We start from the raw sequence: 55,763 nt of genomic DNA, 5'->3' as shown, positions 1-55,763 counted from the left end.
CACTCTGGGAAATGTGCGCTTGCGGCCCTTTTCGGAGATCTGGTCGGATCCCGCCGAACCCTTGCTCAAGCTGCTGCGGCTGCGGCCGCGGCCCGTCAAGGGACGCTGCGCCAGCTGCGCCCACCTGGATATCTGCAACGGCAACACCCGCATCCGTGCGCAGAAGCAGTCGGGCGACCTCTGGGCCGAGGACCCCGGCTGTTATCTGACCGAAGACGAGACAGGAGTGTGAATGGAATTCCCGCCCAACCCGGTGGATGCAGAAGACGCGCCGCTGCAGCGCGCCTGGCAGCTGTTCGATGAGTACAACCGGCGCGATCCCAATCTGGTCGCCTGGAATGGCGCGATGCAGCCGCGCGAATGGCTGCACGCCCAATTCCTCCACGCCTGGGTGACGAAGCTGGCCCCGCAGGCCGGCTCTGCCTTGCGGCTGGCCGCCCGCTGCCAGCACATCGGCCGCTGGGAGGTCCCGCGCGAGGCCTGTCCGGCCGGCAGGGCTGGCTATCTGCAATGGCGCAATACGCTCAAGGAGCATCACGCGGACGTCGCCGCAAGGCTGTTAGCCAGCGCAGGCCATGACGCGCAAACCATGCAGGCGGTGCTGAAGATCGTGCGCAAGCAGGGCATCAAGCGCGATGCCGACGTCCAATGCATGGAGAACGCGCTGTGCCTGGTGTTTTTGGAGCACCAGTACGAGGAATTCTGCGAACGCTATCCGGACAAGGTCGTCGCGGTGTTGCAGAAGACCTGGCACAAGATGGACGAAGCCGGCAGGCAGGCGGCCGCGTCGCTGTCCTTCAGCGAGCGGGGCCAGGCTTATCTGGCGGCTGCGCTGGCGGGTGGCGAGGAAGCGGGGACCTGACTTCCTGATCGCGGCGCTGGTCCGGGGCCGGACGTTCACAGGACGTTGCATGCCACGCCGCAAGCCGATATTCGTCGCGCCAGCAGCTTCGCGTCATGCGCGGTTCCCAGCAGCAGGACGGCGCGCTGGCCCGCCTGCACCTGGCGGGCCAGCCAGTCCAGTCCCGCGCCTGCGGCCACGGCCGGATCAGGCTGCAGGCCCGGGCCTTTCAGCTCGATTCTCGCCGCGTCCCTCCGTGCCTTGTCCAATATGGCCGGATTGACCGCCGGCACGTGCGCGACCAGGTCGGCCTGGTTCAGCAGGCGCAAGGCGCGCAGGGTCAACAGATCGGCGGGGCCGTCGGCGGCTGCCAGTATCGTCGCGCTGCCTGTGCGGGGCAGGGTATCGGCCTGCATCGCGGCTTCGAGGGCCAGACCGGCCTGCCTGCCGTCGTCGGCCGCCAGCAACGAGGGCAGCGGGCCGTCCAGCATCCAGTCGTAGAAGTCGCGACGTTGCTCCAGGTCGCGGAAGCGCGCAACGATGCGGTTGCGATAGCGTGCCGCGAGCCGGGCCAGATCTCCCGTGCTTTCGTCGAGCAAGGCTTCGAGCCGTTCGCGGATGCGCCGCGCCAGCACGGGCGCACAGCCTCCTGAAGAAATCGCCACCACCAGCGGAGAACGGTCCAGGATGGCGGGCACTTGTATCGTCGAAAGAACGGGATCGTCGACCACGTTGCAGGGGATGCGGCGCGCAAGCGCCGCCGCGGCAACCGCCTGGTTCGTGCCGCCGTGATCGGTAGCGGCCACCGCCAGCCAGGCGCCGTCCAGGCAGGCCGGCGAGAAGACGGCCGGCATATGCTGGAACTGGTCCTGGTCCGCGGCTGCGCGCAGCCAGGGCGTCAGGGCCGGCGCCGCCACGGCAACGGCGGCGCCGGCCCTGAGCAGCAGCCTGATCTTGCGTTCGGCCACGGCCCCGCCGCCCACCACGACCACCCGCCGGCCGGCCAGGTTGAAGTACACCGGGAAGAGCATCGCGGATGGCGCGTCCATGGCGGCCTGCTCCCTTACTTGCGGCTGGAGAAGTACTGGGCCAGTTCCTGGATGGCTTCGGGGCTCAAGGGCTCGGCCATCGAACTCATGACCGGGTCATTGCGCTCCCGGGTCTTGAAGGCATTGAGCTGTTTGACCAGGTACTCCGTCTTCTGCCCAGCAAGATTGGGGTACAGGCCGACGGCGCTGATGCCGTCCGCGCCATGGCAGGAGGCGCATAGCGGCAGCATGGCGGAGACGCGGGGCGAGAGCGTGTCGGGATTGCCGCCGGCGACCAGGGCGGGCTGCCCGTCGGCGGCCAGCGCGTGCGCGGCGGCCTGGGACAGCAGCAGTGCCGTGAGTATGCGGAATAGCGTTTTCATATGTGGGTTCCTCGGCTCAGAATTTGCGCGTTTCGGACAGGCCGATGGTCAGCCAGCGGGTGCGGGCGCGGGAAAAAATGCCCGAGGGGCTTTCCATCTTGTGTTCCGCCACCAGCTCCAGGGTCTTGCTGTCGTAGATCTTGATGCGGTCGCCCCAGTAGCCCGAGCTGACATAGAGGTAATTGCCGGTGCGGTTGTAGTCGGGGAAGAAGGCATGCCCGCCCACGTCCAGCGTCTTGGCCACTTCCAGCGTGTTCTTGTCGATCAGCTGGATCCAGGCCGCGCGCTTGTCCTTGTCGACAATGTCCACCGCCACGTAGGGCGCGTTCGGATGCGCGGCGGGCGATTCGGTGGCTCCGGCCACCGGGATCTGCTTGACCACGGAAAAGTCTTTGGTGTCCCAGACCGTGACCACGGAGCCCTTTGCGCAGGTGCCGATGTTGGTGCCGAAGGCCAGGAAGCGGCCGTTGACTTCGGTCACCGCGCCCGATCCGACGTGAGGCTGGCAGCCGGCGGGTATGTCGCGCACCACCTTGTCGTCCTTGAAGTCGATCGCGACGATCTTGTTGTCGTCATAGGACGCGACCATGGAGTAGCGCCCGTCGGGCGTGAGGAAGGTGTCATGCAGCATGCGGCCGACCTTGGTCAGCTTGGTCACGGGCATGTCGGGCTTGTCGGGGTCGATGATCCAGATCTGGCCAGCCTGGCGCAGCGTCAGCGCGAACTTATTGTTGATCCGGCTGCCGATGACGGGCCCGCCGGCCGATTTGACGAACTTGCCGTCCGGATCTTCGCCCTCAAGGTCCATGTACTTGACCGGTTCCAGCGTGTCCGCCTTCAGGATGGCGACGCTCTTGGGCACGAACGAACTGATGGCCAGCCACTTGCCGTCGTTGGACAGGGCGATACCGGGGCCGGTCAGGCCGACCTTGGCCTTGCGCACGATCTGCAGCGAGTACAGGTCGATCTTGTAGACCATGCCGTCGTCGCTCTTGAGCCAGGCCCAGCGTTCCGCCACGGGGCTGAAATCCATGATGTGCGGCGCCACCGGCGTGGCGATCTCGCCGACCACCTTGTTGGTCTTGCCGTCCAGGAACACGGTGCGCGCATTGTTGCCCGCGTCGCCACGCCCATAGCGTCCGCGCGCCATGACCACCATCAGGTCGTAGACGGTGTCGATGGCGTAGGTCGGCTTGGCGGGCAGGGTGGCTTCGTCGACCACCACCTGCACGCTGGCGCGGATCTGGTCCAGCCCCCATTTGGGATCGTCCGCTGTCTGCGTCTTGATGAGCCGGGCCAGCGCCCGGATCTCTTCGTCGGACAGGCGGCCCACGAAGGGCGGCATCAGCGTGTCGGGGATGCCGGTCATGATGGTGCCGCGCAGCGCCGCCTCGCTCTGGACCAGGCGGTCGCTGGTCAGGCCCGGCGCGATGTAGCCGCCGCGGTCGGCGCCATGACAGACGGCGCAGTTCTGCTGGAACAGCTGATTCGCCTTGAGGTACTCCCCGGTCGGCGCACTCCAGGCGGCGCCGGCCGAGACGAACAGCAAGGCCGCGCTCAATAGCTTGGTGTGCATGTCGATCTCTCCCGTAAGGTTTTGCCGAAACTGCGGCACATGCACTGTGTCATCGCGGCGCCGGGCCGATAAGGCACGGCTCACGCCTGCGCAATGGTTACGGTCCAATCTGTTTTTTGACATAGGACAAAGTGAGGCCGTGGCCAAAGCACTACCGTGATAGCAAACGGAGCGCGGCCGGCCCGCGCCGCTTCGAAAGGCCGGCGCCATTTTTTGTCCTGTGGTTGTCCGCCATGTTTTCACTCCCGCTCTCTCTATCCCGCCAGGATGCAAAACCCTACAAGCAGCAGATCGCCGACCAGATCGAGGCGTTGATACGCGCCGGACGGTTGCAGGAAGGGGACAGGCTGCCGGCCATCAATCGGATGTCATCGCTGCTGCAGGTGTCGAAGAACACCGTGCTGGGCGCGTATGAACTGCTGATCGATTCCAGCCTGATCCAGAGCAAGCCCAGCCGCGGCTATTTCGTGACGTTGAATCGCAGCCTGGTCATCAATCCGCGTTGCCCCGATTTCGTCCAGGACCGTCCGCCGGTCTACGCCGACGCCGTCAGCCAGGCTCTTTCCAGCGGCGTCTGCGGCCAGCCGCCGCCGATGCCCCTGCGCTATGACTTCAAGGTCGGCCGTCCCTCGGTCCACGCCTTTCCGCTGCGCCAGTTCATCACGCTGTCGAACCAGCTGCTGCGGCATGCGGGCTGCGCCATGGCCGAATATGCGCCGCCAGCCGGCCTGTGGGGCTTGCGCGTGCAGATTGCCGATTACCTGTCGGCGGCCAAGGCGTTGAAGGTCGAACCGGAACAGGTGCTGATCACGGCCGGCAGTCAGGAGGCTTTGAGCCTGATCGCCTCGCATTTCCTCGACCGCCACGGCAGGGCGGTGTTCGAGTCGCCCTGTTACGCGGGGTTCAGGAATCTGGTGCGGCGGCATGGCGCGCAGGAGGCGCCGGTTCCGGTGGACGGGCAGGGACTGCGCACGGATCTGTTGCCGGAAGGGCCGGCCAGGCTGGCCTATGTGACGCCGTCGCACCAGTACCCCCTGGGCCACGCCATGTCGCTGTCTCGGAGACGGCAGTTGCTCGAATGGGCGGGCCGCAGCGGCGCGCTGATCATCGAGGACGACTACGACGGCGACTTTTGCTATGAGTCTGTACTGCCCATGCCGCTGGCCGCGATGAGCCCGCGGCAGGTCGTGTACCTGGGGACGTTCTCCAAGACGCTGGGGCCCGGCCTGAGGCTGGGATACATGGTTTGCCCGCCTGCGCTGGTCGACGATTTCGTCGAACGCAAGGCCTTGCTCAACAACGGCAGTCCATGGCTGACGCAGGCCGTGCTGGCGCGCTACTTCGATGAGAACTGTTTCGCGCGCCACCTGCAGACCTTGCGGCGGCGCTACCAGGCGCAGCGCGACGAACTGTTGCGCGGCATCCGCAAGGTCTGGGGCGGACGCGGCCGGATCAGCGGACAGAATTCAGGGATGCACCTGGCCTTCGAACTGCCGGCGGACAGCCCACCCGCCGACGCGGTCGCCGCGGCCGCGCTGGCGCAGGGCGTGAGGCTGTATCCGCTGGCCCAGGCCGCCGCCTGTGCGGCCGAGGGCGCCGAGCCCCGACATCTGCTGTTCGGCTTTGCCGGTCTGGATACTGGCGAGATCGCCCAGGCCATGGCGCGCGTGCACGCGGCTTGCAAACAATTGCAGGAATCCTGTCCGGACCGGGCGGCGTCTCGCCCGTCTCTGGACGAAGCGCGCTGCGCGGGTGTCTAGCACGCCTGCCGCGTTTCCGGTAGGGACGGCGGCGCAGCGCGGGGACCGGCGGCATCGCTATGCGGCGCTGCCGCGTCGTTCGTAGAATCAATTTGTCCTATGACAATAGGAGATTCGTTCGGCCTGTGGGCAACCTGGGGCGGACGGTCACGCATGGAGATGCTGCGATGCCGATTACCGCTACCGGGTCCGTCCCGCTGACTTCCCGCCGGCCCGTGCCGGAGGTTCCGAATGCCGCAGCCCGGACCGGCAGGCGCCTGAACCGGACCGATGCCGCGTTCCTGCTGATCTGCCTTGCCGGCTGCGCCTATGCGTTGGCGGAGTTCGGCCCGTTCCTGAACGGCTACGAGAAAGCGATGCTGATCGGCGCCGTGCCGGCCCTGGCCTGGCTGGGATGGTTGTGGCGCCCCTTGCGGACTCTGGCTCTGTCCAGCGGCGCCAGCGCGCTGCTGGCCGTGTGGCTGTATGCGGGCGGGGCAGGGCTGCTGCAGGGCGATCTGGGGCGCGCCGAAAGCGTCTTCCTGCTCAAGTACCTGCTGTCGTCGCAGTCGTCCATACTCTGGATGAGCTGCCTGTTCGTGCTGGGCACGCTCTGCTACTGGGCGGGACTGGCCCGGCCCGCGATCGCCTGGCTGGGCACTGTCCTGACGTGGGGCGGGGTATGGGCAGGGCTGACCGGCCTGCTGGTGCGCTGGCGCGAAGGGCATCTGCTGGGACCGGATGTCGGACACATTCCAGTCAGCAACCTGTACGAGGTATTTGTTTTTTTCGCGCTGGTCACGGCGCTGTTCTACCTCTACTACGAGGCCCGCTACGCCACGCGGGCGCTGGGCGGCTTCGTCATGCTGGTGGTTGCCTCGATGGTCGTCTTCCTGTCCTGGTATTCGCTCGCGCGCGGCGCCCATCAGATCCAGCCGCTGGTCCCCGCGCTGCAAAGCTGGTGGATGAAGCTGCACGTGCCGGCCAATTTCATTGGCTACGGCACGTTCTCGCTGGCGGGCGCGGTGGGTTTCGCCTACCTGGTCAAGCTGCACGGGCAGAGCGCCGCAGGCAAGCGCCTGATTCCGGTTTTCCTGCTGGGTGCGCTGCTATGCGCCGAGCCGATGATCTTCGGCTCGCGGCGGCTGTCGCCTGTGTGGATGCTGTATTTCGGCGCGGGCGCCATCCTCGTGGGCGCGGTGCTGGCGCTGCGCCGGCCGATTGCCCGCCGGCTGCCGTCCCTGGAGGTGCTGGAGGACATCATGTACCGGGCCATCGCGCTGGGTTTCGCCTTTTTCACCGTGGCCACCGTGCTGGGCGCGTTGTGGGCCGCCGACGCCTGGGGCGCGTACTGGCAATGGGATCCCAAGGAGACCTGGGCGCTGATCGTATGGCTGAACTATGCCGCCTGGCTGCACATGCGGCTGCTCAAGGGGCTGCGGGGAGAGGTGGCGGCCTACTGGGCGCTCGCCGGCCTGGTGGTGACGAGCTTCGCCTTCCTGGGGGTGAACATGTTCCTGTCGGGGCTGCATTCGTACGGCAGCCTGTAGGCCCCTGCCGCCTTGCGGGCGGCGATGCGCGCTGGCATCGGGTGTCTTGGCGGAAGCGGTGAGATTCGAACTCACGAACGGTTGCCCGTTGCCGGTTTTCAAGACCGGTGCAATCGACCACTCTGCCACGCTTCCTGGTATTGCGTATATTCCGGCGATCCGGCCATCAGGCAAACAATCTGCCAGGCCGGGAACACGATACGCCGTAAAGGGCGCAATAATAATCCATTTGCTGCAAAGGAGGCACGCGATGCACGCCGTAGAAATCTCTCGCCCTGGTGGCCCCGAGGTCCTGGTCCCCGTGGAGCGCCCCACGCCGGAAACCGGCGCGGGTGAAGTTCTGATCAAAGTCAGCGCCGCAGGCGTCAATCGTCCCGACGTGTTCCAGCGCAAGGGCAACTACGCGCCGCCGCGCGGCGCCTCGGACCTGCCGGGCCTGGAAGTGGCCGGCGAAATCGTCGGCGGCGACCTGGCGGGCAGCGGTTTCGCCATGGGCGACAAGGTCTGCGCCCTGGTGGCGGGCGGCGGCTACGCGGAATACTGCGTGGCGCCCGCGGCGCAATGCCTGCCCATCCCCAAGGGTCTGTCCGACATCGAGGCCGCCGGCCTGCCGGAAACCTATTTCACGGTCTGGAGCAACGTCTTCGACCGCGGCCGCCTGTCCGAAGGCGAGGCGCTGCTGGTGCACGGCGGCGCCAGCGGCATCGGCACCACGGCCATCCAGCTGGCCCGCGCCATGGGCCACAAGGTCTATGCCACCGTCGGCAGCGACGACCGGGCCCGCGCCGTGGAAGCGCTGGGCGCCGAACGCGGCATCAACTACAAGACCCAGGATTTCGTGAAGGAAGTGCTGGACGCCACCGGCGGACGCGGCGTGGACGTGATCCTGGACATGGTGGCCGGCGATTACATCGGCCGCGACATGCAGTGCCTGGCCGACGACGGCCGCATCGTCATCATCGCCCAACTGGGCGGTTCCCACGCCAATGTGGACACGGCCCAGGTCATGCGCCGCCGCCTGACCATCACCGGCTCGACCTTGCGTCCCCGCCCGGTCGCCTTCAAGGGCGCCATTGCCCGTGCGCTGCGCGAACAGGCCTGGCCCTTGCTGGAAAAAGGGGCCATCAAGCCCATCGTGCACGCCACCTTCCCGCTGGCCGAGGCTTCCCGCGCCCATGCCATGATGGAAAGCGGTGAAAACATCGGCAAAATCATCCTGACCATGTAAGAAATGGGGGGCGCTCGGCGTAGCGTCCCGCAACAGGATACAATCACGGGTTTCGCCTGGAATTTTTTCCAGGCAGGCCCGTGGGCGGTTGCTACGCAGCCCTTGGCTCGCCCCAGTCCAACCGATACAGATACCTCGCCATGACTTCAGTCGAAAACCGCGCCCGCCTCGTGCTGGGCAACTGGAAGATGCACGGCAACCTGGCCGAGAACGCCGCGTTGCTGACCGAGCTGCGCGCCGCGGATGCTGCGAGCCACTGCGAAATCGGCATCTGTGTGCCGTTCCCCTATCTCGCGCAGGCGGCGTCGGCCCTGACCGGCAGCAGCGTGTCCTGGGGCGCGCAAGACGTCAGCGCCCATGAAAAGGGCGCCTACACCGGGGAAGTCTCCGGCGCCATGCTGAAGGAATTCGGCTGCCGCTGGGCCCTGGCCGGCCACTCCGAGCGCCGCGTGCTGCACGGCGAGACCGACGAAGCCGTCGCCGCCAAGGCCCAGGCCGCGCTGGCCGCCGGCCTGACGCCGGTGGTGTGCGTGGGCGAGTCCCTGGCCGACCGCGAAGCCGGCAACACGCTGGCCGTGATCGAACGCCAGTTGAAGCCCGTGCTGGCGCTGGGCGCCGAGGCGGTTTCGCGCATGGTCCTGGCCTATGAGCCCGTCTGGGCCATCGGCACCGGCCGCACCGCCAGCCCCGAGCAGGCGCAGGAAGTCCATGGCGCCATCCGCGCCGCCCTGCGCGCGCTGGGCGCCGCGCAGGTGCAAGTGTTGTACGGCGGCAGCGTCAAAGCTGCCAATGCCGCCAGTCTGTTCGCCATGACTGATATCGACGGAGCCCTGGTCGGCGGCGCGTCGCTCGTGGCCGAAGAATTTTTGCGAATCGCCGCTATCTAAGTTTCCGTTCCGGAGTCTGTAATGCCCTTGATGCTCAAAATCCTGCTGGCCGTCCAAGTGATCTCGGCGCTGGCTATCATCGTCCTGGTCCTGCTTCAGCAGGGCAAAGGCGCCGACATGGGGTCCGCCTTCGGCAGCGGCTCGGCCGGCAGCCTGTTCGGCGCCACCGGCGCGGCGAACTTCCTCTCGCGCGCGACCAAGTGGGCCGCCGTGGTCTTCTTCGCGTCCACCGCCGGCCTGGCTTATGTCAGCCACAAGGGCAATAGCGGCCCGGCCGTCGACTCGGGCGTGATGCAGAGCTTCCCGGCCGACCGTTCGGTGCCGCAAGTGCCGGGCGCGGCGCCTGCTCCCGCTGGCTCGTCGGTTCCCGGCGCCGCCTCGGTTCCCGGCGCGGGTTCCGTGCCCGCCGCTCCGGCCAAGCCCGACGCGTCGGTGCCCTCGGCCCCGGCCGCTCCCGCCACCCCGGCCGCTCCGGCCGCAGGCGAAAAGCCCGCCGAAACGCCCGCGAAGTAAGGCACAGCAAACGGAAAGGCCGGCACATGCCGGCCTTTTTCATGGGCGGCGCGCGCCTGCCCGGACATCCTGTCATCGGCGGCCGTTAGCATGCGTCGTCGCCGCGCCGGCAGCGGGTAGGGTATCGTTGCCTGCGCACCCGGTTCCCGTTTCTCGATCTCCGCCATGGCCACATCCAAACGCACTCCCCGAACCCCGACCGCCGCCGATCAGCAGCGGGGCTCGCCGCAGGCCATGCTGGCGCGCATCCAGAGCCTGTTGCCCTCGATGGGGGCGGCCTCGCAGCGCATTGGCGAGTTCGTCATACGCAACCCCGCCGAGGTGGTGCACATGTCGGTCAGTGAAGTGGCCGAGCGCACCCAGTGCAGCGAAGGCAGCGTGGTGGGCTTTTGCAAGCTGCTGGGGGCCACGGGCTTTCAACAGCTGAAGATCGCGCTGGCGCAGCAGATCGTGCAGCCGGTGCAGTACATCCACGAAGACCTGGCCGCCCAGGACACGCCCGAGCAGGTCGTCAGCAAGATCTTCCATAGCAATATCCAGACCCTGCAGGAAACCGAATCGGTGCTGGACGTGGCAGCGCTGTCGGCCGCGGTGGACCTGATACGCGGCGCCCGCCGCGTTGAAATCTACGGCATCGGCAGCTCGGCCGTCATCGCGCACGACGCGCACTACCGCATGCTGCGCATCGGGCTGCATGCCACCGCAGTGACCGATTCCCACGTGCAGGCCATCAGCGCGTCGCTGACCGGGCCGGACGTCGCTGTGCTGACCATTTCGCACTCGGGCAGCACGCACGAGACGGTGTTGGCGACGCGGCTGGCCAAGGAAGCCGGCGCGCGCACGATCTGCATCACCAATTTCGGCAAATCGCCGATCCAGGAGCATGCGGACGTGGTGCTGCACACCATGTCGCGCGAGACCCGTTTCCGCACCGAGGCCATGACCAGCCGGCTGGCCCAGCTCGCCATCATCGACACCCTCATCGCTTGCCTGGCCTTGTCCGACTACGACAAGGCCGTCTCCACGCTGCGCAGCACCTTCGACGTGCTGTCGAACAAGCGCTACTGATCGTCTTCAATGCCCGCCGGCAGCGCATGTCGGCGCGGGCATGCGCTGTCCAGCAGCCTCGCCACGTCCGGCGCATCCGCGCAGGGCGCATTGCCCACCAGCAGGTAGCCGATACCCAGGCGTACCGCACCCAGCCCATCGGTGCGCACGTTGTCGCCGATCACCGTGACGTCCGCAGGCGCCAGGCCCAGCCGGCGCAATCCTTCCTCCAGCAGCATGGCTCCCGGCTTGCCGAGTATGTGCGGCCGCGCGCCGGGCGCGCAGGCCAGCACCGACTGCAATAGCGCGCCCGTCTCCGGGACGATGGCGCCTTGCGGGCCGGGATGGGTGAGGTCGCCGTTGCTGACCATCAACGCCGCGCCCCGCGCCAGCTCGCCTGCCAGGGTCTGCAGCGTCCCGTAGCCGAAGGACAGATCGCGCGCCAGCAGCACGATGTCCGCATCGCGGTCGACCAACGCCAGCCCCAGTCCGGCCGCGAAACCGCGCAATGCGTCCGAGGCGCAGAGCAGCACCGCGGCCCGCGGGTTTTGCCGGGCGATATGGCGCACGGCCTGTTCACCGGCCAGGACCAGCATTCCGGCCTGCACCGGCAGGCCCATCGCCCGTAAACGCGGCGCCAGGTCCGCCGCCGTGTCGGTGGAATTGTTGGACACGATGACGCAGCGCCCTGCCCAGCGGGTCAGCAGCTCGCTGGCGCCCGGTATCACTTCATGCCCCCGGATCAATGTCCCGTCCAGGTCCAGGATCAGGCCGCGTGATCGGGCGGTCCAGGGCGGTTCTGCCGTCGGCGCTTGGGGGAAGGAAGCGAGGGGAGTGCGGGCAATGCGGGTCATGGATCGGCGTGGTGGCGTCGAAGCGCGTGCAGGGTTGAAAGAAGTGGGCGCCCGCTACGGTTCGGGCCTGCCCGGCGGCTGTGATTCTATCTGAACAAAATTCAAAAATTCATTTTTTTGATTTGAGAAATTTTCATTTGCCTGTCATGTGCGGTGACTAATCTGCGTTCCGGAATCAGGGCCGAGCACGCTGCGCCCCGATGGCAACCTCAACAAGACTAGGAACAGAAAAATGAAGATCCGCACCTGCGCGCCCGCCCTGGCGCTGGTTTCCCTGCTGGCCGCCGCGCCTCTCGCACAAGCCCAATCCCTGGCAGACGGCTCGCATCAACGTCCGCTGCGCGTGCTGCTGATACCCGCCGACGGCGGCACCGAGTCGGGCACCAAGGCCGACTACGCGCCGATCTTCAACGCGATCACGCGCAGCACCGGCCTGCATTTCCAACTGACCGTGGGCCAGTCCTACGGCGCCGTGGTCGAAGGCATGTGCAACCAGTTGGCCGAGGTCGCGTTCCTGGGTCCGGTTTCCTACGTGCAGGCGCATGAGCGCCAATGTGCGCAATTGCTGGCCGTGGGCGTGCAGAAGGGCGAATCCGCCTACTACGCCGCGATGTTCGCCAAGGCTGATTCGCCGATCAATACGTTGGCCGATCTGAAGGGCAAGCGCGCCGCGTTCGGCGACGTTAATTCGGCCTCCAGCTTCACCTTCCAGGTGGCATCCATGATCAAGGACGGCATGGACCCGGCCAAGGACCTGGCGGCGCTGCAACTGACCGGCAGCCACGCCAGCAGCCTCGCCGCGCTGGTACAGGGCCAGGTCGACGCGGCCGCGCTGTCGTTCGATTCCTTCGACAAGGCGGTGCGCCAGGGCGCGGTGGACCCGAAGTCCGTGAAGGTGATCTTCAAGAGCGAACCCATCCCGTATCCGCCGTTGGCGATGAACACCAAGCTGCCCGAGACGCTGAAGGCCACGCTCAAGCAAGCCTTTGCCACGGTCCATCAGGCGCCCGGCGTAACGCCTGACATGGTGCGCGGCTATGGCGGAGCCAAGCTGGATCGTTTCGACACCGAGTTCTCCGAGGCGCAGTTCGCCGGCCCGGCCTCGAAGATGGCCCTGCTGACCGACGAGATCAAGGGAGAAATCCTGCAGAAGGCGGCACAGCGGTGATCGGCGGAGCAAGCGAAATGGACATGCTGCGCTATGACGCTGTAGGCATGCGCTATGCCGATGGGACCGCGGCGCTGAACTCGGTGTCGCTGCAGGTGCCGCGCGGCCAGTTCTGCGTGATCCTGGGCGCCTCGGGCGCGGGCAAGTCGACTTTGCTGCGCATGGCCAACGGCTTGACCGCGCCCACCCAAGGCGAAGTGTGGGTCGATGGCACGCAGGTGCAGCCCTCGACGCTGGCGGCCGTGCGGCCACGGATCGGCATGGTGCATCAGCACTTCAACCTGGTGTCGCGCGCGACGGTCGCGACCAATGTGCTGTCGGGCGCGCTGCCCGGCTTGCCGGCATGGCGCGCCTATCTGATGCGCTTCCCCGCGGAATTGCGCGAACGGGCCTGCAAGCTGGTGCGCGAAGTCGGCCTGCAGCCCGAGCACCTGCAACGCCGCGTGAGCGAATTGTCCGGCGGCCAGCAGCAGCGCGTGGGCATCGCCCGAGCGTTCATGCTGGCTCCGGCCTTGCTGCTGGCCGACGAGCCGGTGGCCAGCCTGGACCCGCGCATCAGCCGCGACATCCTGGAGTTGTTGCGCAATCAGGCACGCGAACGCGGCGCCACCGTGCTCTGCAGCCTGCATCAGGTCGACCTGGCCCGCGAGTTCGCCGACCGCATCGTGGCCCTGCGCCATGGCGTCATGGTGTTCGACGGACCGGCGGGCGCGTTCGATGAGGCCACTGCCCGTGCGCTGTATCAGGCGCCGCAGGCGGAAAGCGGCATGGCCGCGCTTGCGGGCCGCGGCCATGCTGAACCTCGCATGGCCAGGCCGATCCGGCCGGCGGTGCTGTCGGCGGGAGGCGCGCAATGAACACGCATGCATTGAAGACGCCGGCCGACAACGCGGCCTGGCGCCTGGATCCGCCCTATGGCGCCCGCGCGCTGCTGATCGTGATCGCCGCGCTGATGCTGTTCCTCTACACCGGGCAGCGGGTCGAGATGGGTCGCATGGCGGCGCTCACCCTGGACGGCGCGCTGGCGGCGGTGGGCCTGAAGGAGCAGTCCCAGGTCACCTCGGGCCTGGGCGCTCTGGCCGACAACCTGTTCCCGCTGCAGGTCTCGTACCGCACCGAGACTTCGCGCATAGAGGGCTTCGACCCGGACAGGCTGCCGTGGCTGGCGCATGTGGAAACGGTGCAGGTGACCGAGAGCCGGCTGAATCCGCACACGCTGAAGATGGAAGACGAGGTATCCACGCAGACCTATCTGGTCGAGCCGCTGGGCTATCTATGGCGGGTGGCGGTGAAGATGGTAGAGACCTTCGAGATCGCGATCTGGGCGACCTTGCTGGCCGTACTGGGCAGTGCGCCGCTGGCCTATTGCAGCGCCCGCAACTACGCGCCCAACCGCCTGCTGTACGTGGCGGCGCGCGCCATCGTCAGCATGTTCCGTGCGATGCCCGAGCTGATCTGCGCGCTGTTCCTGGTGCTGGCCTACGGCTTCGGCCCGATTGCCGGGGTGCTGGCGCTGGCCATCCATTCGATGGGATTCCTGGGCAAGTTCTACGCCGAGGACATCGAAACGGCCGACACCAAGCCGCAAGAGGCGCTGGCCGCGATCGGCGCCAGCAAGCCGCGCGTGCTGGCCTACGCAGTGCTGCCGCAAGTCATGCCCAAGTTCACCGGCTACACCCTGTACATCCTGGACCGCAACGTGCGCATGGCGACCGTCGTGGGCCTGGTGGGCGCGGGCGGCATCGGCCAGGAACTCAAAGGCCGCTACGACATGTACCAGTACGCCCACGTCGGGACCATTCTCGTCGTGATCTTCATCACCGTGTTCTTGCTGGACCAGGTCGCCGCCCGCTTGCGGCGCCGCTTGAGCTGAGCCGGCGCGGCGGCCAGCCAGGCCGCCGCGCCCCGATAGGTTTTCTGCCGGACGGACCCGGCAACGTTCCCTGACCAGGAGTTTTCATGACCCCGTACTTTGCACTGGGCCGCGCCCTTGTTGCGGCCATCGCCTTGAGTTTGACCCTTGCCGCCTGCGGCGGCGATGACGACTCGGATGACGGCGCGACCACGCCGCCCGAGACCGGACAGCCAGAGACGCCGCCGCCCGCGCCGCAATTGCGCTGCGCGCCCTGAACGCCCGATCCGCCCAACCTCACGCAAGAGTAGCCCCATGACCAAGACCTATCCCTCGCATCCCGCCAGCGCGTCCCCGGCCTTGCCGGGCCGCCGGCAGTTCTTCCGCGCCTCGGCCCAGGCGGCCGGTGCCCTGTCGGCAATGGCCTTGCTGCCCGCCTCGATCCAGCGCGCGCTGGCGGTTCCGGCCGCGGTTGAAAGCGGCACCATCAAGGACATCAAGCACATCGTGATCCTGATGCAGGAGAACCGCTCGTTCGACCACTATTTCGGCACCATGCGCGGCGTGCGCGGTTTCGGCGACCGCTTCCCGATTCCGCTGGCCAGCGGCAAATCGGTGTTCTTCCAGCCCGACCCCAAGGGCGGCCAGGACATCCAGCCCTTCCGCCGCGATTCCAGGACCAGCAACGCGCTGATCGGATCGGGCACGCCGCACAATTTCCCGGACCAGCAGGCAGCCTGGAACCAGGGCAAGATGGACCAGTGGATCCAGTACAAGAACCAGGCCACCATGGGCTTCTTCATGCGCGAGGACATTCCGTACCAGTTCGCGCTGGCCGACGCCTTCACGGTCTGCGACGGCTATCACTGTTCCATCCTGACCGGCACCGATCCCAACCGCATCGTGTTCTGGTCAGGCGCCAACGCCAATCCCGAACTGCGCAAGCTGGGCGTGAACAGCACCGACACCGATTCGGAACCCGTCAACTCGCGCTGCTGGCCTAACCCGTCCAACTGGGTGGCGGGCCGCGCGCAGCTGGCCGACGGTTCGGGCCAGGTCGACCCCGCGACCGGCGCCTACAACTACAAGTACGTGAACAGCGCCTTCAAGTGGGACACCTTGCCCGACCTGCTGCAGCGCGCCGGGGTCAGCTGGCACATCTACCAGAACATGAACAACAACTGGACGGGCGCCATGCACGGCTGCCTGGCCTTCAAGAGCTTCCGCACCGCGCAGCCGGGTTCGCCGATCTATGAACATGGCCTGACGGGCGGCCCCGAGAAGAACGACGGCGCCGTCAACTTCCTAGCCCAGCTCAAGCAGGACGTGGCCAATGGCACTTTGCCGCAGGTGTCGTGGGTGTTGCCCACGCAGGCCCTGGCCGAGCATCCTGGCAGCAGCGAAGGCGTGGCCGGTGCCGCCGATTTCATCGCCGACGTGCTGGACGCGCTGACCTCCAATCCGGAAGTCTGGAGCAAGACCGCACTGTTCGTGACCTTCGACGAGAACGACGGCTTCTTCGATCACGCCGCCATGCCCGCAGTGCCGTCCTATGACGCCAATGGCGTGCTGATGGGCAAGTCCACCGTGCCGCTGGAGGGGGAGTATTTCGATGCCTCGGTGGGCAACCACCTGAAGGCCGACGACAAGATCACCGGCAACATCCGGCCGTGGGGCCTGAGTTCACGCGTGCCGATGTACGTCGTGTCGCCGTGGAGCAAGGGCGGCTGGGTCAATTCCCAGGTGTTCGACCATACCTCGGTGGGCCGGTTCCTGGAGCAGCGCTTCGACATCAAGGTCGACGCCATCAGTCCTTGGAGCCGCGCGGTCTGCGGCGACCTGACCACCTGCTTCGACTTCGTCAGTCCCAACGATCCGCGCGTGCCCACGCTGCCCGACACCAGCAACTATCCCGCGGTCAACGCGGCGCAGAAGCTGTTGCCCACCACCGCCGTGACCCAGGCGCCCGCAATCCCGCAGCCGCTGTTCCAGGAGACCGGCACGCGGCTGTCGCGCGCGCTGCCCTATGAACTGCACACCAGCGCCCGGTTGGGGGCGGATGGCGCGGTCGAACTGCTGTTCAGCAACACGGGCGAAGCCGGCGCGGTGTTCCATGTGTACGACAAGCGCAACCTGGACCTGATCCCGCGGCGCTACACCGTCGAAGCCGGCAAGACGCTGTCCGACACCTGGACCGGCGGCGACTATGACCTGTGGGTGTACAGCAGCAACGGCTTCGTGCGGACCTTCTCCGGCAATACGCAGCGTGGCGCGGCCTTGGAAGTGCAGGTCTGCTACGAGCCGGCAGGCAGCGCGCTCTACGTGAAGGTGTCCAACCGCGGCACGGCCAGCCTGCAGGCGAACCTGCAATCCAACGCCTACCGCAAGGACGGCCCCTGGACCCTGGCGGTCGAGCCGGGCAAGGTCGCCGAACACCACTGGTCCATCAAGGAAAGCGGCAACTGGTACGACTTCACCGTCACCGCCGAAGGCTTCGAACGCCGCTTCGCGGGACGCATGGAGAACGGCCGCGCGAGCGTCAGCGATCCGGCCATGGCGCTGCATCTGTGATGGCTCAGGCATGAGCGGGCCGGGCGCGCATCGGGGTGCGCGTCCGGCCGGTCCGCAACAACAATCGATCAACATACAAATGAAGCACACATACGCAATTCTGGCCGCCAACGGCTTGTCGGTGGCGGTTCTGGTGGGCGCGCTGGCCGGGGGATCGGCCGCGCAGGCGCAGACCGCGCCGCCTGTGAAGTGGGACGGCAGCAACCTTGGTTATGGGCCGGGCGCCGCTCAGGGCGTGACGGGCAAGGGCAATCACGCGATCGGCAAGAACGCTGGCGCCAACGTGAAAGGCAGCAACAACATCGGCCTGGGCAATGGCGCGGGCCAGGACGTGAGCACCAACTGGAACCTGGCGATCGGCGAGGGCGCGGGCTCCAAGGTCGGCGGCAAGAACGCCAACCAGGCCATCGGCTATTACGCCGGCACCAATGTGCAGGGCGGCTGGAACCAGTCGTTCGGCCGCAGCGCCGGCCAGAACGTCACGGGCGACTACAACGATGCGTTTGGCTTCTGGGCCGGCACGGATACGGTGGGCAACAACAATGCCGCCTATGGCACCAACGCCGGGCGCAATGTCACCGGCAACGGCAATTCGGCCTTCGGCCAGGAAGCGGGCCGCAACGTCGTCGGTGACGGCAACCTGGCGCTGGGCCAGAACGCGGGGCAGAACGTGGAGGGCGAGGGCAATCTGGCGCAGGGCAAGAACGCCGGGCAGAACGTGACCGGCGCCAACAACACGGCTGCCGGCGCCTACGCGGGCTATGGCGTGCAGGGCGACGGCAATACGGCTGGCGGGCTGGCTGCGGGGCGCGACGTCGTCGGCAATAACAACGTGGCGCAGGGCACGGCCGCGGGGTCGGGCGTGCGGGGCAACGACAACGTGTCGATAGGCTCGAACGCCGGACGCGGTTCCGTTGCCGACCGCAGCGTGTCGGTGGGAGCGGATTCGTCCGCGGCCACGCAGAGCGTCGCGGTCGGCGCAGGCGCGGTGGCCAGCGCGGGCAACAGCGTGGCGCTGGGGGCGGGGTCCTCCGCGGCGCGCGGCGCGCAGGAGAACTACGAAGCCTACGGCATGGCGCAGCCCCAAACCTCCACGGGCGAGGTGAACGTGGGTGGACGCCAGATGACGGGCGTGGCCGCAGGCAGCGAGGACACCGATGCCGTCAACGTGGGCCAGCTGCGCGCCGCAAGCAGCGCAAGCGAGGCGCGCGTGGGCGCCGTCGAGCATTCCCTGCAGAACCTGCGCAGCGATCTGGAGTCCCAGGAGCGCATGCTGAGCGCGGGGGTGGCTGCGGCCATGGCGACGGCTTCCTTGCCGCAGGCCTACTTGCCCGGCCGCAACATGCTGTCCATGGCGGGCGGCACCTGGAATGGCGAATCGGGTTACGCCCTGGGGCTGTCGCGCGTGTCCAGCGGCGGGCGCTGGGTCTACAAGGTGTCGGCCAACGGCACGTCCCGCGGCGACTTCGGCGGCGCCGCGGGGGTCGGATACCAGTGGTGAGGCCGGGCCTGCGATAATGCCGCAAGCGCGGCGGCCGGCGATGGAACGCGGGCCGCCGCCAGCACAGGCATACCCGGATCGGCCCCATGGAAAAGCGTTTGATGCCATCGATGATGGCGCTGCAATGTTTCGAGGCGGTGGCGCGGCACATGAGCTTCACGCGCGCCGCCGAGGAACTGCACATGACCCAGAGCGCGATCAGCAAACAGATCGCGCAGCTGGAGGCGCTGCTGCGCAACCCGCTGTTCCTGCGGGTGCGGCGGCGCCTGCAACTGACGCCTGCGGGAGCCTTGTACCAGTCCGAGGTCAGGGCCATCCTGAACCAGGTGGACATGTCCTCGCGCTACATCCTGACCTACGGCAGCGAGACTCAGGTGCTGACCATCGGCACCCAGCCCACCTTCGGCGCGCGCTGGCTGATCCCGCGCCTGCAGGGCTTCATGGCCGCCCATCCCGACATCCAGGTCAAGGTGCGCAGCGAAACGCGGCCCTTCGACCTGATGCAGGCCAAGATCGACATCTCCTTCTTCTTCGGCCATGGCACCTTGCCGGGCGCCCAGTGCCGGGAATTGTTCGAGGCCGAGGTCGTGCCGGTGTGCGCGCCCGGCTTTCTTCCGGGTGACAGGGTCGACAGCCTGGAGGCGCTGAGCGCGCAGGCGTTGATCCAGTGCGCCTCGCGCCCGGAGGCCTGGCACGACTACTTCTCGCGCCAGCAGTTCCAGTCCGACCGCAGCTACCACGGTCCCCGCTTCGATACCTTCTACATGTGCGTGCGCGCTGCGGAAGGCGGTTGCGGCGTGGCGTTGACGCCGCGCCTGCTGGCCGAAGAAGAGCTGCAGGCCGGCAAGCTGGTGATTCCCTGGGACTACGTGCAGCCCAGCGACGGCGCGTACTTCGTCGCCTATTCCGAGCACTCGGCCGAAGTGCCCAAGATCAAGCAGTTCGTCGCCTGGGTTGAGGAAGAGGCCGCGCGCAAGCGCGAGCGCGACGCCCAGCGGGCGCGGTCCATGAAAAAACGGACTGATTAAGCCGATTTTTTTCATTTGATCGCACGCGCGGCGCATGATTTCATGCGGGCCATCCTTGTTTACCGATGTGCCGAGCCCGCCATGAGTCAGAATTTCGTCAATCCGGACCAGATCCGCGCCTGGTTCTCCCGCGCCATGTCCGACATGTACAAGTCGGAAGTGCCGCTGTACGACACGCTGCTGGACCTGGTCGCCCAGGTCAACGCCAAGACGCTGGCCGAACAGCCCGAGTTGGCCGCCCAACTGGCCCGCACGGGCGAGATCGAGCGCCTGGACATCGAGCGCCACGGCGCGATCCGCGTCGGCACCGCGCAGGAACTGGCCAACATGCGGCGCGTGTTCGCCGTGATGGGCATGCAGCCGGTGGGCTACTACGATCTGTCGCCGGCCGGCGTACCGGTGCATTCCACCGCCTTCCGTGCCACCCACGAAGCCTCGCTGCAGGCCAGCCCCTTCCGCGTCTTCACCTCGCTGCTGCGGCTGGAACTGATCGCCGACGAGGCCCTGCGCGAGAAGGCCGCGCGCATCCTGGCCGCGCGCCAGATATTCACCGCGCGTACGCTGGAACTCGCGGCCCGCTTTGAGGCGCAGGGCGGACTGGTTGAAGCCGAGGCCCGCGAATTCGTGGCCGAAGCCCTGCACACTTTCCGCTGGCACAGCGAGGCGACCGTCAGCCTGGACGACTACGAGGAACTGCACGGCCAGCACCGCCTGATCGCCGACGTGGTGGCCTTCAAGGGCCCGCACATCAATCACCTGACTCCGCGCACGCTGGACATCGACGAGGCCCAGGCCGAGATGCCGCGCCGCGGCGTGTCAGCGAAGGCCGTGATCGAAGGCCCGCCGCCGCGCAAATGTCCGATCCTGCTGCGCCAGACCAGCTTCAAGGCGCTGGAGGAGGCGGTCCTGTTCGCCGGCGCCGACGGCCAGTCCGCGGCCGGCAGCCACACGGCGCGCTTCGGTGAGATCGAGCAGCGCGGCGTCGCGCTGACCCGCAAGGGCCGCGCGCTCTACGACCAATTGCTGGACCTGGCCCGCAGCCGCATCAGCGGCGCGCCCAACGAAGGCAATGCCGCGGCCTACATGCAGAACCTGCAGGACTGTTTCGCCGCCTTCCCGGATGACTATGATGCGCTGCATGCGCAGGGGCTGGCCTATTTCCGCTATTTCCTGACCGGCAAGGACGGCGCGGATGCGCAAGCCAGCCTGCAGGACCTGATCGCCCAGGGCTACATCCGCTTCGAGCCGCTGGTGTACGAGGACTTCCTGCCCGTCAGCGCGGCCGGCATCTTCCAGTCGAACCTGGGCGACAAGGCCCAGGCCGAATACGCGCAGAACGCCAGCCAGGCGGCTTTCGAGCAGGCCCTGGGCGCCCAGGTGCAGGACGAGCTGGCGCTCTACCAGGACACGCAGGACCGTTCGCTGGCCGCCTGCATGCAGGCGCTGCGCGCGCAGGTCGGCTCGCCGGTGGCCGCATGAGCCGTCTGGATCGTTGCCTGTCCGTGCGCGACTTCGAACGCGAGGCGCGGCGCATCATGCCGCGCTGCGTCGAAGGCTACGTCTGCGGCGGCACCGAGGACGGCGCCTCGCTGGCCGAGAGCGTGCGCGCATTGAGCGACGTGGGTTTCCGGCCGCGCGGCCTGCGCGTGGTGGACCAGCGCAGCAGCCAGGTCGAACTCTACGGCCAGCGCTACGCCATGCCGGTGGGCTTCGCGCCTACCGGGTTCTCCGCCATCGTCATGCATGAGTGCGACCTGGCGCTGGCGCAGGCCGCCCAGCAGGCCGAGATTCCCTTCATCATCAGCGGCGCTTCCAGCGTGCCGCTGGAACGCTTGCAGGAGGCCACGGGCAAGCGCTGCTGGTACCAGGCCTATCTGCCGGGCAATACCGAGCGCATCGGCAAGCTGATGGCGCGGCTGCGCCAGGCCGAGATCCCGGTGCTGGTCGTGACCATCGACACCTGCGTCGGCGCCAACCGCGAGAACCTGCAGAAGCTCTCGTTCACCGTGCCCTTCAAGCTCAGCCCCAGCGTGATGCTGGACGGCATGCGCCACCCGCGCTGGAGCTTCAACGTCTTCCTGCGCACGCTGCTGGGCAGCGGCATCCCCAGGTTCTCGAACCTGTACGAAGAGATCGGCCCGCCCATCACTCAGGACCCGCCCAACGGCTTTCGCGGCGAACGCGACAAGCTGTCGTGGGAACACATCCGCTGGATCCGCGAGAACTGGCCGGGCAAGCTGGTGCTCAAGGGCGTGATGCATCCCGATGATGCGCGCCTGGCCTGCGCGGCGGGCGCCGACGGCGTGATCGTGTCGAACCACGGCGGACGCCAGCTGGATGGCTGCATCTCGCCCTTGCAGGCGCTGCCCGACGTGGTGGCCGCGGTGCCGCCCGGCTTCCCGGTCATGGTGGATGGCGGTTTTCGCCGCGGCTCCGACGTGCTCAAGGCCGTGGCCCTGGGCGCGCGCATGGTCTTCACCGGCCGGCCCCAATTGTTCGGCGCGGCCGTGGCCGGCAGCGCCGGCATCCGCAAAGTGGCGGACATATTCCGCAGCGAGATCTCGACCAACATGGCGCTGCTCGGCTGCGCGACGCTGGCCGACCTCACGCCGGACCTGATCGCGCCCTTGCGGCCGGCAGGCGCTGCCTGACGCGGGCGGCGGTGCCGCCCCGGGCAGCAGCGCCCGCACAACAACAAAAAACGGTGCGCATCCCCATGCGCGCCCATCCGTTTTCGACAGGAGGAAACATGAAGAAGATCTATACCAAACTGGCCGGCGTGGCGGCAGTGCTGGCGTGCATCGCCAGCGGACCGGCGCAGGCCCAGGCCGGCGCCTATCCGACCAAGCCGGTGCGGCTGGTCGTGGGCTACGCCCCGGGCGGCACCACCGACATCAGCGCGCGCATGATCGCCGACGTGCTGGGCAAGGAGTTCGGCCAGACCTTCGTGGTGGAGAACAAGCCCGGCGCCAACAGCAACATCGGCGCCGAGTCCGTCGCCCGCTCGGCGCCCGACGGCTACACGCTGTTCGTCGGATCGATTTCCACCGCGATCAACCAGTCGCTCTATTCCAAGATGTCCTATGACGCGCTCAAGGACCTGGACGCCGTCGCCCTGCTGAACGTGGTGCCCAACATCCTGGCCGTCAACGCCAGCGTGCCCGTCAAGTCGGTGCAGGAATACATCGCCTACGCCAAGAAGAACCCCGGCAAGCTCACCTGCGCTTCGCCCGGCAACGGCTCGTCCGCCCACCTGGGCTGCGAACTCTTCAAGATGAAGACCGGCATCGACATCCTGCACGTTCCGTACCGCGGCAGCGGCCCGGCCGTGGCCGACCTGCTGGGCGGACAAGTGGACTCCATCTTCGACAACCTGCCGCCGCTGCTGCCGCATGTGCGCGCCGGCAAGCTGACGGGGCTTGCCGTCACCACCGCCAGCCGCGTCCCGTTCGCCCCGGAAATCCCCACCATCGCCGAATCCGGCGTGGAAGGCTTTGACGTGGCAGCCTGGTTCGGCGTGTACGCGCCGGCCGGTACACCGCCGGAAATCGTCCAGAAGGTCAACGCCTCCATCAACAAGGCCCTGACCTCCGACGCCGCGCTGGCCGCCAGCTACCAGACCAACGGCTTCCTGATGCCCCCGCCGCCCAACACGCCGCAAGCATTCAAGGCCTTCATGGAAAGCGAAACCCGCAAGTGGGGCGAAGTCGTCAAGGCGACCAACCTGCAGATCAACTGATAGGCGGGGAGAGGGGGCGTCCGCGGCTCCTCTGGATAATCCTTGGGGACGGATTGGTGGCATGCCAGCGACAAAGCGGCACGGAACCACCCGTTTCCCAATTTGCGTGATAGAATGTTCGACTTTCCAGGAAAGCACGCTTTTCTGGCTGAAGTTAGCCGACGTGGTGAAATTGGTAGACACGCTATCTTGAGGGGGTAGTGGCGAAAGCTGTGCGAGTTCGAGTCTCGCCGTCGGCACCAAGAATTTGTTCCAGGGGTTGCCCTGGGGTGTGTAAAAACCCGCAATTCTCCTGGGAGAGTGCGGGTTTTTTTTGTTGTCTAGGGAGGGGCAGTGTCGTGTCACGATACCGAATTGGCCCGGACAAAAATCGAGGGACGTAACAAAAAAGCGACCTACGGCTTTCGTGAGTGTGCGGCTCCGGCGCTCGTTCGCTGAGATCTTCTGGTCGGGGTAATTGATTGTGCCGGCGTGGTGCCGGCACAATGCAATCTTTATCGTGTGACCTTTTATCGGTCGAAACTACTTGGCTGCGATAGCTCTTATGCGCCGTCCGACCATAACGGTCCCACTAAAACCTGGTTCTTTCACTGCGTTGCGATGTTGTGCTATGGCACGCGTTGCAATGGCGAATGCCTCTAACCGCGCGCGAACAACTTCCATCGAATCAAGTCGAGTGGCGTGTTTTGAACGAAGGGGGGCTATTGTTCTCATGACTGTGCTCCAATGTCATGCAGCAGGCAAGTTGAAGTGGAGATCTTGCTCCAACCTCTCTATTCTACCCTTTTTCTTGACCTCACGCACGAATCCATGAGCTTTGTACACCTCGACTAGCTCAGGAATGGGGCGGCGGATGGAGGCCGTCTTGCAGCCGAAGGCTGCCGCACAGAACTCCAAATAGCGGACGGCAACCTGGGTCAACCTACCCTCTAAGGGGTTCGGGGCGTCGGCGCGTCCCAAAAAATGAAGTGATCCGACAGCATTGCTCCTGCTTAGACGCCCTAGAAAAAGCCCACATACAGTAGGTTCGCCGTTTGTTGGGTCGGATTCGATTGCGGCTTCAAGGCGACGAGTGCGCCGGCGTGCTCTCATCACTTCTTTTTCCCAAGACCATCCTATGCCGTAGTCGCCCACATTCCATTGATCTGCGAGCTCAATGTCCTGGGATGATATAGGGCGAAACCGGACGTATATGCCACTTTCGTACGCTAGGGCCGCCGCCGCCTGACGTCCCGCCTCATCCCGTCGCTCTGCATATCTCTGTTCTGCTTGTCTCCAGTCCTCTCGGTGACCGGACATCCTAGATGCGACGGATGCCATGACATTCCTTTATATTTGAAACATCACTTTATAACATTTTGAGAAAAATTTGATACTGGAAGATTCACTGGTAACAGCGGACAATTCAAATGCTCATAGTTCAGACCAGTGTTATGAGTCGACAGTAAGGTTGGTAGCCGGGAAAGGGGCCTATTTGTCGTTCTTAGATTTTTCCATCCCCCCGACAAATCCGCTCAGTAACTAGAGTCTAAGCGTGCACTATTGTCATTCCGTTTGTGCGAAGTGGTCATGAGAAATGCTTGAGCGCATTGAATATGCAACAGATAGCGGCTTTTGGTAGGTCGCTTCCCTTTGATATGTAAGAACGACTGTTAAAGCCGTTTTGGATGCCTATGCAAGAGCCTGCTATAAAGTCGGCTACAGCTTTTCTGCAGGACCAGGAAATGTCTATTCGAACGTTGAGCCGCTGTGGTGTGGCGATTTTTGCGGCTGCGCTGATCGCCGGCTGTTCCTCCAGCGGTTCCAAGACCTCGGACCAGGCTGCGGCCAAGTCTTATTCCTCCGCCGCCCGCAGCGGCGGCGAGTGCGCAAGCCGCAGCAAGTGCATCTACAAGGGTGCATACGAATCAGGGGAACGGAACTACGCCGAAGCGGAAGCGAAGCGCCTGAACATGGCCGAACTGGAGCGCCTGCGCCGCGCTTTCGGCAATTGACCCAGGCAGGGAACCGGCGCGCGCCCACGCCCGAAGAAATCATGCGGCACTACGAAGCGGACCCGGACGTGGATCCCTGGGTTCGCGGCAAGCCTGCGCCAGAGATGGTTGCTGTCGTACCCTATGACCCCGATTGGCCGGTCCGCTATGGCTGGCTGGAGGCGCAGGTGCTCGAGGCGTTGGGACCGGCCGCGCTAGCGGTCGAGCATATGGGGTCGACGGCGGTGCCCGGGCTGCCCGCCAAGCCGGTGATAGACATCGACCTGACGGTCGCCGACCCCGTGCGGGAAGACGCTTATGTCCCCGCCCTGGAAGCCGCCGGCTACCGGCTGATCTTGCGGGAGCCGTCCTGGCATCAGCACCGTCTTTTGCAGCTGGCCGCGCCGCGCGTGAACCTGCATGTGTTCGGCCCGGACTGCCCCGAGAACGTCCGCCACCGGATGTTCCGCGACTGGCTGCGCCAGCACGACGCCGATCGCGATCTGTATGCCCAGGCCAAGCGCGAGGCGGCGGTCGGCGCGATGCAGGTCATGGACTACAACAAGCGCAAGGAAGCGGTCCTGCGCCAGATCTACCAGCGCATGTTCCGCGCCGCCGGCTTCATCTGAGGCGCGCCGGCGCGGACTTTCTCCATCCGCCTCAGTAGTGGCTTTTGAGCGGCACGGCCGGGTCGGCCAGCACGTCGCGGGGCGGGTTCAGCCCCAGCTCCAGCAGCTTGCGCGCCGCCAGGTGGTCCATTGGGGCGTTGATCGATTCGACGCAGACCAGATGGCCGTCGGCAAAGTGCAGGATCGAGAAGCTGCCGGGCTTGGCGCCCGGGCGCAGGACGCGCTCGGTGTCCGGCGGCGCCAGGCCGGCGATCTGCAGGCGCAAGGCGCCCTGGTCGGACCAGAACCAGGGCAGAGCGTGATACGGCGTCTTGGTGCCGAGCAGCACGCCGGCCAGGGTGCGGGCCTGGTCGTTGGCGTTCTGCACCGACTCCAGGCGCAGGGTCTTGCCCCAGCGCGCATACGGAAACGAGGTGCAGTCGCCGATGGCGTAGATGCCGGGCGCCGAGGTTTGCATCAGCCCGTCCACCACGATGCCGTTCAGGCAGTCCAGGCCCGCGGCCTGCGCCAGCGTGATCTCGGGCACGGCGCCGATGCCGGCGACCAGCAGGTCTACCGGATGCTCCACGTCGTTGACGACTACGCTGCGCACGCGGCCGTTCTCGGTCCGGATGTGTTGCAGGTCGGAGGACAGGCGCAGGTCGACGCCGGACTCGTGCAGCACGCGGGCGACGTGGTCCGAGGCTTCGGGCGACACGGAGCGCGCCAGCAGGCGCGGCGCGGATTCGAAGACGGTGACCGGGCGTCCCAGGGCGCCGGCCGTGGCCGCGATTTCCAGGCCGATGAAACCGCCGCCCACGACCGTGACCGAAGGCGCGTCGGCGATCGCGGCGCGCAGGCGCGCGGCATCGTCGGCGTTGCGCAGGTAGATCAGGTTCTGGAGTTCATCAGGGACGTCCGGCAGGCGCCGCGCGCGCGTGCCGGTGGCCAGCACCAGCGCGTCATAGTCCAGCTGTTTGCCCGAAGCCAGCGTCAAGCGGCGCGCGTCGCGGTCTATGCCGACCGCGGGATCGGCCAGCAGCACCTGCACGCCGGCGTCGGCGTAGACCACCTCGGCGCGCAGCAGCTGGATCGGGGCTTCCGGATCCTTGATGTAGGTCTTGGAGAGCGGCGGGCGGTGGTAGGGCAGCGAGGCCTCTTCGCACACCAGCGTCAGGCTGCCGGGAAAGCCGCCTTCTATCAGGCTGGCGCACAATTGCGCCGCCGCGTGGCCGCCGCCGACGATCACCACCTTCTGCATGCATGACTCCTGTTCTGCCTGGCCCGGTCTCGGGCCGAATCGGCAATGCTACCGCAGGTGGCAGCTGGAGGAACTGCATGAAAGTGGCCACTGCGCGTCCGAAGGAGATCGGGCCGCAGCGATTGGGGACGGGTTCAGGCGCCCGGCAGCATGTAGCGGGCGGAAACGGCCAGGATGCGCTGGGCGGATTCGCGCAGCCTGCGGGCTTCGCGGTGGGCGTTGAGGGAAACCACGGCGTCGTAGCGGCGCGCGCTGAGCGGACCGGCCAGCAGCACCGGGCGGCGGGTAAGTATGGGGGATATCAAGCGTTGCATGTGGAGCATTCCTGCGGGCGTCAGGCCCTGTCGATGCCAGGTATCGTAAGGCGGCCAGGGGCGGCGGCCAACGAAATACCTTTTATATGAATATCCGGCGCGCGCCCGGGATCGGGGGCTGGCGGATATCCGGACGCCAGTATCGCCCGCGAGTATGACAGCCATATGCCAGCGCTGCGCGCGGCCGCCCGGCAGGGAACGGGCGGGCCGGCGCACAGGCGTTCCGGTCGGCCGCGCCCTTGGCGTGGCTGCCGCCTCAGGGCGCCTTCAGCCGCGACGGCACTTCGCCCACGTCGCTGCACACCGCCAGCACTTCGGCGGGCTTCTTGCTCATGGACAGGTACACGTGGCCGATGCTGCTGTCGAAGTAGGCGGTCTCCAGCTTGCCCAGCACGACGCTGTCGCCATTTTCGAACTGGATGCGGACCTTGCCCGACAGCACCAGCGCGAATTCCTGGCCCGGGTGCCGGATGTAGTCCTCGAACTCCACCACCTTGCGCGAGTCGATGAGCGCCAGCATGGGCGTCATCTTCTTGCCGGGGTATTCGCCCATGAGCAGGCGGTAGTGGTAGTTCTCGGTGACGTAGTCGCGGGCGTCGCTGAGCTTGTTCTTGACGAAGGTGGGGGCGACGGCGGCCTGCGAGGCGTCCGGCAGCATGAACATGCGGGTCATGTCTATGCCGAGCGCGCCGGCCAGGGCGGCGAACTTCTCGTAGCTGAGGGCGATCTGCCCCAGCTCCGCCTTGGACAGCGTCGAGACCGCGATGCCGCTGGCGCGGGACAGCGCCTGCAGGGTCATCTTGCGCGCCTTGCGCTCGGCCCGCAGGCGAGCGCCCATTTCTTCCTTGCCGACGATCTCGGGCGGGGATGTAGTGCCGGGTAGGGCCATGTAGCGATCTGGCAGGTAGGAGGTGGTTGGGGCAGGGCCCGCAAGCCCCGCTGCGTATGCCGGATTGTAAGGGCTGGCCGGGATCAGGCTCCCGCCCGGTTGAGAACGCGGCCCGCGTGCTGGCCGGTGAAGGCCTGGCCTTCCCAGACGGGCGCGCCGTTGACGTACACCGAGTGGATGCCCGCGGCGCGCTCGGTGGGACGATCGAAGGTGGCCGAGTCGGCCACGGTGGCGGGGTCGAAGACCACCAGGTCGGCGTAGTAGTCGGGCTGCACCTGGCCGCGTTCGGCCAGGCCGAACTTGGCGGCGGTCAGGCCGGTCATCTTCCAGACCGCGGTTTCCAGCGGGAACAGGCCCAGGTCGCGTGAGTAATGGCCCAGCACGCGTGGGAAGGTGCCCCACAGTCGCGGGTGCGGACGCTCGTCGTGGGGCAGGCCGTCGGAGCCGATCATGGTGGGGCCGAACGCCAGGATGCGCTGCACGTCGGGCTCGTCCATCATGAAGTAGATGGCGCCTGCGGGCTGCAGCTCCGGCACCACGTCGTACTTGGACTTGCCGCGCTCGGCGGCGATTTCCTCCAGGTCGCGCCCGCTCAGTTCGGGAAAGGGCTTGCACCAGGTGATGAGCGTGCGGCCAGCCAGCAGCACGCGGTCCTGCTTGAGCATGGTGGAGCCGGCCACGTAGGGATAGGCGTCCAGCGACACGTCCTGGCTGGCCATGGCGGCCTCGATCAGCGCCAGCGTTTCCTTGGAGCGGCCGAAGTTGGGCTTGCCCATGACCTTGTGGTGCGAGATCACCACCGGCACGTCCAGTTCGCGGCCGATGCGGAAGGTCTCTTCCAGCGCCGCCACGATATGTTCGCCTTCGTCGCGCATGTGGGTGGCGTAGACGCCGCCATGCGTGCCCAGCGGGCGGCACACCTCGATGATTTCCTCGGTGCTGGCATGGGCCGCGGGCGGATAGAACGCGCCGGTGGAAATGCCGATGGCGCCGCTGGCGAGCGCGTCGTCGGCCAGCGCCTGCATGGCCTGGATTTCCGCCGCCGTGGCTTCGCGCTTCAGATCGGGCATGACGGCGGCGCGCAGGGTGGAATGGCCTACCATGCAGGCGGCGTTGACCGCGGGCGGCGCGGCGCGCAGGGCCTCCAGGTAGTCGGAGAAGCGCTCGAAGCGGAACGAGCCGCCTTCGTCCAGCAGGTCCAGCGGCGCGGGCGGGTTGGCATGCGCCAGCGGCGCCAGGCTGATGCCGCAGTTGCCGGTGACCACGGTGGTGACGCCTTGCGAGATCTTGGGCGTCATGTCGCGGTGCTTGAGCAGATAGTTGTCGTCGTGCGTGTGCGAATCGATGAAACCCGGCGACACCACTTTGCCGGCCACGTCGATGCGCCGCCGGGCACTGCTGGCGCTCAGGTCGCCGACGGCGGCGATGCGGTCGCCGCGCACGCCGACATCGGCCAGCCGGCCCGGCGAGTTGGTGCCGTCGATGACGGTGCCGCCGGCAAGGATGTAGTCGAACGGGGTGGCGTCGGTCTGGGACATGCGTATCTCCGGCTAAACGGGGGTGGCGAAGTGGCAGGCGACCTGCTGTTCGGGGGCGATCTGGCGCGGCTGCGGCGCTTCCTCGGCGCAACGCGGCTGCGCCATCGGGCAACGGGTGCGGAAGGCGCAGCCCGAGGGCGGCGACAGCGGGCTGGGAATCTCGCCCTTGAGCACTTCCACGGGCTTGCGCTCGCCCTGGCGGGCCGAAGGGACGGCGGCCAGCAGGGCGCGGGTATAGGGATGGGCGGGCCGTTCGAAGATGGCCTCGCGGGTGCCGGTCTCGACGATCTTGCCCAGGTACATCACGGCGACGCGATGGCTGATGTGGCGCACCACGCTCAGGTCGTGCGAAATGAAGACATAGGTCAGCCCCAGGTCGCGCTGTAGGTCCATCAACAGGTTGATGACCTGCGCCTGCACCGACACGTCCAGCGCCGACACCGGTTCATCGCAAACGATCAGGCCCGGGTCCAGCGCCAGCGCGCGGGCGATCACGATGCGCTGGCGCTGGCCGCCGGAGAACTCGTGGGGATAGCGGTCGGCGGCGTCCGGGCGCAGGCTGACGCGGGCCAGCAACTGCGCGACTCGGTCGCGGATGGCCGCGCGGCTGTGGCCGAAGGCGCGCAGCGGCTCGCCGATGATGTCGCGCACCCGCATGCGCGGGTTCATCGACGAGAACGGATCCTGGAAGATGAACTGCATGCGCTGGCGCATGGCGCGCAGCTCGCGGCTGTTCATGGCGGCCAGGTCGCGGCCTTCCAGCAGGATGCGACCTTCGGTGGGATCGGTCAGGCGGATCAGGCATTTGCCGGTGGTCGATTTGCCGCAGCCGGATTCGCCCACGAGGCTCAGCGTCTGGCCGCGCGGCACCGACAGGGAAACGCCGTCGACCGCGCGCAGCACCTTGGCGCCGCTGCCGCTGTCCACGGGGTAGTGTTTCTTCAGGCCGACGACTTCCAGCATGGGCGGGGCGTCGGCGGCGGGCGCGGACACGGCGCTCGCAAGGGGGATGTCGTGCAGATTCATGGCGGGCCTCAGGCGGTCAGGGCGGCGGGGGCGGGTTCGGCCGCGCGGGCCCAGCACCAGACGCGGTGGCGGCTGCCGGCATCGGCGGCGGGAGGCGCCTGCTCGGAACAGCGCGGTTGCGCCTCCGGGCAGCGCGCCGCGAAGGCGCAGCCGCGCGACTCGGGCGTCATCACTGGCACGATGCCAGGCAGCTCGGCCAGCCGCGCCGTATGGTCCTGGCCGTCGGCGAAGTCCGGCAGGGAGCGGATCAGCGCCTGGGTGTAGGGATGCTGCGCACGGTCCAGGATGTCGTCGACGCTGCCTTCCTCGACCTTGCGCCCGGCGTACATCACGATGACGCGCTGGCACATCTGCGCGACCACGCCCAGGTCATGGGTGATCAGCACGATGGAGGTGCCCAGCCGCTGCTGGATTTCCCGCAGCAGGTGCAGGATCTGCGCCTGGATGGTGACGTCCAGCGCGGTGGTGGGCTCGTCGGCGATCAGGACCTTGGGCTGGCAGGCCAGCGCCATGGCGATCATGGCGCGTTGGCGCATGCCGCCCGACAGCTGGTAGGGATACTCGCGCACCCGGCGCGCCGGGTCGGAGATCTGCACCAGCTCCAGCAGCGATTCGGCCTGTGCCATGGCCTCGCGCCGCGACAGGCCCTGGTGCAGCATGAGCGATTCGCTGATCTGCCGGCCCACCGTGAACACCGGGTTCAGCGAGGTCATGGGTTCCTGGAAGATCATCGAGATCTGGTTGCCGCGGATCGCGCGCATGGCCTTTTCTGGCAGCGCCAGCAGATCCTGGCCGTCGAACTCGATGCTGCCGCCGGCCACTCGCCCGGGGGCGCGCAACAGGCGCATGATGGACAGGGACGTGACGCTCTTGCCGCAGCCGGATTCGCCGACCAGGCCCAGGGTTTCACCGGGCATCAGGTCGAAGGACAGGCGGTCCACGGCAAGCACTGTGGTTTCATCGCCATCGAAACAGGTGGTGAGGTCGTGCACGCGCAAGACGGGTTGGGTTTGCATGGGCGCTCCTACAGCTTTTTCGCCAGACGGGGATCGAGCATGTCGCGCAGCCCGTCGCCCACCAGATTGACGGCCAGGACGGCCACGCCCAGGAACAGGCCCGGATACAGGATGATGTGGAAAGCCACGGCCACGAAGTTGCGGCCTTCGGCCATGATGTTGCCCCAGCTGGGGATCTGGGGCGGTATGCCCACGCCCAGGAAGCTCAGCACGGCCTCGGTCAGGATGGCGGACGCCGCGATGAAGGTGGCCTGCACCATCAGCGGGGCGAACAGGTTGGGCAGGATGTGGCGCAGCAGGATCGCGGGCACGCGCGTGCCGGACGAAATGGCGGCCTCGATATAGGGCTGCTCGCGTATCGTCAGCACCAGCGCCCGCACCAGCCGCACCACGCGCGGCACCTCGGGGATGACGATGGCGATGATCACGGTGCCCAGGCCGCCCTTCAGCGTGGCCATCAGGGCGATGGCCAGCAGCACGCCCGGAATGGCCATCAGGCCGTCCATGATGCGCATGATGAAGGCGTCGATGCGCCGGAAGTAGCCCGCGGCCATGCCCAGGGCCACGCCGGCGACGGTGGAGACCACCGCCACCACGATGCCGACCACCAGCGAGACGCGGGCGCCCCAGACGGTGCGCGAATAGACGTCGCGGCCCAGCGCGTCGGTGCCGAAGAAGTGTTCGGACGATGGCGGCTTCATGCGCGCCAGCGGATTGATGTCCTGCGGATCGACGGTGGCCAGCCAGGGCGCGGCCAGCGCAATCGCGGCCAGCGCCAGCAGAATGGCGCCGCCGATGTAAAGCATGGGATGGCGGCGCAGCGAGCGCAGCACGCGGCGATGGCGCGGCCGGCGCGCGGGCAGGGACAGGGTAGTGGTCGTCATGCGTAGAGTCCCCGTTCAATAGCGGATGCGCGGATCGAAGAGCCGGTAGCTCAGGTCGACCAGCAGGTTGATCAGGACATAGATGCCGGAGGCCACCAGCAGCACGCCCTGGATCACGGGATAGTCGTGGCGCAGCACGGCGTCGATGGTCAGGCGGCCCAGGCCGGGAATCGCGAATACGGTTTCCGTGACCACGACGCCGCCGATCAGCAGGGCCACGCCGACGCCGATGGTGGTGACGATGGGATTGGCGGCGTTCTTCAGCGCATGCCAGACGATGGGGCCAGCCGCCAGGCCCTTGGCGCGGGCGGTGCGGATGTAGTCTTCGGACAGGGCTTCCAGCATGGTGGCGCGCGTCATGCGCGTGAGCAGCGCCATGTAGACCAGACCCAGCGACAGGCAGGGCAGCACCAGATGGCGCAGGTAGGGCGCCACGCCGTCGGCCAGGGGCTTGTAGCCCTGCACCGGCAGCCAGCCCAGCTTGATCGAAAAGCCGTAGACCAGGCTGTAGCCGATCAGGAACACCGGCACCGAGAATGCGCAGACCGCGCCTATCATGACCAGCCGGTCGAGCCAGCGTCCCGCGTGCCAGGCCGCCAGCACGCCCAGCGGAATCGCCGCGATCACCGCGAACAGCATGGTGAAAATGGCGATGGACAGCGTCGGCCCCATGCGCTGGCCGATCAGCTGCGAGACCGGCATCTGTGTCGACATCGACGTGCCCAGATCACCAGTGGCGATGTGGCTGACCCAGATGCCGAACTGCTGCAGCAATGGTTTGTCCAGCCCCAGGTTCTGGCGGATCTTCTCCACGTCGTCGGCGGTGGCGTTGTCGCCCGCGATCACCGCCGCGGGATCGCCCGGCGACAGGTGGATCAGCAGGAACACCACGACCGCGACCACGGCCATGACAGGAATGACGGCCGCGATGCGGCGCAGTATGTATTTCACGCTGGTTTTCCCCCGGCTTGTGGCCGGGCGCACATGGCGCCCGGCGCCCGCCTTACGGCTTCTCGATGTTCCACATCACCGGGATGCCGGTCTTCAGCAGCTCGGTGTGCTGCAAGCCGCGGAACGCGGACACGGGCTTGAATTCCCCCCACATGACATACGGCATGCTCTGGTAGGCGCGCGCCTGCATCTGCGCGGCGATGTCCTTGCGCTTGGCCGGGTCTGTTTCGCGGATCCAGCTGGTGCGCAGCGCGTCCAGTTCCTTGTCGCAGGGCCAGCCCGGCAGGCTGTTGCCGCAAGCGGCGGACATCCAGGGATTGGTCACCGGCGTGCTGGCGTCGTAATAGCCGCCCCAGGTCAGGAAGACGTTCCAGCCGCCTTGCGCGGGCGGATCCTTCTTCAGGCGGCGTCCGGCCAGGGAGGCCCAGTCCATGGATTGCAGGTCGACGTTGATGCCGGCCTTCTTCATGTTCTGCGTCAGCACCATGACGGCGGGCGCGCTGAGGTGGTCCGTGGGGTACAGCACCACGACTTTCTCGCCCTTGTAGCCGGCTTCCTGCAGCAGTTGCTTGGCGCGCGCCGGGTCGGTCTTGGCGTACGGCGCCGCGCCCGCGTCGCTGGCCAGCGGCGAGCCGCAGACAAAGAGGCTGGGGCAATAGTCCACGCGGTATTTCTCCGGGTAGCCCATGGCCGACAGCATTTCCTTCTGGTTCACCAGGTGGTAGAGCGCCTGGCGGGCAAGCTGGTTGTCGAAGGGCGGATGCAGCGAATTGAGGATGACCATGCCCTGCGTCGCGACGGACGTGTTCAGGGTGATGTCCTTGTTGGTCTCCAGCACGGGCAGGAAGTCGGGCGTGGTCTGTTCGATCATGTCGACTTCGCCGTTCATCAGGGCGGCGGTGGCCGTGTTGCCGTCGGGGATGTAGACCCACTCGACGCGGTCCACCTTGACGTTCTTGCCGCCCGCCAGGCCGTCGGCAGGTTCCGTGCGCGGCACGTAGGCCGGGTTTTTCACGTACACGACCTTGTTGCCCGGCACCCATTCATCGCGCTTGAAGAGGAAGGGGCCCGAGCCGACCATTTCCGTGACCTGGGTGTTCGGGTCCGTCATGGCCAGGCGCTTGGGCATGATGAAGGGCGGCATGCCGGAAGGCTTGGACAGGGCGTCCAGCACCAGGCCGAAAGGCTCCTTCAGCGTCAGCGTGAAGCTGTTGTCGCCGGTCACCGCGAGTTCGGCGCCCGCGGCCATCATGGCCTGGCCCAGCGTGTCCTTCTTGGCCCAACGCTGGATCGACGCCACGCAGTCCTCGGCCTTGACGGGCGTGCCGTCATTGAACTTCAGGCCTGGGCGCAAGGTGAAGCTCCAGCTCTTGCCGTCCTCGGACACGGTCCAGCTGTCCACCATCTGCGGCTTGACCTGGCCCTTGCTGTCCTGCGAGAACAGGGTGTCGAACACCATGTAGCCGTGGTTGCGCGTGATGTAGGCCGTGTTGAACAGCGGGTCCAGCGTCTTGAGGTCCGCGTGCGGCACCAGGCGCAGGGTCTTGGTCTGCGCCAGCGCGCCGGTGGCGGCCCCCATGGCCAGCAGGGCGGCTGCGCCCAGCAAACTGAAACGTCTGATCATTGTTATCCCCTTCGTTATTCCCATGCCCTGGTCGGGCGGCGATCGTTGAGCCTCAGGCCTTGAACGGCCACTTCGGCAATTTGCGCTTGGTGTAAGGCAGCGCGTTGTAGTCGGTGGTGATGGCGCCCGGCGTTTCCACGTAGATGACGTGGCGGCCGACCTGCGAATACGAGGCGTAGAAATGCTGCGACGATTTCACGATGATGAGCTTCATGGCCTGCAGGTCCACGCCGAACTGCGTGAACAGGTCGGTGCCCATGGCCTGGGTGCGGTTGGTGGTCAGGGCGATGGTCACGCCCTGGCTGCGCACGATGGCCACGTCGCCCAGCAGCGCGGGCGTGCCGGCCAGCCCGGTCATGATGGCGTCGCGCTTGAGCGCCACGATTTCGCAGTCCAGGTCCAGCGGCTGTCCCGATACCGGCGCGACCTTGCCGCCGATGCGCAGCTGGATGCGCGCGCCTTCGCCAGCTTCGAAACAGAGCTGCACCGCCACCGGATCCCAGAAGGGGCCGGTCGCGACGTCGGTGATGCCGCGCGCCAGCACGCGTTCCAGGATGAAGGTGGCGTCGCTGGGGGCGCCGCCGCCCGCGTTGTCGGCGGAATCGGCCAGCACCACCGGAAAGTCGTTCAACGCCAGGGCCTGGTCCAGCGCTTCGTCGGCGCCGGGGTAGGGCGGCGCCAACTGGTTGCGAAAGCCGATGATCTCTTCGCCCAGCGCGCGCGCCAGGGCGTTGGCCTGGGCCTGGTCGCCGTCGGTATAGACCAGCACCTTGGAACCCATGTCGGGGGTGTCGCCCCACGGGAAGCCATGCGCGATCGACACCGACAGCACGCCTTCCTTGCCTTCCATCGCGAGCAGGCGGTCGACGAAGCTGCGCATGGGTTCGCGGCTGGTGTGCATGATGGAGATCATCTCGCAGTCGTACACGGCGCGCGTTGGCTTGATGCGGCCTTCGGCGCGCGCCACGCACAGGTCCACCAGGTCGTAGGCGCGTTCCAGGATGTCCGTGTGCGGATATTCCTTGAAGCACACCAGGAAGTCGGCGCTTTCCACCATGTCCGCCGTCATGTGGCAATGCGGGTCCAGTTCGGCGCCGATCACGGTGTCGGGGCCCACGATCTCGCGCGCGCGGCGCAGCAGGTCGCCTTCGCAGTCGTCGTAGCCGTCGGCCACCATGGCGCCGTGCAGGCCGAACAGGGCGATGTCGACGCGGCCCGCGCGCTTCAGGTCGCCCAGCAGTTCGTCGCGCAGGGTTTCGTAGGCGTGGCGGGTGGTGATGCCGGCCGGCGTTGCGCCGGCGGTCAGGCCTTCGATCAAGGTCCAGTCCTTGCCTTGCGCGCGCTGGCGCGCCGCCCACAGCGGCCCCGAGAACATCTGCATGCGGTCCGGATGCTGGCCTGCGGGGTAGTAGCCGCGCGCCCGATAGGCCGACAGCCCGGTCGGGATGGGAGAGAAGGTGTTCGTCTCGGTCGCCAGGGACCCGGAAAAGATTTTCATGCTGCCGCTCCGCGTAAGGATGTGCACATGGGGGCGCAGGCGTTGCCGCGAGCGCAAGGAAAAGACCGCACCGCCTGGCGCGAGGGCCGGGCAGTGTCAAACCATCGGACAGGCCCGCGGGGCGGGATCAGGCTTCGGACACGGGGCCCGGCGTGTAGCCGCCGTGCGCGACTGCCGCGCCCAGCCAGGCCTGCACCTCGATTTCCACGTCCACGCCCATGGCCAGCTTGGCCTCGACCGTCGAACGCGAAGGGAAGTCGGACGAGAAATGGCTGCGGTAGGCGTCGTTGAACTGCGCAAAGAGCTCCAGGTCCGACAGCCATACCGTCACGCGCACCACGTCCTTGAGGGTGGCGCCCGCCAGGGCCAGCGTTTCCTTGATGCGCTCGATGGCGGCATGGGTCTGGGCGGTGATGTCGCCGCGCACGACCTGGCCGTTGGCGTCCATCGGGATCTGGCCCGACAGGAACAGGAAGCCGCCGGCCTGGGTGGCGCGGGAGAACGGCAGGGGCAGGGGGCTGGGGTAGCGGGCAATGGTGGTCATGGTGGACTCTCGCAGGCAAGGGGGTGGGTTCAGCGCAATCGCGCAGGACGCACGGCTTCGGCATTCACGCCGTGCGCATGCAGATGGGCGGGCAGCGGCTGGCGCGTGAGCAGCGCGGCAGCCAGCTCAGAAGTCGCCGCGGCCGTCTGGATACCATAGCCGCCTTGGGCTGCCAGCCAGAAGAAGGCGGGCGCATCGGCATCCCAGCCGACCACGAAATCGCCGTCGCGCACAAAGGAGCGCAGGCCGGCCCAGGTGTGCTTGGGGCGGCGGATGGTGAGCGAGGTCGCGCTTTCGATGCGGTAGATGCCGGTGGCCACGTCCAGTTCTTCCGGCACCACGTCATGCGCGGCGACCGGATCGGCGTTGGCCGGCGATCCCAGCAATTGGCCGGCATCGGGCTTGAAGTAATAGCTTTCGTCGACGCCGACCACGGCCGGCCAATGGGCAAAGTCCACGTCCTGCGGGCCGGAGAACGTGAAGGCGGTGCGGCGGCACGGCTGCAGGCCGACGGGCGAGGCCCCGCAGAGGGCCGCGGTATGGTCCGCCCAGGCGCCCGCGGCGTTGACCAGCGCTCGCGCACGCAGGCTGCGGCCATCGGCCAGCGTCAGCGTCCAGACGCCGTCCGCATGGGCGGCCGACACGACTTCGGCATTGTTGTGCAGCACTGCGCCCTGGCGCGACATGCCGCGCAGAAAACCCTGATGCAGCGCGTGCACGTCGATGTCGCGCGCGTCCGGTTCTTCGATGGCGCCGCAGATCTGGTCGGCGCGCAGACAGGGCACGCGCTCGACGGCCGCTTCGGCGTCGATCAGCGCCACATTGGGCGATTGGCTGCGGAAGTCGTCATAGACCTGGCGCAGCAGGTCCCGCTGTTCGGGCGTGGCGATGTACAGCACGCCGCGCGGGCTGAGCAGCGGATGCTCGCTGAAGCCCTGCGGCGGATTTTCGTAGAAGGCGCGGCTGGCGCGCGTGAGCGCCTTGATCTGGTCCGTGCCGTAGGTTTCCATGAACATGGCCGCGGAACGGCCGGTGGAGTGGTAGCCCGGCTGGGCCTCGCGTTCCAACACGGCCACCGAGGCCGTGGCGCTCAGGCGGTAGGCCACGGAAGCGCCGGCGATGCCGGCGCCGATCACGGCGTAATCGAATAGGGGTTCTGCTGTCATTTTGTCGGAAGCGAGAATTCTCTTATTTGATAATTCTCGAATACGATAGTTTTTTGACGGCAGACAAGTAATAGGGGAAAGCCCCGATGGAGGAAACTCCGGGGCCCGGGAGGTCAGGTCAGGCGGGTGCCATTGGGAACCTGATCATCCGGCACTGCCAGCACGATGCCGCCGGACTCGTCCGCGAAACCCAGCACCAGCACTTCGGATTTCATCGGCCCGATCTGGCGCGGCGGAAAGTTCACCACCGCCATGACGCGCTTGCCCGTCAGCTGTTCCAGCGTGTAGCGATCGGTGATCTGCGCCGAACTCTTGCGGATGCCCACGCCGGCGCCGAAATCTATCGTCAGCTTGTAGGCGGGTTTGCGCGCCTCGGGAAAGGCTTGCGCCGACTGGATGGTACCGATGCGGATGTCGACCTTGAGAAAGTCGTCAAAGCCGATATCGGCGGCGGCGGGGGTGTTCGGGTCTTGGGTGTAATGCACGTTGGGTCCTTGGATTGGGCTGTCCGTCACCTTGCGCAGAGCCGATTTGGTCGATAGGCGGAACAGTTTGTTCCGCGCAATGGGGTGTTTTTTGGCTTCCTGGACGTATTCGGGACAATTGCCGGTCGGTAGAATTCGCCATGCATTTTCCTCTATCTACTCGTCGGAAGGCCACAACGTCATGAGCAACGCTTATCTGGACGCCCTCAAGCAGCGTCGCACGCAGTACTCGCTGGGCCGCAACCTGTCGATCTCCAAGGAGGAACTGACCTCCCTGATCCAGGAAGCGATCAAGCACAGCCCCTCGTCGTTCAATTCGCAAAGTTCGCGCGCCGTGATCCTGTTCGGCGCCGAGAGCGAAAAGCTCTGGAACATCGCGATCGAAGAAGTGCGCAAGGTCGCGCCGGCCGAGAGCTTTGCCCAGACCGAAGCCAAGCTCAAGAGCTTCGCCGCGGGCGTGGGCACCGTGCTGTTCTTTGAAGACCAGGGCGTGGTGCAGGGCTTGCAGGAAAAATTCGCGCTGTACGCGGACAACTTCCCGGTCTGGTCCGAGCAGGCGGGCGGCATGGCCCAGTTGTCGGTCTGGAGCACCCTGGCCAGCGCGGGCGTGGGCGCCAGCCTGCAGCACTACAACCCGCTGATCGACGCCGCCGTCGCTCGCGAATGGAACGTTCCGGCGTATTGGAAGCTGCGCGCGCAGATGCCGTTCGGCTCCAACGAAAACGGCTTCGGCGAAAAGGCGTTCATGGACGATGCCGAGCGCTTCCGCGTGGCCGGCTGAGTTTTCGGGACGCCTTGCGCGTCCCGGTCCGAGCGCATCGGAAAGCCCGCAATTCCCAGGGAATCGCGGGCTTTTTTACGTCCGGCTCCTGGCGGACCTCAATCCGTCTTCCAGCCCCATTTCTTGAAGATCGCCCGGCCTTCGGGCGCAGTCAGGAAGTCGATAAAGGCCTGCGCCTGGGCATTGCCCTTGCCTTTCCTGGTCACGACGGCGCCCGCGTCGCGATAGATGCGGTACGGCTCTTCCACCTCGACCATGCTGGCGAGCTCGGGGTTGGACACCTGCCAGATGTTCCAGATCAGCCAGGCGTCTATGGTCTTGTCCTCGGTCCATTGGGTGCGCGCCTGTGCGCTGTTGCCGGCCTCCGGCAGCACGAGGTTGGCGCGGAAGGCGCGCACGGTTTCGACGTCGCCAAGACGGCCGGCCACGTCTTCCCACAGTCCCGTCTGGCCCGCGCCGGACACGGCCATGACCTTGATGCCGGGCTTGAGCAGATCCTTGAAGCCCTTGATCGCCTTGGGATTGCCCGGACGCACCAGGATGGCCGAGGGCCTCAGGTACAGCGTGCGGGCCTCGCGCAGCTCGAACACGCCGGGCAGCGCCGAGGCGAAACCACTCATCATGTTTTCGGCGCCGCTGTAGATCACGTCGGCGTCCTGTTTGGCCTTGTCGGCCCAGGCCGGCGTGGGGCCCGCGGTGACGCTGACGTCAATGCCGTGCAGCTTGCCGAACGCAGTGGCCGCTTCCTTCATCGCGGGCGCGGGACCGCCGGGGCCGTACACGTTCAGGCCCGGAGCGGCCCAGGCGCTGCCGGCGGCGGTGCAAGCCAGGGCAATGCCGCAGGCAAACGATCTGATCGACTTCATATCAAGACTTCCATTTCTGCGCTGACCGACGCCGGGCGTCCGGCGCGTTCGGCTGGTTGATCCGTGGCGTGCTGCGTGGTCTCTTGCGCGGCTTGCCACTGAGTAGACGAGCAGGGGAAGGGGAATATTCCAATGGACTGTGCAATCCGCGCTGCGTTGCAGAGCGTTGAACTCTGTTTCCAGTCTGTTAAAAAGTCGCGTGCAAAATTGCAGCCTTGCTGCCGCCTTGCGATGAATGGCTTAACGGTCTGCAAGCATCGAAACGCTGCGCAGCGCATTCTCAAAGAGAACGTCACATGAAATCTGGAATCCCCGTGGGCCGCCTGCTGTGCGTCGCCGGCCTGTTCGCGCTTGCCGCGCCCGCCTATGCGATCGATTGCGCCAAAGCCGCCAGCGCCGTGGAAAAGCTGATCTGCTCGGACCGCAAGACCGTGGCGGCGGACGCCGAGTTGAACCGGGCTTACGCCGCGATACTGAAACAGGCTCCCGACGGAGATATCCGCGCCATGCTGGCGCACAACCAGAAGCGCTGGATTGTGGCGCGCGACCGCGCGCTCACGAACCTGATCGAGGACCCGAGTTCGGTTCCCGACGGCAAGACGGCCGCAGGCGTCGCTCGCGATTTGATCCAAAGCCGCACGGCGCAGCTCAAGGAGACGCACAAGGGCGCAACGCTCCCCGACATGATCGGCAGCGCAGTCCGCCAGCAGCAGTTCCAGGCGCAATTCACCGGCGGCGCTTACGCCGGCTACTCGACTTCTTGCGACGTCTTCCCAGGCGAAAATGCCTACTACGGCTGCTTCGCGACGCGGCATTACCAGAATAATGACCGCATTTGCTCGGTCGACGAGTACTGGGCGTCGGGCGGCGTCTACACCAAGCGTTATGTCGCCAACGTCGTGGACGGCAAGCCGCAGTTGGCGGCATCCTGCTCGTTCAGCAGCTCGGACGAGGCATGCTCCGATAAGGCGGGCGAGACAAAATGGAACATGAAGCCGAAAAAGCCAGACTTTTCCTATCCAGCCCAGCCGCTGCCCAAGATCGATGGAGAGATCGTGGGCGATGACGACTATGAGTGGGCTCGAGCCTGCCTGACGGGCGCGGCCTACCCTGCCAATTGACGCTGGCGAGCCGATCGCGAGCGCGCGATCGGCCTTGTATTGCGGTGGTTTGCGCGTATTGCGTGCAGTTCCCGGTGGATTGGCAATACTTGCAGTATTTTGAGGGTTATGTATTTAGTTGTAAGGCAAGCAGAACCTCACGGTGATCCGCTGGCAGGCAAGAGCGCTATACGGATGCCTAGGGAAAACCCGTAGATTGCGTTGCTCAGAGGGTGTGTTTCAGGCCGGATCTGCGGCAAGATTTTGAAACCGACTGGATGGCTGCGTGTTTAAAACGTCCATCCCGCGAACGTAGAATCCCGTTTTTCATCAGTGCCATCCGGCTGACAGGAAACGAACCATGAAGAAAACCATCCTCCTTGCGTCCGTATGCGCCGCGCTGCTGCAAGCTTGCGCTCCGACTTCCTCTCCCCGTGAAGGATCGTCCTCCATGCCCACTACCGCCACCACGCCCGCCAGCCCTGAAGTTAGCCTGCCCGCCTATTACTGGCGCCTGGCTTCCGCCACCGATGCAGCGGGCAAGCCGATAGCCGCGCTCCAGGCTGGCGTCGAACATCAACTGCGCCTGTCGTTCACGCAGGACGCCTTGAACATCCGCGGCGGCTGCAATGCGCAGTTCGGGGGCTACACCTACAAGAACGGCGTGCTGCAGGTGGCGAACCTCGCGTCGACCATGAAGGCCTGCGACCAGAGCCTGATGCGCCTGGACGCCGAGATCGGCCAGCGCATGAAGGGCGACCTGCGCGCCACGCTCAGCGGACACGCTTCCGAACCCGGACTGGAGCTGGTTGCGCAGGACGGCAGCGTCCTGAAGTTCGTCGGCGAACCTACGCCCGAGACCCTGTACGGCAGCGCCGGCGAAATCATGTTCCTTGAAGTCGCTGCGAAGAAGGCCGAGTGCAGCCACCCGCTGATTCCCAATTATCAGTGCCTGATGGTGCGCGAGCGCCGCTACAACGAAGCCGGCGTGCAGCAGCCTACCCAGGACAAGTGGCATCCGCTGTATCAGTCCATCGAAGGCTTCCAGCACCAGGATGGCGTGCGCACCGTGCTGCGCGTGAAGCGCTACGACTGGAAGAACCCGCCCGCGGATGCGCCCAAGCAGGTGTATGTGCTGGACATGGTGGTGGAGCAGGACGCGTCGAAGAAGTAAGACGCCAGCTTCCCTCTGGATTTCCCCATTGCGCCCGGCCCCTGGATTCAGCGGCCGGGCGCAGTCATTTCACCCGGTGCAGGGTACTATGTTGTAAATTGTAGTCATTCTCATTTATAACTGTGCGTCTTCATGGCCGCCTCCGATCCCTCTCCGCGGCACCCCCTGCATACGCTGTACCAGGAACACCAAGGCTGGCTGCAGGGCTGGCTGCGTAAAAAACTGGGATGCGCTTTCGACGCCGCCGACCTGGTGCATGACACCTATCTGCGTGTGCTGGCCCGCCGTGATCCGGGCGACATCCGCGAGCCGCGTTCCTATCTGGCGACCATCGCGCACGGTCTCATGGTGAATCACCTGCGGCGCAGGGATCTCGAACGCGCCTATCTGGAAACGTTGGCGCAGCTACCCCAGGCGCTGTCGCCGTCGCCCGAGGAGCGCGTCCTGGCGCTGGAAGCCCTGTGTGAAATCGATGCCATGCTGGATGGCTTGCCCGTCCCGGTGCGGCGCGCTTTCCTGCTTTGCCAGCTTGAAGGCCTGACGCACGCGGATATTGCCAAGACGCTGGGCGTATCGGTCGGCTCGGTGCGGCAGTACATCGCGCGCGCTTTGCGCCAATGCCTGGAGTTCGCGCCATGAGCGCCGGCGAGGCAGGGCGCATCGATTCGCGCGCGCTGGACGGCGCGGTGGACTGGTTTCTGCGGCTGACCTCGGGCAGCGCCAGTCAGGCGGACCGAGAGGCGTGGCAAGCCTGGCGCCAGGCCGATCCTGAACACGAGCGCGCCTGGCAGCGCACCGAAGCGCTTACGCGCCGTTTTGAGGCGTTGCCCAAGGGCATGCTGCCCGTGTTGGGGCGACCGCGCTCGTCCGCCCGCCGCGCCGCGCTGGGCAAGCTGCTGGTGCTGATCGGCGCCGGAGGCGCCATCGGCTACGCGCAGGTCGATGAAGCCTGGCGCGGCTGGGTGGCGCAATACCGCACTGCTGTCGGCGCCCGGCGCGAGGTGATGCTGGCGGACCATAGCCGCGTGGTGCTCAATGCCGCCACCGCCATGGACGTCCTGTTCGATGCCCAGCAGCGGCTGATCGCGCTGCACGGCGGCGAAATCCTGATCGAAACCGCGCCGGACCCGCAACAGGTTTCCCGGCCGTTCATCGTGCGCACCCGCGAAGGCAGCATCACCGCATTGGGTACGCGCTTCGTGGTCAGGCGCGACGATGGCGTATCGGCGGTACAGGTTCTGGAAGGCGCCGTGCGCGTGGCGCTACCGGGCGCTTCGGCGGATGCGGCGCGCATCGTGCCCGCCGGCATGGGCCTGCGCTTTGGCGGCGGCCATATCGATGACGCCCAAGCGCTGACCGGCGACCCCGCCGCCTGGCAGCGCGGCATGCTGCAGGTCGACGGCATGCCTTTGAATGAATTCCTGCGCGAGCTTCAGCGTTACCGCACGGGCTGGATCGATTGCGCGCCCGAGGTGGCGCATCTGCCGATTTCCGGCGCCTTCCCGCTGGCCGAACCCGACCGGGTGCTGGCCACGGTGGCGGACACCCTGCAACTCGGCCTGCGCCATCGCACCCGCTACTGGGTGTCGCTGGTGCCGCGCGGCGGGACTATTTTGTAACGGCGACTAGCACTTTCTGCGTCTTATCTGGCTACGAGGGTAAGACCAACATCTGGAGTGCATGTCATGCCCCGTCAGCTTCCCCCGTCGCGCGCAAGCGTCTCCTTCCCCGCCTTGCTCGCGGCAGGCGTATTCGCGCTGCCTCTGGCCGGGTTGATAACGCCTGCCCAGGCGCAGACGCAGGCGGGGCAGGTGAGCGTAGCCATCGAGCCCGGGCCGCTCAGCGCGGCGCTGTCGGCCTACGCGGCCCAGGCCGGCGTCCTGCTGTCGTTCGATCCTGCTCTGACGCGCGACCTCCAGTCGCCGGGATTGCGCGGCAGCTATGGCTTCGAGGAAGGGCTGCGCCAGCTGCTGGCCGGCAGCGGGCTGGAACCGGCGCGGCGCGCGGACGGCGGCTACACGCTGCGCAGATTGCCGCAGGGCGAAGTCACGGCCTTGCCCGCCGTGACCGTCACCGGCGCTGGCGACGAAGGTCCCTCCGAAGGGACAGGCTCCTATACCGTGCCGGCAACCAGCGCCGCCACCCGCATGCCGCTGTCGCTGCGCGAAACCCCGCAATCCATCAGCGTCGTCACGCGGCAGCAGATGGACGACCAGAACCTGAACACGCTGGACGAGGTGATGCGCCAGACTCCCGGCATCGCCGTCGACCGGCTGGATGAGCGCGTGCAATTCACCTCGCGCGGTTTTGCGTTGAACACCATGCTTGATGGCGTGCCCACGCTGTCGTTCAAGACGCCGTCGGCCGAGGCGGGCATGATCAACACCGCCATCTACGACCGGGTGGAAGTCGTGCGCGGCGCCGCAGGCCTGCTCAACGGCGTGGGCGAACCCGGCGGTTCGGTGAACCTGGTGCGCAAGCGCCCCACATCGGAGTTTGCCGGACACGTCACCGGCGGCGTCGGCCGCTGGAACAGCTACAACGCCGAAGCCGATCTGGGCGGCCCGCTGAACAGCGCCGGCACGCTGCGCGGCCGCGTGGTTGCCGCCCGCACCGCGGGCGACAGCTTCATCGACTACAAGAAGCGGTCCGACGATGTCTTCTACGGCATCCTCGAGGCCGACATCCTGCCCAGCACCACGGTCAGCCTCGGCTACGAGCACCAGAAGACCGCCATCGACGGCGCGAACTTCGGCCAGGCGCCGCTGTTCTACAGCGACGGCACGCGCACGAACTTTCCCAGGTCCTTCAATCCCGTGACGCCGTGGAGCCAATGGGACATGTATACGGACCGGATATTCGCGACCTTGGACCACCGCTTCGGCAGCGGCTGGCACGTCAAGATGGACGCCAGCCGCCTGAAAAACGAAAGAAAAGCCGCCTGGGGCTACGTCCTCGCGTATCAGCCCGTCGATCCGTCCGGCGCGTCCACCATCGAATTGCGCGACAACCCCGCAAGCTCCACCAACAAGTCCTTCGACGTCTACGCCGAAGGGCCGTTCCAGGCATTCGGCAGGGAGCACCGGGCCGTCCTGGGGCTGAGCTACAACCGCTACACCAGCGAACTCAACCTGAACTCGGCGAATCCCGCCGGCTGGGACCGCCGGCGCGTGAATCTCTACGAACTGCGCGACGTGCCGCGGCCCGCCATGCCCTACACCTTCTACAACACCTTCCTGGATGCGAAGGAGACCGCCATCTACGGTTCCGCGCGCCTGAAGGTGGCCGAGCCAGTGTCGCTGATCCTGGGCGCGCGGACCACCTGGTACGAAGAAAACTCATCGGCCTACAACGGCCCCGCCAACACCTGGACCCACAACCCCACCGCAAAGGAAAACGGCGTCTTCACGCCTTATGCCGGCGTGGTCGTGGACCTGAGCAAGGATTATTCGGCCTACGCCAGCTACACCCGGATCTTCATTCCCACCACCTCGCGCGACGCCAGCAACGTGGTGCTGCCTCCTCAAACCGGCCAGAACTATGAAATCGGCCTGAAGGGCGAACACCTGGACGGCAAGCTGAACACAAGCTTCGCGATATTCCGCACCCAGGAGGAAAACGTTGCGGTGGAGGATCCGTCCAGCCCGCCGCTGCCGGACGGGAGCACTCCCTACCGCGCCGTCAAAGGCGCGCGCAGCAAGGGTTTCGAGCTGACCGCATCCGGCGAAGTGGCGCCGGGCCTGCAGCTGATGGGCGGCTACACCTACTTTGCCAAGCGCGACGCCGAAGGCGCATTGCTGTTGCCGAGCACGCCGCAGCGGCTGTTCCGCCTGGCCGCCAGCTACAGGCTGCCGGGCGAATGGAGCAAGCTTACGATCGGCGGCAACGTCAGCTACCAGAGCAGCATCTACTACGACGAAGCCGGCGGGCTAGGGCGCGCCAGCCAGGGCGGCGTCACGCTGTTTGGCCTGATGGCGCGCTATGACTTCAACAGGCATGTGTCCGCGTCCGTCAACGTGGAAAACCTGACCGACAAGTATTACTACAGCGGTCTGGGGGGCTACAACGGCTACAACTACGGCACGCCCAGGAACGTCTGGATGAAGGTGAGCTACAAGTTCTGAGGACCGGGCAAGCCAGGCGGCGGGGGCGCGCGGAGGCTTTCGCGCGGGGCGGGTTTGATGTTTGTCATGTCCGCGGCTTCCGGGTTGATGGGACAATTCTCGTTGATGGCCATTCCCGATCGCAGCCATGAACACCTACCCCTTGCTGCTCATCCTGCACCTGCTTGCCGCCTTCCTGTTCGTCGGCACCGTTACGTTCGAGGTGCTGTTCCTGGAACCCGTGCACAAGCGCCTGCCGCCCGACGTGCGGCGCGCGCTGGGCAGCCAGCTGGCGCCACGCGTGCGGGCCGTGCTGCCGTGGTCGGTCGCCGTGCTGTACCTGGCCGGCCTGGGGCTGGCCTGGCAGTACCGCAGCGCGCTCGCCAATCCGTTTGCATCGTCCTTCGGCGTCCTGCTGTCGCTGAAGATCGCGCTGGCCTTGAGCGTGCTGGTCCATGTCGCGACCGCCTTGACGCTCGCTCGCCGCAAGCGCCTGACTGGCGCATTGAGCCGGCGCATGCATATCAGCGTGTTCTGCCACATGGTGCTGATCGTGGTGTTGGCCAAGGCGATGTTCCACGTGGCCTGGTGAGCGCGGAGGCCGCGGCGCCGTAGGAGCCCCTGCCGCAGTGCTATGCCGGCAATGCGAGCGGCTCAAGCGTTCCGTAGCCTTCCTCCCCATATACCAGCGCCGGCAGCGGCGAACGGCCCTGGCCGTTCGTTTCCCATAGTTCCGCCACCCATTGCATCGCCGTATCGACGATGACGTCCTGGACGTTGAAACCAGTTTCGTCCGACGCGAACAGAGGAACCTCGGGCTCGATGCCGTCTTCCGTGTGGCGCACGTCGAACAGGTAGCGGTGGCCTTCGATGGCCTTGTTGAGCACGAACAGGTCCGGGCCTTCCAGGCTGGCCACTACGGAGAACGTGCCTTCGCCGTCCTGGTCGGGGAACACCACGAAGTGGATCTCGCGCGCCTTGGGCGGCAGGGCGGCGATCAGCGCTGTCAGTGTGGCGCGCGCCGCGGCGTCGTGGGCGCGCAGGATGCGCAGCAGTTCGGTTTCGTATTCGGATCGGTTCATGGCATTCCGTTCAGGACTGGTTGGCGCATTTTGTCGCCGACCTCTGGAGAGGCGGCAGGGAGTGCCGTGGATTATCTGCCATTTCCTGTCGCCGTCACCGCGCCAGCCGCAGGCACTCCATGAAGTACGCCGCATGTTCCGAGGCCAGCGCGGCGTCTCGCCACACCATGCCTGTAATCCCGCGGCTGCGCATCGCCAGCGGCAATACCTTGATCATGTGCTGCTTGGCGAAATGCTTTGCCAGCCGCTCGGAGATCGGCAGTACCAGATCCGATCCGTCCAATAGCGCCAGGTTGACCAGCACCGACGACGATTCCACCTGATGCCAGGGCGCGGGCTGGCCGGCCAGCGCCAGTTCGTAATCGATGCGTATCCGCATCGGTGTTGAAGCGCCGGGCGCGATCCAGGGGTATTCCTGCACGTCCTCCCATGTCACCTTGCGCTTGTTCGCCAGCGGATGCGCCGTGCCCACGGCCAGGCAGATGGGCTCGCCGTACAACTCTTCGTAGTGCAGGTTGCGCGGCAGCGAGTGCTGTTCCAGGCGTCCCACCAGCACGTCGAACGTGCCTTCCTGCATCAGCGGCAGCAGGTAGTCCAGCGTGTTCTCGGCCAGGCGCAGCAGCACGCGCGGATAGCGTTCGCGAAAGCGCCGGATGCTGGGCGGCAGCAGCACCGGCGCGATATTGGGCGTGACGCCCACTGCCAGCGTGCCGGTGGCGCCGCGGGCCAGCTGCGCCATGGTGTCCTGGGCGCGGCCCAGCTTGCCCAGGATCTCGCGCGCATGCGTGCGCAGTTCCAGTCCATACAGCGTGGGTTCGATGCCGCGCGCGTGGCGCTCGAACAGCGTCAGGCCGATGTCTGCTTCCAGGTCCTTCAGCCACTTCGACAGCGCCGGCTGTGTGATGTTGAGTTCCGACGCGACCTGGCTCAGGTTGCGGGTTTCGCACAGGCGCACCAGGATGGCCAGGTGGCGCAGGCGGATGCGGTGGGTCCAGTCCATGCGGGCATCCTTGAGGCATAAATGCAGGGTTATGGCTCGGTAATATTAATTCATTATCAATTTATGTCTCCTCTACACATAATGGCCTGACAACAGAGCCAAGCCGGCGCAAAGCTGGCGGCGAGGAGACACGATGCAGCCGAATTTCCTGCTATTCATCACGGATCAGCAGCGCGCGGACCATCTGGGCAGCTATGGCAACCCCATGCTGCGCACGCCGGAGCTGGACGCGCTGGCGGGGCAGGGGTGGTCGGCGGACCGCTTCTATGTGGCGTCGCCCATCTGCATGCCCAACCGCGCCACCCTGATGACGGGCCGCATGCCCTCTGTGCATGGCGTGCGCCACAATGGAATTCCGCTGTCGCAGCGCGCCACCACGTTCGTCGACCGCTTGCGCGGCGCGGGCTATTCCACCGCATTGATCGGCAAGTCGCACTTGCAGAACATGACCGGCAAGCCCGCCGTCTGGCCGCCGGCGAGCGACGGCGCGCAGGGCGAGGCCTGGATCGCCGAGCCCGGCAACTACGATCAGGAATGGGGCCCGCTGTGGCGCACGGATCCTGGGCATGATCTGCAGACGCCGTTCTACGGCTTCGAGCGCGTGGCGCTGGCGGTGGATCACGGCGACCAGGTCTGGGGCCATTACGAGCGCTGGCTGGCCCGCGAACATCCCGAGGCGCGGCGCCTGTGGGGGCCCGAGCATGCCCTGCCCGCGCCCGGCTATGTGCTGACAGAGCATCATCAGGCCTGGCGCACCCGCGTGCCGGAAGAATGCTCCACCACCGCCTACATCGGCGACCAGACCATCGCGCAGTTGCGCGACAACGCGGCCAACGGCAAGCCCTTCTTCATCCAGTGCTCGTTTCCCGATCCGCATCATCCTTTCACGCCTCACGGCAAGTACTGGGACATGTACCGCCCGGAAGACGTGACCCTGCCCGAGTCGTTCCACGCCAGCGCCGCGCCGGGCCACCAGCCGCCGCCTCACGTAGCCTGGATGCACCAGCAGCGCAATCAGGGCAAGGCCGTCAAGCACACGCCCGCCATCTTTGCCTGCACCGAGCGCGAGGCGCGCGAGGCCATCGCGCTGAACTACGGCTCCATCAGCCATATCGACGCCACCATCGGCCGCGTCATGCGGGCGCTGCGCGCGACCGGGTTGGACCACAACACCATCGTCATCTTCACCAGCGATCATGGCGACTACTTCGGCGACCACCAACTGCTGCTCAAGGGGCCGATCCATTATCAGAGCCTGATCCGCACGCCCTTCATCTGGCGCGATCCGCAGGCGGCGCCCGCCGCTGCGCGCAGCCAGGCACTGTGTTCCACCGCCGACATCCCCGCTACCGTGCTGGCGCGCGCGGGCCTGCCTGCCTACAACGGCATGCAGGGCGCATCGTTGCTGCCGCTCATGTCGGGCGAGACCGAGCGCGTGCGCGACGCGGTGCTGATCGAGGAAGAGGGCCAGCGCACCATGTTCGGCTTTCCCGGCCGCACCCGCATGCGTACCTTGCAGACGCCGCGCCACAGGCTCAGCGTCTATGCCGATGCCGCCTGGGGCGAACTCTACGATCTACAAGAAGACCCCCACGAACTGCGCAACCTGTGGGACGACCCCGCCGCCGGCGCGTTGCGCGCAGAACTGCTGCTGGAACTGTCGCGCAGCATGATCCGGCACGCCGAGACCAGCCCGCATCCCACCGCCATCGCCTGATTCCGCCGCCACGGCGCCTGCCTGCGGGTTGGCGCCATCCAGGAGAAAAGCATGATCAAGTCCTTGTTGCTCTGTACGGCGCTGCTCGTGGCCGCAACCTCGGTCGCGGTGGCGTCCGACTATCCGTCGCGTCCCGTGCGCCTCATCGTCAACTTCCCGCCCGCGGGCCCGCTGGACCTGGAAGCCCGCGCCATCGCGCAGCATGCCGGCAAGATCCTGGGCCAGACCATCGTCGTCGAAAACCGCTCTGGCGCGTCCGGCAACATCGGCGCCCAGTCCGTGGCCCAGGCCGCGCCCGACGGCTACACTCTGCTGATGACGCTGGACACGCTCATGACCGTCAACCCATACATTTTCAAGGGCTTGGACAAGGACGTCACCCAGCGGCTGGAACCGCTGAGCCTGGCCGGCTCCTTCGGCCTGGCGCTGGCGGTGCGCCCCGAACTCGGCATCAATACGCTGGACGAATTCCTGCGCTACGCCAAGGCCAATCGCATCACCTATGCCTCAGCCGGCTACGGCAGTCCCGGCAACCTGGCCTTCGAAAAGCTCCGTCTCGCGGCTGGCATGGAAGTCGCGCATGTGCCATATCGCGGCAACGCGCCTGCCGTGAACGCGCTGCTGGGCGATCAGATACAGGCCGCCTTTCTTGCCACGCCCGGCGTCCTGCCGCATGTACGGGCAGGCAAGCTGAAGGCCTTGGCGGTGTCGGGCAAGGAACGCGACGCCGACCTGCCTGAAGTCCCCACGGCGGCGCAGTCGGGCGTGGCTGGCTTGAAAGACTATGACGTGTCGTTCGCCTTCCTGGTCATGGCGCCCAAGGGCACGCCCAAGGAGGTCGCGCAGGTCTGGGAAGACGCGCTGGCCAAGGTCTACGCCATGCCGGAGTTCCAGCAGAGCATGGCCGTGCTGGGCATGCGCGGGCCGTTCGCAGGCAAGGCGCGGGCACAGGCATGGGTGGACAGGGAGGCCAAGGGCTGGAAAGAGGTGATCGCGAAGGCGGGAATACGCGGGGAATAGCGCTGTAACACGCCGGTCAGCAGGCTCTGCTAGACTGGTTTCACTCTTTGGGGAGTAGCCTCCCTGCGGCCAGTTCCGCAGGGGCTTGCGTCAACATTCTTGGCTTCCTCGGCCATGGCGCAAGCGGCATCCATGCTTGGCGAGACCACGGATTTTTCGCGCGATGCCGGGCGGCGCGGAGGATCCGTGCCGTTTCCGCCCAGCAGGATCCCCACTCCAATGAATCCCATCGCCATCATCGTTCTCGCGTTCGCCATGTCCACGGACGCGTTCGCCGCGGCCATCAGCAAAGGCGCCGCGCTCTACAAGCCCCGATTTCCGGAAGCCCTGCGCACAGGTCTGATCTTCGGCGTGATCGAAGCCATCACGCCGGTGATAGGTTGGGGACTGGGCTCGGTCGCGGCAAAGTATGTGGTCGCCTGGGACCATTGGATCGCGTTCGCGATGCTCTGTATTCTGGGTTTGCTGATGATACGCAACGGCCTCAAGGAAGAGGACGAGGACGCCGCGCCCGTCACCCGGCATTCCTTCTGGCTGCTGGCGGCTACGGGCCTGGCCACCAGCATCGACGCCATGGCGGTCGGCGTGGGCCTGGCGTTCGTGGATGTGAACATCGTGGTGGCGGCCATCGCCATCGGCTTGGCCACGACGCTGATGGTGACGATAGGCGTGATGCTCGGACGCGTGCTGGGCAGCGTCGCCGGGAAGCGGGCCGAGATCCTGGGTGGAGTCGCGCTGATCGGTATAGGCGCGGCAATACTTTATGAGCATCTGAGCGCAGCAGCGGCTTGACGCCGCATGGGAAGGCGGCGCTCGTCGGCTCCGCGGATGATGCTTATCCGCGAGTACCCCCGATCAAGGCCGAACGCGCGCTGTCGAAGTTGCGGCACTCGGATTTCAACCACTCGGAAAAGATCCGGGTGCGCCGCTCTTCAGGCCGGCGCGACAGCAGCACATAGCGCGCCGGCGCGGGCACGTGCTTGCCGAACACGTCTACCAACCGTCCGCTGCGCAGTTCGTCGTAGACCATCGCGCTGCGCCCGATAGCCACGCCCTGGTGATTCAGCGCGGCGCCAATGGCCAGGCTGGCCAGATTGAACTGCGGCCCGTCCAGGTGGCGGATCCACCCCGGCCGATGCGCTTGCATCCAGGTGCGCCACTCGATGAACTCGGCGGCGCCGACCCAAGGAGAGGCGTCGTGCAGGAACTCGACGCCGTCGAGCGATTTGCCGGTGCGAAACGCGGGGTGCGCGGCCAGGTATTCGGGCGTTGCGACCACGAGCAGATACTCGTCCAGCAAGGCGTCCGCCTGTAAATGGCTGTAGTGCGCCGGGTCATAGCGGATGGCGAGGTCTATGTCTTCTTCCTCCATCAGCTTGCGGTCCAGCAGTTGGAACTCCGCCTTCAACCGGACTGATACCTCCGGCTGTAGGCGATGGAATTCCGTCAGGCGCGGCATCAGCCATTGCAGCGCGAACGACGGCAGGCAATTGACCTGCAGCGCGGACGCCGGCAAGCCCAGCCGCTCGATTTCCTGCTGAATGTCGCCAAGCGCACGGCTGACCGTCGTGTACAGCGATTCGCCCTTGGGCGTGAACTTCAGGCCGCGTTGCTGGCGGACAAACAACAGGTAGCCCAGGCGGTCTTCCAACTGCCGGATCTGCTGGCTCACCGCGCTTTGCGTGAGGTTCATGGCCGACGCCGCCTTGGTGAAGCTGAGATGGCGGCCGGCCATGTCAAAACACCGCAGGGCTCCCAGGAGTGTCGAGTCGAAATGGACAGACATAAGTCACGCTAATGGCTGAATTAGAAATGATCGCTATTCTTGCATGCCTTCGGAATCTACGATTTGCGCCGAACCATCAACCCGCAAGTCCATGATGACCGCCAATTTCGATCCTCAGCTATTAGAAAATCTTCAATCAAGAACGCCTTTGCTATGGCTCAACCCGGCTAGGGGAGGGCTCTTGCCCGGCTCCGCGCCGTCCCTGGCCCTGATCGATGAGGCCGAAAACCGCCTGGCGCGTTGCGCGCCGCTGCTGGCCGCGCTGTTTCCCGAGCTTGCCGCCGCGGGCGGGCATATCGAGTCCCGGCTGATGCCCGCCAAAGCCTTGCAGCAGGCGCTGGGCGCCGGGGAGGTGTCGGGCAGCTGGTATCTCAAGCGCGATGACGAACTGCCAGTCGCCGGGTCCATCAAGGCGCGCGGCGGCTTTCACGAAGTGCTGGCCATTGCCGAGTCGATCGCGTTGGAGCACGGCCTGCTCAAGGATGAGGCGACGGACAGGCGCATCCTGGCGACGCCGCAGGCTCGCGCCTTGTTCAGCCAGTATGCCGTGACCGTGGGCAGCACCGGCAACCTGGGCATGAGCATCGGCGTCATGGCCGCCGCGCTGGGATTCGATGCCGTGGTGCATATGTCCGCCGATGCCAAGGAATGGAAGAAGGACCGCTTGCGCAAACGTGGCGTGCGCGTGGTGGAGCATGCCGGCGACTATGCCGAGGCCGTCGCGGCCGGGCGGGCGCAGGCGCTGGCCGCGCCCCGCAGCCATTTCGTCGACGATGAGCAATCCGAGCTGCTGTTCTTCGGCTATGCCGCAGCGGCCCGCGGACTGGCGCGGCAACTGGCTGAAGCAGGGCGCGTGGTCGATGCGGCGCACCCTCTGTTCGTGTACATCCCCTGCGGTGTCGGCGGCGCGCCGGGCGGCATCAGCCATGGCCTGAAGGCGCTGTTCGGCCCCAACGTGCATTGCTTCTTCGCCGAACCCGTCGCGTCGCCGTGTTTTCTGGTGCAGCTGGCATCGGGCGCGGATTCCCCCGTGTCGGTCTACGACATCGGCCTGGACAACCGCACCGAGGCCGATGGCCTGGCCGTGGGCCAGGCTTCCGAACTGGTGGCGTCGCTGATGAGGCCCCAGCTAGGCGGCGTCTTTACCGTGTCGGATGACGAGCTCTACCTGAACCTGCTGGCGCTGAAAGACACCCTGGGCGTCGAGGTCGAGCCGTCGGCCGCGGCCGCAGTCTCGGGGCCTGGCTGGCTGGACTGTGCCGCAGGGCAGGTCTATGCGTCGGGCATCGACATGTCCGCAGCCACTCATGTCATCTGGGCCACCGGCGGTTCGCTGGTGCCCCCCGAAGCGCTGCGCGGCTTCCAGGAGCACGCCAGGCAACTCAGCCAGCGCCGCGCGGCATAAGCCGCAGCACCCAAAAAACGACATACCAAGGAGAAAACCCGTGAGCGGAAGTGCAACCCTCCCCGCCGGCCGCGCAGCGCGCCCGGACCAGCAAGCCTTTGAAGACGCGACCTACAGAAAGGTCGCGCTGCGGTTCATTCCCTTTCTGATGCTCTGCTATGTGGTCGCGTACCTGGACCGCATCAACATCGGCATCGCCAAGCTGAACATGCTGGCCGACCTGCAGTTCAGTGAGGCTGCCTATGGCCTGGGCGCGGGATTGTTCTTCATCGGATACATGTTGTTCGAGGTGCCCAGCAACCTGATCATGCACCGCGTGGGCGCGCGCCTGTGGATCGCGCGGATCATGATCTCCTGGGGCATCCTGTCCGGCATCATGGCCTTCGTCACCGCGCCCTGGCAGTTCTACACGGTGCGCTTTCTGCTGGGCGTGGCCGAGGCCGGGTT

At 66.4% G+C, this 55,763-nt stretch carries 53 protein-coding genes, 2 tRNA genes and 1 riboswitch (2 of these 56 cut by a window edge); of the genes, 33 read left to right on the top strand and 22 right to left on the bottom strand.

The window, feature by feature from the left end:
* Together nirJ and IB268_RS18405 are read left to right on the top strand one after the other, a co-directional pair.
* Positions 1–232: the final stretch of a heme d1 biosynthesis radical SAM protein NirJ gene (nirJ, locus tag IB268_RS18410; RefSeq protein WP_125470934.1), read on the top strand. It extends 908 nt beyond the left edge of the window; 232 of the gene's 1,140 nt are visible here — the last part of the coding sequence; its start codon lies off the left edge, out of view; it ends in the stop codon at positions 230–232.
* A complete protein-coding gene (locus tag IB268_RS18405; RefSeq protein ID WP_054450225.1) occupies positions 233–862 on the top strand; it encodes a DUF4202 domain-containing protein in 630 nt (209 codons plus the stop codon).
* Positions 863–897: 35 nt separating this feature from the next.
* On the opposite strand, the gene IB268_RS18400 is transcribed toward IB268_RS18405, so the two are convergent.
* Genes IB268_RS18400 through IB268_RS18390 form a run of 3 tightly spaced genes read right to left on the bottom strand, consistent with a single transcriptional unit; the run spans position 898 to position 3,828 of the window.
* Positions 898–1,890 carry a bifunctional precorrin-2 dehydrogenase/sirohydrochlorin ferrochelatase gene (locus IB268_RS18400; RefSeq protein ID WP_225591411.1) on the bottom strand — a complete coding sequence of 331 codons (993 nt, stop codon included), beginning with the start codon at positions 1,888–1,890 and terminating at the stop codon, positions 898–900.
* Between the two features lie 14 nt (positions 1,891–1,904).
* Positions 1,905–2,252: a cytochrome c gene (locus IB268_RS18395; RefSeq protein WP_118931727.1), complete on the bottom strand. Its 348-nt coding sequence runs from the start codon at positions 2,250–2,252 to the stop codon at positions 1,905–1,907.
* 16 nt (positions 2,253–2,268) lie between these two features.
* Positions 2,269–3,828, bottom strand: coding sequence for a nitrite reductase (locus tag IB268_RS18390; RefSeq protein ID WP_119450851.1), 1,560 nt, complete (start codon positions 3,826–3,828; stop codon positions 2,269–2,271).
* Positions 3,829–4,061: 233 nt separating this feature from the next.
* On the opposite strand from IB268_RS18390, the gene IB268_RS18385 reads away from it, so the two are divergent.
* Positions 4,062–5,588, top strand: coding sequence for a PLP-dependent aminotransferase family protein (locus IB268_RS18385; protein WP_192354608.1), 1,527 nt, complete (start codon positions 4,062–4,064; stop codon positions 5,586–5,588).
* Between the two features lie 167 nt (positions 5,589–5,755).
* Complete coding sequence (gene ccsB / locus IB268_RS18380; protein ID WP_192354607.1) at positions 5,756–7,117, top strand: c-type cytochrome biogenesis protein CcsB; 1,362 nt, start codon at positions 5,756–5,758, stop codon at positions 7,115–7,117.
* A 47-nt stretch (positions 7,118–7,164) separates the two neighbouring features.
* Here the strand turns inward: ccsB and IB268_RS18375 are convergent.
* Positions 7,165–7,252 (bottom strand) — tRNA-Ser (locus IB268_RS18375).
* Positions 7,253–7,367: 115 nt separating this feature from the next.
* Here IB268_RS18375 and IB268_RS18370 point away from each other — a divergent pair.
* The 4 genes from IB268_RS18370 (at position 7,368) to IB268_RS18355 (ending at position 10,813) form a co-directional block, all read left to right on the top strand.
* On the top strand, positions 7,368–8,345 hold the full coding sequence (locus IB268_RS18370; protein ID WP_054450236.1) for an NAD(P)H-quinone oxidoreductase: 978 nt from the start codon (positions 7,368–7,370) through the stop codon (positions 8,343–8,345).
* 140 nt (positions 8,346–8,485) lie between these two features.
* Positions 8,486–9,232, top strand: a complete 747-nt coding sequence (gene tpiA / locus IB268_RS18365; RefSeq protein ID WP_054450238.1) for a triose-phosphate isomerase — start codon at positions 8,486–8,488, stop codon at positions 9,230–9,232.
* A gap of 21 nt (positions 9,233–9,253) precedes the next feature.
* A complete protein-coding gene (gene secG, locus IB268_RS18360; RefSeq protein WP_054450241.1) occupies positions 9,254–9,745 on the top strand; it encodes a preprotein translocase subunit SecG in 492 nt (163 codons plus the stop codon).
* A gap of 165 nt (positions 9,746–9,910) precedes the next feature.
* Positions 9,911–10,813 (top strand): MurR/RpiR family transcriptional regulator, encoded by a 903-nt coding sequence (locus IB268_RS18355; RefSeq protein ID WP_225588996.1) that lies wholly within the window; start codon positions 9,911–9,913, stop codon positions 10,811–10,813.
* Here the strand turns inward: IB268_RS18355 and IB268_RS18350 are convergent.
* The gene (locus IB268_RS18350) at positions 10,807–11,646 is read right to left on the bottom strand and encodes an HAD-IIA family hydrolase (protein WP_192352544.1); all 840 of its coding nucleotides are present in this window, start codon (positions 11,644–11,646) and stop codon (positions 10,807–10,809) included. The two genes, IB268_RS18355 and IB268_RS18350, sit on opposite strands and share 7 nt — an antisense overlap.
* A gap of 232 nt (positions 11,647–11,878) precedes the next feature.
* Between IB268_RS18350 and IB268_RS18345 the strand changes: the two genes are divergently transcribed.
* The 13 genes from IB268_RS18345 (at position 11,879) to IB268_RS18285 (ending at position 26,107) form a co-directional block, all read left to right on the top strand.
* Positions 11,879–12,814, top strand: coding sequence for a phosphate/phosphite/phosphonate ABC transporter substrate-binding protein (locus IB268_RS18345; protein ID WP_192354606.1), 936 nt, complete (start codon positions 11,879–11,881; stop codon positions 12,812–12,814).
* A gap of 17 nt (positions 12,815–12,831) precedes the next feature.
* The gene (locus tag IB268_RS18340; RefSeq protein WP_054450248.1) at positions 12,832–13,671 is read left to right on the top strand and encodes a phosphonate ABC transporter ATP-binding protein; all 840 of its coding nucleotides are present in this window, start codon (positions 12,832–12,834) and stop codon (positions 13,669–13,671) included.
* Positions 13,668–14,687, top strand: a complete 1,020-nt coding sequence (phnE, locus tag IB268_RS18335) for a phosphonate ABC transporter, permease protein PhnE (RefSeq protein ID WP_175213882.1) — start codon at positions 13,668–13,670, stop codon at positions 14,685–14,687. The genes IB268_RS18340 and phnE overlap by 4 nt, the downstream gene beginning before the upstream one ends.
* An 86-nt stretch (positions 14,688–14,773) precedes the next feature.
* Positions 14,774–14,944 (top strand): hypothetical protein, encoded by a 171-nt coding sequence (locus IB268_RS18330; protein WP_166738396.1) that lies wholly within the window; start codon positions 14,774–14,776, stop codon positions 14,942–14,944.
* A 37-nt stretch (positions 14,945–14,981) separates the two neighbouring features.
* Entirely contained in the window at positions 14,982–17,237 is a 2,256-nt protein-coding gene (locus IB268_RS18325; RefSeq protein ID WP_192354605.1) for a phosphocholine-specific phospholipase C, read from the top strand.
* 79 nt (positions 17,238–17,316) lie between these two features.
* The gene (locus IB268_RS18320; RefSeq protein WP_192354604.1) at positions 17,317–18,738 is read left to right on the top strand and encodes a YadA-like family protein; all 1,422 of its coding nucleotides are present in this window, start codon (positions 17,317–17,319) and stop codon (positions 18,736–18,738) included.
* 86 nt (positions 18,739–18,824) lie between these two features.
* Positions 18,825–19,766 (top strand): LysR substrate-binding domain-containing protein, encoded by a 942-nt coding sequence (locus IB268_RS18315; RefSeq protein WP_119450858.1) that lies wholly within the window; start codon positions 18,825–18,827, stop codon positions 19,764–19,766.
* Positions 19,767–19,847: 81 nt separating this feature from the next.
* On the top strand, positions 19,848–21,245 hold the full coding sequence (locus IB268_RS18310) for a VOC family protein (protein ID WP_192354603.1): 1,398 nt from the start codon (positions 19,848–19,850) through the stop codon (positions 21,243–21,245).
* Positions 21,242–22,417, top strand: coding sequence for an alpha-hydroxy acid oxidase (locus IB268_RS18305; protein ID WP_192354602.1), 1,176 nt, complete (start codon positions 21,242–21,244; stop codon positions 22,415–22,417). Before IB268_RS18310 ends, IB268_RS18305 begins: the two co-directional genes overlap by 4 nt.
* Before the next feature lie 98 nt (positions 22,418–22,515).
* On the top strand, positions 22,516–23,505 hold the full coding sequence (locus IB268_RS18300) for a tripartite tricarboxylate transporter substrate binding protein (RefSeq protein WP_192354601.1): 990 nt from the start codon (positions 22,516–22,518) through the stop codon (positions 23,503–23,505).
* 157 nt (positions 23,506–23,662) lie between these two features.
* Positions 23,663–23,747, top strand: a tRNA-Leu gene (locus IB268_RS18295).
* 1,482 nt (positions 23,748–25,229) lie between these two features.
* A complete protein-coding gene (locus IB268_RS18290) occupies positions 25,230–25,499 on the top strand; it encodes a hypothetical protein (protein ID WP_192354600.1) in 270 nt (89 codons plus the stop codon).
* Between the two features lie 41 nt (positions 25,500–25,540).
* Positions 25,541–26,107, top strand: a complete 567-nt coding sequence (locus IB268_RS18285; RefSeq protein ID WP_192354599.1) for a GrpB family protein — start codon at positions 25,541–25,543, stop codon at positions 26,105–26,107.
* Between the two features lie 31 nt (positions 26,108–26,138).
* Here IB268_RS18285 and IB268_RS18280 read toward each other — a convergent pair whose 3' ends face one another.
* The 13 genes from IB268_RS18280 to IB268_RS18220 form a co-directional block, all read right to left on the bottom strand.
* Complete coding sequence (locus IB268_RS18280; RefSeq protein WP_192354598.1) at positions 26,139–27,347, bottom strand: NAD(P)/FAD-dependent oxidoreductase; 1,209 nt, start codon at positions 27,345–27,347, stop codon at positions 26,139–26,141.
* A gap of 134 nt (positions 27,348–27,481) precedes the next feature.
* On the bottom strand, positions 27,482–27,661 hold the full coding sequence (locus IB268_RS18275; RefSeq protein ID WP_059375255.1) for a hypothetical protein: 180 nt from the start codon (positions 27,659–27,661) through the stop codon (positions 27,482–27,484).
* A gap of 256 nt (positions 27,662–27,917) precedes the next feature.
* Entirely contained in the window at positions 27,918–28,550 is a 633-nt protein-coding gene (locus IB268_RS18270; RefSeq protein WP_125472416.1) for a helix-turn-helix domain-containing protein, read from the bottom strand.
* Positions 28,551–28,633: 83 nt separating this feature from the next.
* On the bottom strand, positions 28,634–30,088 hold the full coding sequence (locus tag IB268_RS18265; RefSeq protein ID WP_192354597.1) for an amidohydrolase family protein: 1,455 nt from the start codon (positions 30,086–30,088) through the stop codon (positions 28,634–28,636).
* 12 nt (positions 30,089–30,100) lie between these two features.
* Positions 30,101–31,114 (bottom strand): ABC transporter ATP-binding protein, encoded by a 1,014-nt coding sequence (locus IB268_RS18260; RefSeq protein ID WP_054450273.1) that lies wholly within the window; start codon positions 31,112–31,114, stop codon positions 30,101–30,103.
* Positions 31,115–31,122: 8 nt separating this feature from the next.
* Positions 31,123–32,130 carry an ABC transporter ATP-binding protein gene (locus IB268_RS18255; protein WP_054450277.1) on the bottom strand — a complete coding sequence of 336 codons (1,008 nt, stop codon included), beginning with the start codon at positions 32,128–32,130 and terminating at the stop codon, positions 31,123–31,125.
* An 8-nt stretch (positions 32,131–32,138) separates the two neighbouring features.
* Complete coding sequence (locus tag IB268_RS18250; RefSeq protein WP_054450278.1) at positions 32,139–33,014, bottom strand: ABC transporter permease; 876 nt, start codon at positions 33,012–33,014, stop codon at positions 32,139–32,141.
* Positions 33,015–33,029: 15 nt separating this feature from the next.
* On the bottom strand, positions 33,030–33,965 hold the full coding sequence (locus IB268_RS18245) for an ABC transporter permease (protein WP_192354596.1): 936 nt from the start codon (positions 33,963–33,965) through the stop codon (positions 33,030–33,032).
* A gap of 52 nt (positions 33,966–34,017) precedes the next feature.
* On the bottom strand, positions 34,018–35,589 hold the full coding sequence (locus IB268_RS18240) for an ABC transporter substrate-binding protein (RefSeq protein ID WP_192354595.1): 1,572 nt from the start codon (positions 35,587–35,589) through the stop codon (positions 34,018–34,020).
* Between the two features lie 52 nt (positions 35,590–35,641).
* On the bottom strand, positions 35,642–37,087 hold the full coding sequence (locus IB268_RS18235; protein ID WP_192354594.1) for a M81 family metallopeptidase: 1,446 nt from the start codon (positions 37,085–37,087) through the stop codon (positions 35,642–35,644).
* Positions 37,088–37,214: 127 nt separating this feature from the next.
* Positions 37,215–37,631, bottom strand: coding sequence for a RidA family protein (locus IB268_RS18230; protein WP_054450287.1), 417 nt, complete (start codon positions 37,629–37,631; stop codon positions 37,215–37,217).
* Positions 37,632–37,660: 29 nt separating this feature from the next.
* Positions 37,661–38,797 (bottom strand): FAD-binding oxidoreductase, encoded by a 1,137-nt coding sequence (locus IB268_RS18225; RefSeq protein ID WP_054450289.1) that lies wholly within the window; start codon positions 38,795–38,797, stop codon positions 37,661–37,663.
* Between the two features lie 113 nt (positions 38,798–38,910).
* Positions 38,911–39,282 (bottom strand): tRNA-binding protein, encoded by a 372-nt coding sequence (locus IB268_RS18220; protein WP_119448997.1) that lies wholly within the window; start codon positions 39,280–39,282, stop codon positions 38,911–38,913.
* 181 nt (positions 39,283–39,463) lie between these two features.
* On the opposite strand from IB268_RS18220, the gene IB268_RS18215 reads away from it, so the two are divergent.
* Positions 39,464–40,063 (top strand): nitroreductase family protein, encoded by a 600-nt coding sequence (locus IB268_RS18215; RefSeq protein ID WP_054450292.1) that lies wholly within the window; start codon positions 39,464–39,466, stop codon positions 40,061–40,063.
* 98 nt (positions 40,064–40,161) lie between these two features.
* Here the strand turns inward: IB268_RS18215 and IB268_RS18210 are convergent, their stop codons facing one another.
* Positions 40,162–40,929: an extracellular solute-binding protein gene (locus IB268_RS18210; RefSeq protein ID WP_192354593.1), complete on the bottom strand. Its 768-nt coding sequence runs from the start codon at positions 40,927–40,929 to the stop codon at positions 40,162–40,164.
* A 314-nt stretch (positions 40,930–41,243) separates the two neighbouring features.
* Here IB268_RS18210 and IB268_RS18205 point away from each other — a divergent pair, with 314 nt between their 5' ends.
* The 6 genes from IB268_RS18205 to IB268_RS18180 all read left to right on the top strand — a co-directional run bounded on the left by IB268_RS18205 (position 41,244) and on the right by IB268_RS18180 (position 47,898).
* Positions 41,244–42,050 carry a lysozyme inhibitor LprI family protein gene (locus tag IB268_RS18205; protein WP_370540025.1) on the top strand — a complete coding sequence of 269 codons (807 nt, stop codon included), beginning with the start codon at positions 41,244–41,246 and terminating at the stop codon, positions 42,048–42,050.
* 430 nt (positions 42,051–42,480) lie between these two features.
* Positions 42,481–43,203 carry an META and DUF4377 domain-containing protein gene (locus IB268_RS18200; protein ID WP_199728259.1) on the top strand — a complete coding sequence of 241 codons (723 nt, stop codon included), beginning with the start codon at positions 42,481–42,483 and terminating at the stop codon, positions 43,201–43,203.
* Positions 43,204–43,335: 132 nt separating this feature from the next.
* Positions 43,336–43,842 (top strand): sigma-70 family RNA polymerase sigma factor, encoded by a 507-nt coding sequence (locus IB268_RS18195; protein ID WP_175159536.1) that lies wholly within the window; start codon positions 43,336–43,338, stop codon positions 43,840–43,842.
* Complete coding sequence (locus IB268_RS18190) at positions 43,839–44,822, top strand: FecR domain-containing protein (protein ID WP_192354592.1); 984 nt, start codon at positions 43,839–43,841, stop codon at positions 44,820–44,822. Before IB268_RS18195 ends, IB268_RS18190 begins: the two co-directional genes overlap by 4 nt.
* A gap of 66 nt (positions 44,823–44,888) precedes the next feature.
* Positions 44,889–47,327, top strand: a complete 2,439-nt coding sequence (locus tag IB268_RS18185) for a TonB-dependent receptor (protein ID WP_119449002.1) — start codon at positions 44,889–44,891, stop codon at positions 47,325–47,327.
* A gap of 127 nt (positions 47,328–47,454) precedes the next feature.
* Positions 47,455–47,898: a CopD family copper resistance protein gene (locus tag IB268_RS18180; RefSeq protein ID WP_125472428.1), complete on the top strand. Its 444-nt coding sequence runs from the start codon at positions 47,455–47,457 to the stop codon at positions 47,896–47,898.
* Positions 47,899–47,938: 40 nt separating this feature from the next.
* Here IB268_RS18180 and IB268_RS18175 read toward each other — a convergent pair whose 3' ends face one another.
* Complete coding sequence (locus IB268_RS18175) at positions 47,939–48,388, bottom strand: DUF6389 family protein (protein WP_192329847.1); 450 nt, start codon at positions 48,386–48,388, stop codon at positions 47,939–47,941.
* Positions 48,389–48,482: 94 nt separating this feature from the next.
* Positions 48,483–49,388 (bottom strand): LysR family transcriptional regulator, encoded by a 906-nt coding sequence (locus IB268_RS18170; RefSeq protein WP_054450309.1) that lies wholly within the window; start codon positions 49,386–49,388, stop codon positions 48,483–48,485.
* A 133-nt stretch (positions 49,389–49,521) separates the two neighbouring features.
* On the opposite strand from IB268_RS18170, the gene IB268_RS18165 reads away from it, so the two are divergent.
* The 3 genes from IB268_RS18165 (at position 49,522) to mntP (ending at position 52,917) form a co-directional block, all read left to right on the top strand.
* Entirely contained in the window at positions 49,522–51,105 is a 1,584-nt protein-coding gene (locus IB268_RS18165) for a sulfatase (RefSeq protein ID WP_192354591.1), read from the top strand.
* 51 nt (positions 51,106–51,156) lie between these two features.
* Positions 51,157–52,125: a tripartite tricarboxylate transporter substrate binding protein gene (locus tag IB268_RS18160; RefSeq protein ID WP_054450312.1), complete on the top strand. Its 969-nt coding sequence runs from the start codon at positions 51,157–51,159 to the stop codon at positions 52,123–52,125.
* 37 nt (positions 52,126–52,162) lie between these two features.
* Positions 52,163–52,337: riboswitch (yybP-ykoY riboswitch) on the top strand.
* A 7-nt stretch (positions 52,338–52,344) separates the two neighbouring features.
* The gene (gene mntP, locus IB268_RS18155) at positions 52,345–52,917 is read left to right on the top strand and encodes a manganese efflux pump MntP (protein WP_054450314.1); all 573 of its coding nucleotides are present in this window, start codon (positions 52,345–52,347) and stop codon (positions 52,915–52,917) included.
* A gap of 43 nt (positions 52,918–52,960) precedes the next feature.
* Here mntP and IB268_RS18150 read toward each other — a convergent pair whose 3' ends face one another.
* The gene (locus IB268_RS18150; RefSeq protein WP_192354590.1) at positions 52,961–53,911 is read right to left on the bottom strand and encodes a LysR substrate-binding domain-containing protein; all 951 of its coding nucleotides are present in this window, start codon (positions 53,909–53,911) and stop codon (positions 52,961–52,963) included.
* Between the two features lie 91 nt (positions 53,912–54,002).
* Between IB268_RS18150 and IB268_RS18145 the strand changes: the two genes are divergently transcribed.
* Positions 54,003–55,316 (top strand): D-serine ammonia-lyase, encoded by a 1,314-nt coding sequence (locus IB268_RS18145; protein WP_192354589.1) that lies wholly within the window; start codon positions 54,003–54,005, stop codon positions 55,314–55,316.
* Positions 55,317–55,356: 40 nt separating this feature from the next.
* Positions 55,357–55,763, top strand: partial view of an MFS transporter gene (locus IB268_RS18140; RefSeq protein ID WP_054450320.1) — the beginning only. Its footprint extends 913 nt past the window's final position; 407 of the gene's 1,320 nt are visible here — the first part of the coding sequence; it begins with the start codon at positions 55,357–55,359; its stop codon lies off the right edge, out of view.

The organism is Achromobacter sp. ACM01, from assembly GCF_014851745.1.
GTDB lineage: Bacteria > Pseudomonadota > Gammaproteobacteria > Burkholderiales > Burkholderiaceae_B > Achromobacter > Achromobacter aegrifaciens.
The sequence above is the reverse complement of the archived record's forward strand: the minus strand, read 5'-3'. Positions and strand labels throughout refer to the sequence as shown.

Bases quoted from the DNA above. Each gene is read 5' to 3' on its own strand.
- IB268_RS18405 (WP_054450225.1), top strand. From the start codon at position 233: ATGGAATTCCCGCCCAACCCGGTGGATGCAGAAGACGCGCCGCTGCAG.
- IB268_RS18400 (WP_225591411.1), bottom strand. From the start codon at position 1,890: ATGGACGCGCCATCCGCGATGCTCTTCCCGGTGTACTTCAACCTGGCC.
- IB268_RS18395 (WP_118931727.1), bottom strand. From the start codon at position 2,252: ATGAAAACGCTATTCCGCATACTCACGGCACTGCTGCTGTCCCAGGCC.
- IB268_RS18390 (WP_119450851.1), bottom strand. From the start codon at position 3,828: ATGCACACCAAGCTATTGAGCGCGGCCTTGCTGTTCGTCTCGGCCGGC.
- IB268_RS18385 (WP_192354608.1), top strand. From the start codon at position 4,062: ATGTTTTCACTCCCGCTCTCTCTATCCCGCCAGGATGCAAAACCCTAC.
- ccsB (WP_192354607.1), top strand. From the start codon at position 5,756: ATGCCGATTACCGCTACCGGGTCCGTCCCGCTGACTTCCCGCCGGCCC.
- IB268_RS18370 (WP_054450236.1), top strand. From the start codon at position 7,368: ATGCACGCCGTAGAAATCTCTCGCCCTGGTGGCCCCGAGGTCCTGGTC.
- tpiA (WP_054450238.1), top strand. From the start codon at position 8,486: ATGACTTCAGTCGAAAACCGCGCCCGCCTCGTGCTGGGCAACTGGAAG.
- secG (WP_054450241.1), top strand. From the start codon at position 9,254: ATGCCCTTGATGCTCAAAATCCTGCTGGCCGTCCAAGTGATCTCGGCG.
- IB268_RS18355 (WP_225588996.1), top strand. From the start codon at position 9,911: ATGGCCACATCCAAACGCACTCCCCGAACCCCGACCGCCGCCGATCAG.
- IB268_RS18350 (WP_192352544.1), bottom strand. From the start codon at position 11,646: ATGACCCGCATTGCCCGCACTCCCCTCGCTTCCTTCCCCCAAGCGCCG.
- IB268_RS18345 (WP_192354606.1), top strand. From the start codon at position 11,879: ATGAAGATCCGCACCTGCGCGCCCGCCCTGGCGCTGGTTTCCCTGCTG.
- IB268_RS18340 (WP_054450248.1), top strand. From the start codon at position 12,832: ATGGACATGCTGCGCTATGACGCTGTAGGCATGCGCTATGCCGATGGG.
- phnE (WP_175213882.1), top strand. From the start codon at position 13,668: ATGAACACGCATGCATTGAAGACGCCGGCCGACAACGCGGCCTGGCGC.
- IB268_RS18330 (WP_166738396.1), top strand. From the start codon at position 14,774: ATGACCCCGTACTTTGCACTGGGCCGCGCCCTTGTTGCGGCCATCGCC.
- IB268_RS18325 (WP_192354605.1), top strand. From the start codon at position 14,982: ATGACCAAGACCTATCCCTCGCATCCCGCCAGCGCGTCCCCGGCCTTG.
- IB268_RS18320 (WP_192354604.1), top strand. From the start codon at position 17,317: ATGAAGCACACATACGCAATTCTGGCCGCCAACGGCTTGTCGGTGGCG.
- IB268_RS18315 (WP_119450858.1), top strand. From the start codon at position 18,825: ATGGAAAAGCGTTTGATGCCATCGATGATGGCGCTGCAATGTTTCGAG.
- IB268_RS18310 (WP_192354603.1), top strand. From the start codon at position 19,848: ATGAGTCAGAATTTCGTCAATCCGGACCAGATCCGCGCCTGGTTCTCC.
- IB268_RS18305 (WP_192354602.1), top strand. From the start codon at position 21,242: ATGAGCCGTCTGGATCGTTGCCTGTCCGTGCGCGACTTCGAACGCGAG.
- IB268_RS18300 (WP_192354601.1), top strand. From the start codon at position 22,516: ATGAAGAAGATCTATACCAAACTGGCCGGCGTGGCGGCAGTGCTGGCG.
- IB268_RS18290 (WP_192354600.1), top strand. From the start codon at position 25,230: ATGTCTATTCGAACGTTGAGCCGCTGTGGTGTGGCGATTTTTGCGGCT.
- IB268_RS18285 (WP_192354599.1), top strand. From the start codon at position 25,541: ATGCGGCACTACGAAGCGGACCCGGACGTGGATCCCTGGGTTCGCGGC.
- IB268_RS18280 (WP_192354598.1), bottom strand. From the start codon at position 27,347: ATGCAGAAGGTGGTGATCGTCGGCGGCGGCCACGCGGCGGCGCAATTG.
- IB268_RS18275 (WP_059375255.1), bottom strand. From the start codon at position 27,661: ATGCAACGCTTGATATCCCCCATACTTACCCGCCGCCCGGTGCTGCTG.
- IB268_RS18270 (WP_125472416.1), bottom strand. From the start codon at position 28,550: ATGGCCCTACCCGGCACTACATCCCCGCCCGAGATCGTCGGCAAGGAA.
- IB268_RS18265 (WP_192354597.1), bottom strand. From the start codon at position 30,088: ATGTCCCAGACCGACGCCACCCCGTTCGACTACATCCTTGCCGGCGGC.
- IB268_RS18260 (WP_054450273.1), bottom strand. From the start codon at position 31,114: ATGAATCTGCACGACATCCCCCTTGCGAGCGCCGTGTCCGCGCCCGCC.
- IB268_RS18255 (WP_054450277.1), bottom strand. From the start codon at position 32,130: ATGCAAACCCAACCCGTCTTGCGCGTGCACGACCTCACCACCTGTTTC.
- IB268_RS18250 (WP_054450278.1), bottom strand. From the start codon at position 33,014: ATGACGACCACTACCCTGTCCCTGCCCGCGCGCCGGCCGCGCCATCGC.
- IB268_RS18240 (WP_192354595.1), bottom strand. From the start codon at position 35,589: ATGATCAGACGTTTCAGTTTGCTGGGCGCAGCCGCCCTGCTGGCCATG.
- IB268_RS18235 (WP_192354594.1), bottom strand. From the start codon at position 37,087: ATGAAAATCTTTTCCGGGTCCCTGGCGACCGAGACGAACACCTTCTCT.
- IB268_RS18230 (WP_054450287.1), bottom strand. From the start codon at position 37,631: ATGACCACCATTGCCCGCTACCCCAGCCCCCTGCCCCTGCCGTTCTCC.
- IB268_RS18225 (WP_054450289.1), bottom strand. From the start codon at position 38,797: ATGACAGCAGAACCCCTATTCGATTACGCCGTGATCGGCGCCGGCATC.
- IB268_RS18215 (WP_054450292.1), top strand. From the start codon at position 39,464: ATGAGCAACGCTTATCTGGACGCCCTCAAGCAGCGTCGCACGCAGTAC.
- IB268_RS18210 (WP_192354593.1), bottom strand. From the start codon at position 40,929: ATGAAGTCGATCAGATCGTTTGCCTGCGGCATTGCCCTGGCTTGCACC.
- IB268_RS18200 (WP_199728259.1), top strand. From the start codon at position 42,481: ATGCCCACTACCGCCACCACGCCCGCCAGCCCTGAAGTTAGCCTGCCC.
- IB268_RS18195 (WP_175159536.1), top strand. From the start codon at position 43,336: ATGGCCGCCTCCGATCCCTCTCCGCGGCACCCCCTGCATACGCTGTAC.
- IB268_RS18190 (WP_192354592.1), top strand. From the start codon at position 43,839: ATGAGCGCCGGCGAGGCAGGGCGCATCGATTCGCGCGCGCTGGACGGC.
- IB268_RS18185 (WP_119449002.1), top strand. From the start codon at position 44,889: ATGCCCCGTCAGCTTCCCCCGTCGCGCGCAAGCGTCTCCTTCCCCGCC.
- IB268_RS18180 (WP_125472428.1), top strand. From the start codon at position 47,455: ATGAACACCTACCCCTTGCTGCTCATCCTGCACCTGCTTGCCGCCTTC.
- IB268_RS18175 (WP_192329847.1), bottom strand. From the start codon at position 48,388: ATGAACCGATCCGAATACGAAACCGAACTGCTGCGCATCCTGCGCGCC.
- IB268_RS18170 (WP_054450309.1), bottom strand. From the start codon at position 49,388: ATGGACTGGACCCACCGCATCCGCCTGCGCCACCTGGCCATCCTGGTG.
- IB268_RS18165 (WP_192354591.1), top strand. From the start codon at position 49,522: ATGCAGCCGAATTTCCTGCTATTCATCACGGATCAGCAGCGCGCGGAC.
- IB268_RS18160 (WP_054450312.1), top strand. From the start codon at position 51,157: ATGATCAAGTCCTTGTTGCTCTGTACGGCGCTGCTCGTGGCCGCAACC.
- mntP (WP_054450314.1), top strand. From the start codon at position 52,345: ATGAATCCCATCGCCATCATCGTTCTCGCGTTCGCCATGTCCACGGAC.
- IB268_RS18150 (WP_192354590.1), bottom strand. From the start codon at position 53,911: ATGTCTGTCCATTTCGACTCGACACTCCTGGGAGCCCTGCGGTGTTTT.
- IB268_RS18145 (WP_192354589.1), top strand. From the start codon at position 54,003: ATGATGACCGCCAATTTCGATCCTCAGCTATTAGAAAATCTTCAATCA.